The following is a 56,016-nucleotide window of genomic DNA, read 5'->3' as shown; positions in this document are numbered from 1 at the left end:
TTCATGAGCGAGTAGCGCCACTTCGAGGTCTCGATCTCCTCCTTCGACGGCTCCTGCTTCCGGTGCCGCGACACGTAGCCGTGGACCTTCTTCATCGCCGCGAGGTCGTCGTCGTCGAGGTCGCCGGCCTTCTTCCGCTGGATCTCGACGATCCGCCGGCCCATGTAGTGGCCGGTCGACTCGTCGGAGCCACCGGACGACTGCCCGACCGACTGCGACTCGTCGGTCGCCAGCCAGTCCTCCAGCTCCTTCGCGCCCATGTTCACGGCGTCGTCGAACTCGGCACGGATCTGCTTCTCGTCGTCGGCCATGGCCGCGGTTACCCGCCACGACGCACACTGTGTCGATGGGGGTCGGGCCGGGGGCGGCGCCGCTCGTCGGACGGGACGACGAGCTGGGCGCCCTGGTCGGCGCGGCCCTGTCGGGGCCCGGCGGGGTCACCCTGCTCAGCGGTGAGGCGGGCAGCGGGAAGACCCGCCTGCTCGACGAGGTCGCCGACCGCGCCGCGCGGGCGGGCGCCCGGGTGCTGCGGGGTCACGCCGTGCCCGGCGGCGGCGCGTTCCGCCCCCTCGCCGAGGCGCTCACCCCGGCCGCGGGCCGGGACCTCGCCGACGACCCCCGCGTCGCGCCGTTCCGGCCGGTCCTCGCGCGCCTCCTGCCCGCCTGGACGCCCGGCCCGTCCGCCGCGGGCGCCGGGCCGCCGCTGGTCGACCCGGTGCTGGTGCTCGGCGAGGCCCTGGGCGAGCTGCTCGGGGTGATCGCGGGGGAGGGCCGCGCGGTCGTGGTGCTCGACGACCTGCACTGGGCCGACCGCGACACCCTCGCCGTCCTCGAGTACCTGGCCGGCCGCCTCGCCGCCCTCGACGTCCGCGTGCTCGGGTCGATGCGCTCCGACGAGCACCCGCCGGAGGGCCTGACGCCGCTGCGCCGGGCCCGGGTGGCGACGGTGGAGCTCACCCGCCTCGCCGAGCGGGACGCCGCCGCCCTGGTCCGTGCCGTGCTCGACGGCGACCCCGACGACGCGGTCCGCGAGCACGTGGTGGCGGCCGCCGACGGGCTGCCCCTGCTGGTCGAGGAGCTGGCGGCCCGGCTCGCCGACTCCGGGGCGATCGTGCGCCGCGACGGCCACTGGCACGCCGCGGGCGCCCTGCCCACCGAGGTGCCCGAGGCGTTCGCGGAGGCCGTCGCCGACCGCGTCGCCGCCCTCGGGCCCGCCGACCGTGACGTCGTCCGCGTGGCGGCCCTGCTCGGCCGGGACCTGCCCTGGGAGCTGCTGCCCTCGGCCGCGGGTGTCGACGCCGGGGCCGCCGCGGGCGCGCTGCGGCACGCGGTCGACGCCCGTCTGCTCGTCGCCGGTACGGACGGCGCCCTGCGGTGGCGCCACGCGCTGACCCAGGACGCCGTGCTGGCCGCGCTCACGGCCCCCGAGCGCTCGGTGCTCGCCGCCCGCGCGGCGCGGGCGCTCGACCGTGACGACAGCGACGACCTGGCCGGGCCCGTGCTCGCCCGCGTCGCCGAGCTGCACGCCCGCGGCGGCGACCCGGACCGTGCCGCCGAGCTCCTGCTGCGTCACGCCCGCGAGCACCGGGCCGCCGGGGCCCCGGCTGCGGCGCTCGCGGTCCTCGAGCAGGCGACGGCCCTGGCGGGCGTGCAGCACCGGGTGCCGGTCGCCCTCGAGCGCGTCGAGGTGCTCGCCCTCGCCGCCCGCACCGACGAGGCGCTGGCGGTCGGCGAGCACCTGCTCGCCGGGGCCCGCGACCCGGCGCTCGCCGTGGCCCTGGCCCGCGCCTGCGTCGCGGCCGAGCGGTTCGCGGAGGCCCGCGACTTCCTCGCCCGGGCCGGGGCGCCCTACGACCCGCGGGTGCTCGCCGTGTCCGCGCACGTCGCGCTCGGCCTCGGCGAGGTCGCCGAGGCGCTGCGGCTCGCCGAGGCCGTGACCGACGAGGTCACCCGCCCGGAGGCCGCCTGCGAGGCGCTGGAGATCGTCGGGCGCGCGCACCGGCGCGACGACCCGGAGCGCTCGGCGGCCGCCTTCCGCCGCGCCGCGGGCATCGCCGAGCGGCACGGGCTGACGGCCTGGCGCATCCGCGCGCTCTCCGAGCTCGGCGTGAACGACCTCTTCGGCGTCGGCGACGGGGAGTCCCTGCGCCGCGCGCGGGACCTGGCGCAGGACGCGGGCATGGTCGGCACCGCCGTGATGCTCGAGCTGCAGCTCGTCGCGGTCGACAACGGCCGGGTGGGGCCGGTCGAGGGCGCGGCGCAGGGGGAGCGGGTCGCGGCACGGGCCCGGCGGCTGGGCCTGCGCGGCCCCCAGGGGCACGCGCTGGGCTTCGTGGCCCGCGGGCGGGTGTTCGACGACCGGGTCGACGAGGTGGACGGGCTCCTCACCGAGGCGACGACGCTGTCGGCGAACCCGGTGCACGTCCGCAGCGCCGGGGCGCTCGCGCGCGCCCACGACCGGTGGCTCGCCGGCGACACCGCGGCGGCCCTGCCCTGGTTCGACGAGGCGATCGACCTCCTGCGGCGCGCCGAGGGCACGAACCCGACGCCGTCGTGGGGCGAACGGGCCCTGCTGCGGACCGCGACGGCGCCCGGCGTCGCGCAGCCGCGGGAGGAGCTGCGTCACTCCGACGTGCTGGTCCAGTCGCTCAACCGCGCGGCGCTGCACTTCTGCGACGCGATCGTGGCGTCCGACCGCGGCGACGACCCCGCCGCCGAGCTGGCCGCCGGCGACGCGCTGCTGCGCCACCGGCCCTTCTTCCGCCACCTGCTGCGCTGCTACCTGCTCGAGCACACCGTCCTCGGCGACCCCGTCCCCGTCCTGCAGGAGGCGCTGGCGTGGGCGTCGGGCACCGAGGAGGTGCGGTTCGCCCGCCGCTGCCGCGAGCGGCTGCGGGCGCTCGGGGCGCCGGTGCCGCGCCCGCAGCGCGACCGGACGGGCGTGCCGCCGGACCTGCGCGCCGTCGGGGTGACCGGCCGCGAGATGGAGGTGCTGCGCCTCGTCGGCGACGGCCTGGGCAACGCGGCGATCGCCGAGCGCCTGGTGCTGTCGCGGCGCACGGTCGAGACGCACATCGGCAACCTGCTGGCCAAGACGGGCGCGACGAGTCGGGGCGCACTGCGGAGTCGGCTCCCCGGCTGAGCCCGCTGGTTCCGTGCGCCGCACGGAGTTCCTGCGCCGCCGTCGCGAGCAGGGTTCTCGCCATGACCGAGACACCCCAGATCACCACCGGCACCGTCGACGTCGGCGACGCCCGACTGCGCTACCGCGAGCGGGGCGCCGGCGCGCCGGTCCTCCTGATGCACGCCGGCGGCTCCGGCGAGTGGTTCGCGCCGGTGTTCGACGAGCCCGCCCTCGACGGCGTGCGCCTCGTGGAGATCCACCGCGCCGGCTACGGCGACAGCACCACGCCCGACAGGCATCTGACCTTCGCCGACCACGCCCGGCACGCCCGCGACCTGCTGCGCGCGCTCGGGATCGAGCGCGCGACGTGGGTCGGGCACTCGTCGAGCGCGAGCATGGCGCTGCAGGGGGCGATCGACGCGCCGGACGCCGTGGAACGCCTGGTGCTCCTCGAGCCCGCGCCCAGCCCCGCCGGCCCGTCGGCGGAGGAGCTCGTCCGCACCGCGGTCGGGCCCGCCATCGGCACGGCGCAGTCCGGTGACGTCCGCGGGGCGGTCGACCTCTTCATGACCGGCGTGTGCGGCCCGGACTGGGCCGCGATCGCCCGGCACCGCCTCGGCGGCGACGCGATCGAGCGGATCGTCCGCGACTCCCGCTTCTTCCTGTCCGACGAGGTCGTCGCGGCGATGGAGTGGCCGATCGACGAGGCGACCGCGGCGCGCGTCACCGCCCCGACGACGCTGGTCTACGGGGCCGCGCCGGCGACGAAGGCGCACGAGGAGACCACGCGGCAGCTCGCCGCGTGGATCCCGGGCGCCGAGCTGATCGCCCTGCCCGGCGTCGGGCACGCCATGCCGCTCGAGGACCCGCCGGCCGTGGCCCGCCTGATCGCCGAGCGTCTCTAGTCGAAGGAGTGCTCCGGGCCGGGGAAGACACCCTCGCGGACCTCGCGAGCGTAGCTGCTCGCGGCGTCCGCGAGGACCGAGCCCATCTCGGCGTAGCGCTTGACGAAGCGGGGCGTGCGGCGCGACGGGTCGGAGAGCCCGACCATGTCCGTCCAGACCAGCACCTGGGCGTCGCACTCCGGCCCGGCGCCGATCCCGACCGTCGGGATCGCCACCTCGGCCGTCACGCGCTTGGCCACGTGCGCCGGGACCATCTCGAGGACGACCGCGAACGCGCCGGCCTCGGTGACCGCGCGGGCGTCGGCGATGAGCCGCTCGGCGGCGTCGTCGCCCCGGCCCTGGACCCGGTAGCCGCCCAGGGCGTGCTCGCTCTGCGGGGTGAAGCCGAGGTGCGCCATCACCGGGATGCCGGCGTCGACGATCGCCTTGATGCGGTCGGCGTAGTGCGCGCCGCCCTCCAGCTTCACCGCGTGCGCGCCGCCGGCCTTCATGAACTCGACGGCGGTGGTGACGGCCTGTTCGACCGAGACCTGGTAGCTCCCGAACGGGAGGTCGGCGACGACGAGCGCGTGCGGGGCGCCGCGGACGACGGCGCGGGTGAGGATCAGCAGCTCCTCGGTCGTCACCGGCACCGTCGTGTCGTAGCCGAGCACGGTGTTGCCGGCCGAGTCGCCGACGAGCAGGACGGGCACGCCCGCCTCGTCGAAGATCCGCGCGGTGTTCACGTCGTAGGCAGTGAGCATCGGCCAGCGCTCGCCGCGGGCCTTCATCTCCTGGAGGTGGTGCACGCGCGTCCGGCGGCGCGCCGGGGTGCCCTGGGGTGACGTCATCGTCGTCCGTCCTTGCCTCGAGGCCCGCCGAGAGCGGCGGGTCCCCGGGTCGTCGGGGTGGATGAGGTCACGGTGTCACCGCGCGAGCGCGACGGCCGCCCGCTGGGATGAGCCTCACAGGCGCTCTCCGGAGGACAGGTGCCCGTCACCGGACGATCACGGGCCGCGTGGGAAGGTGGCCGCCGTGCGCGCCACCCTCCTCCGACGCCGGAGCAGCACCCTGGTCGCCGCGGCACTCGGGGCCGTGGCCGTCGTGCTCGGGGCGTGCGCCCAGGTCGTGCCCGGGGTCGCGGTGCCCGACCCGGCCGCGAGCGCCCCGCCCGGGCTGGAGCGGTTCTACGGCCAGCAGCTCGCCTGGGGTCCGTGCGCGCCGTTCGCGGCGACGGCCGAGGACCGCCAGATCTACGCGGACCCCGCGCTGCAGTGCGCGCGCATGGAGGTCCCGCTCGACTACGCGGCGCCCGAGGGGCGCACGGGCACGATCGCCGTCCTGCGCCACGCCGCGCCCGCCTCGCCCCAGCGCATCGGGTCGCTCGTGATCAACCCGGGCGGGCCGGGGGCGTCGGGCATCCAGACCGCCGCGTACCTGTCGACGTCGCTGGCCCAGACCGAGGTCGGGCGCCGCTTCGACGTCGTCGGCTTCGACCCCCGCGGCGTCGGGGCGAGCGAGCCCGCGATCCGCTGCCTCGAGGGCCCCGAGCGCGACGCCGACCGCCGCGACGACGACACCGACGCCTCGCCGGCCGGGGTCGCGCAGACCGAGGCGGAGGAGCGCCAGACCGTCGACCGCTGCGCCCAGCGCACCGGGGTCGACGTGCTCGCGAACGTCGGCACCCGCGACGTCGCCCGGGACATGGACGTGCTGCGCGCGACGCTCGGCGACGCGCAGCTGAGCTACCTCGGCTTCTCCTACGGCACCCGGATCGGCTCGACGTACGCCGAGGAGTTCCCCGCCAACGTGCGGGCGATGGTCCTCGACGGCGCGCTGGACCCGGACCAGGACCCGACGACCGAGCTGGTCGAGCAGGGCCGCGGCTTCCAGGGCGCGTTCGACGCCTTCGCCCGCGACTGCACCACCCGCCCGAACTGCCCGCTCGGCCAGGACCCGGCGCAGGCGACCGCGGCGTACCAGCAGCTGACCCGCCCGCTGATCGCCGCGCCGCTGCCACTGGCGGACGGGCGCGTGCTCTCGTACGGCGACGCCCAGCAGGGCACGATCAACGCGCTCTACGTCGAGGCCTACTGGCCGCGCCTGAACCGCGCGCTGTCGGAGCTGCGCGCCGGCCAGGGCAGCCAGCTGATGACGCTGGCCGACGAGTACTACGAGCGGAACCCGGACGGCACGTACGCCTCGTCGCAGGACGCCTTCGAGGCCATCCGCTGCGTCGACGACCCGCGCGTCACCGACCCCGCCCAGTCGCTGGCCCGCGCGGAGGCCTACAACCAGGCGGCGCCGTTCCTCGACAGCGGGCGCGGGGTGTCCGCGGCGCGCGACAGCTGCGCGTTCTGGCCGGTGCCGCCGACCAGCCGGCCCCACATCCCGCAGGTGCCGGGCCTCGCCCCGCCGCTGGTCGTGTCCACCACCGGCGACCCGGCCACGCCCTACCAGGCGGGTGTCGAGCTGGCCCGCGCGCTGAACGGCTCGCTGCTGACCAAGGTCGGCGACGAGCACACCGCGGTGTTCCAGAACTCGCAGTGCGTCGACGACATCGCGACCCGCTACCTGATCGACGGGACGCCGGCGCCGCCGAACGCCACCTGTCCGGCGACGTGACACAGCCCCCGCTTTCGGGGACCAGAACGCCCACCTAGGGTCGGGCCCATGGATCGCCAGCAGGAGTTCGTCCTGCGCACGCTGGAGGAACGCGACATCCGCTTCGTGCGGCTGTGGTTCACCGACGTGCTCGGTTACCTGAAGTCCGTGGCCGTCGCGCCCGCCGAGCTCGAGGGCGCGTTCGCCGAGGGCATCGGGTTCGACGGGTCGGCGATCGAGGGCTTCGCGCGCGTCTACGAGTCGGACATGGTCGCCAAGCCCGACCCGGCGACGTTCCAGGTGCTGCCCTGGGAGACCGCGGGCGGCGGGCACTACTCGGCGCGGATGTTCTGCGACATCACGATGCCCGACGGCTCGCCGTCGTGGGCCGACCCGCGCCACGTGCTGCGCCGCGGGCTCTCGCGGGCCGCCGAGGCGGGGTTCACCTGCTACGTGCACCCGGAGATCGAGTTCTACCTGCTGCGCGACCTGCCGGGCGACGGCACGCCGCCGGTCCCCGCCGACACCGGCGGCTACTTCGACCAGGCGAGCCACGACGCCGCGCCACACTTCCGGCGGCGCGCGATCGAGTCGCTCGAGGCGATGGGCATCTCGGTGGAGTTCAGCCACCACGAGGGCGGCCCCGGCCAGCAGGAGATCGACCTGCGCTACGCCGACGCCCTGACGATGGCGGACAACATCATGACCTTCCGCTACATCGTCAAGGAGGTCGCGATCACCCAGGGGGTGCGCGCGTCCTTCATGCCCAAGCCGTTCACCGAGCACGCCGGCTCGGCGATGCACACCCACATCAGCCTGTTCGAGGGCGACCAGAACGCCTTCCACGACGCCGCCGAGCCCTACGAGCTCTCCAAGACGGGCAAGGCGTTCGTGGCCGGCATCCTGCGCCACGCCCGCGAGATCTCCGCGGTGACGAACCAGTTCGTCAACTCCTACAAGCGCCTCATCGTCGGCGGCGAGGCCCCGACCACGGTGTGCTGGGGCCACGCCAACCGCTCGGCGCTGGTCCGCGTGCCGATGTACTCGCCGGGCAAGGCGTCGTCGCGCCGCGTCGAGGTGCGCACCATCGACACGGCGGCCAACCCGTACCTCGCGTACGCGGTGATCCTCGGCGCCGGCCTGCAGGGCGTCGCCGAGGGCTACGAGCTGCCGCCGGCGGCCGAGGACAACGTGTGGATGCTCTCCGAGGGGGAGCGCCGCGCGATGGGCTACGAGACGCTGCCGCAGAACCTCGACGGCGCGCTCGCGGCGATGGAGCGCTCCGAGCTCATGGCCGAGATCCTCGGCGAGCACGTCTTCGACTTCTTCCTGCGCAACAAGCGCGCGGAGTGGGACGCGTACCGCCGCAACGTCACCCCGTACGAGCTGGCGACGTACCTGCCGACCCTCTAGACGGGGCGCTCGAAGGTGACCAGCAGGCCGTCGACGCCGCCCGGGCCGACCCGCCCCTTGACGTCGGCGCTCGTGATCGTCCTGAGCTGCCAGCCGTCGGCGGCCTCCTTGTTCAGGACCTTCTCGAGCTTGTCGTCGGAGAGCTTGCCGCCCATCAGACTCTCGCGGAGCTGGACGACCTTGTACTCGAAGCGCTGCATGCCCCCGATCCTGCCAGCGGCCGGGCCGGGTCCCCGGCGAGCTGGAATCCTCGGGGCATGACCGAGCCCGTGACGGGGAGCCCACGGCGCGACCGGACGGGCCGTGCGCCGGCGCGCCTCGGGCTGACCGATCCCGACGCCGGCCCGCGCCTCGCCGCGCTCGGGTTCTGGGACGGTGACGCGCCGGTCCGCGACGCCGAGCTCACCGTCTGGGCCCTGGCCCGCAGCCCCGACCCGGACCTCGCGCTGCTGGCGCTCGAGCGGCTGCGCGAGGCGCTCGGCGAGGACGAGTGGCCGTCGCTCGTGCAGGCGCTCCAGGCCGACCAGGGCCTGCGCGGGCGCCTGTTCGGCGTCCTCGGGGGCTCGACCGCGCTCGGCGACCACCTCGTCGCCCACCCCGAGCGCTGGCGCACCCTGCGCAGCCAGGGCACGCCCGGACGCACGTACGACGCCTCGGAGCTCCCGGACCTCGCCGACCGGACGCGGACCCTGCTCGAGTCGGTCGGCGCGACCGAGGACACCGGCCGCGCGACCGTGCTCGAGCCGGCCGGGGTCGGGGTGCTGCGCCTGGCCTACCGCGACGAGGTGCTCGCGATCGCCGCCGCCGACCTGCAGGCGGTGTGCGAGCCCGACCTGCCGGTGGTGCCCGTCGAGGTCGTCGCCGCCCAGCTCGCCGACCTCGCCGCGGCCGGGCTGCGGGCGTCGCTGGCCGTGGCGGACGCGACCATCGCCGACGCGCTGGGCGGCAAGGACGGCCGCGAGCCCGGCGATCCGCTGCCGTGCCGCCTCGCGGTCATCGGCATGGGCAAGTGCGGCGGGCGCGAGCTCAACTACGTCAGCGACATCGACGTGATCTTCGTGGCGGAGGGTCCGACCGACGTCGCGACGCGGCTCGCGTCGACGATGATGCGCGTCGCCACCGAGGCGTTCCTCGAGGTGGACGCCAACCTGCGCCCCGAGGGCCGGCAGGGCGCGCTCGTGCGCACGCTCGACGGGCACGTCTCCTACTACGAGCGCTGGGCGAAGACCTGGGAGTTCCAGGCGTTGCTCAAGGCGCGCCCCGTCGCCGGCGACGAGGAGCTGGCGCGGCAGTACTGCGAGGCGCTCGCGCCGATGGTGTGGAGCGCCGCCGACCGCGACGACTTCGTCTCCGACGTCCGCGCGATGCGCCGCCGGGTCGTCGACCACATCCGCGCCGAGCACGCCGACCGCGAGCTCAAGCTCGGGCGCGGCGGGCTGCGCGACGTCGAGTTCGCCGTGCAGCTGCTGCAGATGGTCCACGGCCGCGGCGACGAGACGATCCGCAGCCAGAACACCCTCGAGGCCCTCGCGGCCCTGGCCGACGGCGGGTACGTCGGCCGCGACGACGCCGCCAACCTCGCCGCGTCGTACCGGTTCCTGCGCCTGCTCGAGCACCGCGTGCAGCTGCAGAAGATGCGCCGCACCCATCTCTTCCCGCCCGACGACGACACCGCGGGCCTGCGCTGGCTCGCCCGCGCGGCCAAGCTGCGCGCCGACGGCTCGCGCGACGCCGTGGGCGTGCTGCAGCACGAGCGCTCGCGGCACACGGTGCGCGTGCGCCGCCTGCACGAGAAGCTCTTCTACCGCCCGCTGCTGGAGTCGGTGGCGCGTGTGCCGGGCGAGGACCTCGTGCTCACCTCGGAGTCGGCGATGCGCCGGCTCAAGGCGCTCGGCTGGACCTCGCCGCAGGGGGCGCTCGGGCACCTGCAGGCGCTGACCAGCGGCGTCAGCCGCGCCAGCCGCATCCAGCGGGCGCTGCTGCCGGTGCTGCTCGACGAGCTCGGGCGCACCGCCGACCCCGACCACGGGCTGCTCGGCTACCGCAAGGTGTCCGAGGCCCTCGCCGAGACGCCGTGGTTCCTGGGCTACCTGCGCGACGAGGGCGTGGCCGCCGAGCGGCTCATGCGGGTGCTGGGCACCTCGCGCTGGGTCGCCGAGATGATGCCGCGGACCCCCGAGGTGCTGCGGCTGCTCGCCGGGGACGGCCCCAACGCCGAGCTCGTCGCCCGCCGGCCCGAGGAGGTCGCCGCCTCCCTGCGCCGCGCCGTCGCCCGGCACACCGACCCCGGGTCGGCGGGCCAGGTCGGGCGCTCCATGCGCCGCATCGAGCTGGTCCGCGTCGCCTGCGCCGACCTGCTCGGTCTGCTCGACGTGCCGGCGGTGTGCGGGGCGCTGTCGAGCATCTGGGTCGCCGTGCTCCAGGCCGCGCTCGATGCCGCCGAGCGTGGCCAGGTCGGCGACGGCCCCGCACCCGCGCGCATCGCCGTCATCGGCATGGGTCGGCTCGGGGGCGCGGAGCTGGGCTACTCGTCGGACGCCGACGTGCTGTTCGTGTGCGAGCCCGCCGAGGGTGTCGACGACGCCGAGGCCGTCCGCTACGCCAAGGCCGTCGCCGAGGCCACGACGTCCGCCCTCGGCGCGCCGAGCCCGGACCCGCCGCTGGAGGTGGACACCAAGCTGCGGCCCGAGGGCAAGAGCGGGCCGCTCGTGCGGACCCTCGACTCCTACCGGCAGTACTACGCGAAGCTCGCCGACACCTGGGAGTTCCAGGCGCTGCTGCGCGCCCGGCCGGTCGCGGGGGACGAGGCGCTCGGTGCCGCGTTCGTCGAGGTGATCGACCCGTACCGGTACCCCGCCGACGGTCTGCCCGACGAGAAGGCACGCGAGATCCGGCGGATCAAGGCGCGGGTCGACAACGAGCGCCTGCCCCGCCGCGCCGACAAGGCCCTGCACACCAAGCTCGGCACCGGCGGGCTCTCCGACGTCGAGTGGACCGTGCAGCTGCTCCAGCTCCAGCACGCCGGGTCCGTGCCGTCGCTGCGCACGCCCTCGACGCTCGAGGCGCTCGCCGCGGCGTCGAAGGCGGGTCTGGTGGAGCCCGGCGACGCCGACGAGCTCGCCGCCGGCTGGACGATGGCCACGCACGCCCGCGCGGCGGCGACGCTCGTGCGCGGGCGACCGACCGACGAGGTCCCGCACTCCGGCCGCGACCTCGTCGCCGTCGCCTCGGCGCTGGGCCACGACCCGGACGACGACCCGGGGGAGTTCCTCGACGAGTACCGCCGCCTCACCCGCCGCGCGCGCTCGGTCGTCGACCGGATCTTCTACCTCGTGGACTGAGTGGGCTCGCCCGGAACGAACGAACGGCGCTCTCGCTGCTTGCGTAGCAGCGAGAGCGCCGTTCGTCGGGACGGGCCTCAGCAGACGGTGTCGGCGCGGGACGGCGGCACCTCGGGCGTCGGGGCCGCGGGACCGAAGGGCGAGACCACCGGCGGCTGCGGAGCCCGGGGGTAGGTGCCCTGCGGGGGCGGGCCGTAGGGCCACGTCGCCGGGGGGATCGGGCCGGTGGGCGGGTCCATCGGGGGCATCGGCCCCGCACCCGGACCCGTGCCCCGGCGGCGACGCCGGACGACGACCACGGTGACGACCGTGCCGACGAGCAGGAGCAGCAGGAACGCCCCGCCGGCGATGCCCCACGCCGTCGCGCGCCGCTCGCTGACGTCGCCGTCCGTGGCGTAGGCCGCCTCGGCCAGGCGCAGCTGCTCCTGGGCGCTGCCGTGGTCGGGACGCAGGCGCAGGGTCTCGCGGAAGGCGGCGACGGCGTCGGCGTTCTCGCCGGTGATCCGGTGGTCGAGGCCGGCGCGGTAGGCGAGGTCGACCGCGCCGGGCTCCGTGCGCACCCCGTGGCGGTCGAGCATCGTGCGCAGCGTCGAGGTGGGCGCGACGAAGTTGAACGAGCCGGACTCGCCCAGCCCCATGCTGTTCAGCCCGATCACGCGCCCTCGTCCGTCGACGGCGGGCCCACCGCTCATCCCCGGCGCCATCGCGGCGCTGACCTCGACGAACGGGATCCCGCTGCGCGTCTGGACGGAGCTGACCGTGCCGTCCTTCCAGCTCGGCGCCGTGCTCGGGTCGAGCGCGCGGTCGCGGTCGGCGGGGTAGCCGACGCTCGTGACCGGCGTGCCCGGCGTGAGCTCGCCGGCCGGCGCCAGCGTGGCGGCGGGCAGATCGGTGCCGTCGACGTCGAGCAGCGCGACGTCGCCGCGGCGGTTCGGCTCGGCGTCGACGATGCGGGCGGGCATGCGGGTCTCGGTGCCGGCGCTGTCGGCGCGGACGGCGGTGACCGTGCGGTCGATCGGCGTGCCGGGGGTCCGGCCCTGGAACTCGTAGCGGATGAGGATGAAGGCGTAGAGCCGGTCGCGGGGGCCGACGCCGCGGGCCTCGAGCCGGGCGGCGAGGTCGCGGGCCATCGAGTTCCGGATGTCGTCGGGGTGCACGCAGTGCCCGGCGGTCGCGATGTGCCCGTCGTTCGACACGACCACGCCCGAGCAGCTGCCGGTGACCGACACCGCACCGATCTCGCGGCCGGTGCCCCGCTCGCGCACGACGGCGTCGCTGCGGGTCTCGATGTAGGTGACGGCCGGCAGGACCTCGGCGACGACGCGCTCGCGGGGGTGCGGCGGTTCCGCGGGGGTCCGGGCCGACGTGTCGGCGAGTGCCGGGGCGGCGGTGAGGAGGAGGGCGGTGCCGGCGACGGCGCCGGCGAGCACGGAGGTCCACGGTCGAGTCATGGGAAGGGCTCGCTTCTCTCGTGTGTCGTCCGCGGGTCCGGCGGTTCTGACCTGCGGTGACACCGAAACTACGAAGCGCATCCGTGTCCGGTATGCGTAGAGATACCCGGCCGGGGCGGGGGTTTCCCCGGGTGCCGAGGTCATGATCGCTCCCGGTGCTCCGCCGGGGCGATCACATCGCCCGGGAGGAGCACCCGGAGCGATCATGGCGTCGCTGCCGTGAGGTGCACCGCGATCGGGGACACGCACGGCCGTGTGGGTGGCGTGGCGGGCGCGCATCCCCGACCATCGAACACGTGTTCGATGAACGCGGTCCGGCGCAGCGCCGCAACGACCGGTCCGGCGCGTTGCAGCGCGACGAGGTCAAGCGGGTCTGGGTCGACCTCGCCGTCGCCTATCCGCGCCCGCAGGAGCGCCCGGTCCGCCCGATGCCCGAGGGTGTCGACCTCCAGAGCCGCGTCCCCGGCGAGCTGCTGGCCTGGCGGCGCACGACGACGGGGGAGTGGGTGGGGTGGGTCTGCCTGCCCGTCCGCCGCGGCGAGGAGATCCGGTACGTCTACCAGTACGTCGTCGCGGCCGCCCTGTCCCCGCGCGACGACGTGCCCGACAAGAGATCACACTAGGCCGCACGGAGCGCAGCGGGAGCTGCGGCGCCGGAGGCCGGATACCGCCACCGGACGCGCTGAGCCGGTCGTGCCAGCATGGCGACATGTTCTCGGCTCTCGGTCTCACCACGATGCGCGGCTGTGTGATCGGCTGGGTGATCAGCGCCGTGCTCCTCGTCGCCGGTCTCTTCTTCGTCTTCTCCCCGAACTCGGTCCTCGGGATCATCCTGTTCACCGTCGGCGCGGTCGGCGTCGTGACGGTGGCGCTGGCGGTGCTGCGCGTCCGCAGGGACCAGGCCGGCTGACACAGCACGACGGCCCGGCCACCCCGCGGGGTGACCGGGCCGTCGACTCTGCTCGGGAACTCAGCAGTTGTAGTACAGCTCGAACTCGTACGGGTGCGGACGCAGCCGCAGGCCCGTGACGTCGTCGCGCTTGAGCTCGATCCACTTCTCGATGAGGTCCGAGGTGAACACGCCGCCCTCGAGCAGGTAGTCGTGGTCGGCCTCGAGGTTGTTGACCGCCGCGTCGAGGCTGGCCGGGACCTGCGCGATCTCGGCGGCCTCCTCCGGGGGCAGCTCGTAGAGGTCCTTGTCGACGGGCGTCGGCGGCTCGATCTTGTTCCGGATGCCGTCGAGGCCGGCCATCATCATGGCGGCGAACGACAGGTACGGGTTGCCCGACGAGTCGGGGCAGCGGAACTCGAGCCGCTTGGCCTTCGGGTTGTCGCCGGTGATCGGGATGCGGACGCACGCCGAGCGGTTGCGGTTCGAGTAGACCAGGTTGATCGGGGCCTCGAAGCCGGGCACCAGGCGGTGGTACGAGTTCGCCGTGGCGTTGGTGAACGCCACCAGGCTCGGGGCGTGGTGCAGGATGCCGCCGATGTAGTGACGGCCCAGGTCCGACAGCCCGGCGTAGCCGTTGGCGTCGTAGAACAGCGGCTCGCCGCCCTTGAACAGGGACTGGTGGCAGTGCATGCCCGAGCCGTTGTCGCCGGCGAGCGGCTTCGGCATGAAGGTGACGGTCTTGCCGGCCTGCCACGCCGTGTTCTTGACGATGTACTTGAACAGCTGCAGGTCGTCCGCGGCGTGCAGCAGGGTGTTGAACTTGTAGTTGATCTCGGCCTGGCCGCCGGTGCCGACCTCGTGGTGCAGCTTCTCGAGCTCGAAGCCGGAGTTCATGAGGTTGGTGCCGATGGCGGCGCGCAGGTCGGAGCTCTGGTCGGTCGGCTCGACGGGGAAGTACCCGCCCTTCATGTTGACCTTGTAGCCCTTGTTGCCGCCGACCTCGTCGCGGCCGGTGTTCCAGTGGCCCTCGATCGAGTCGACCTCGTAGGAGGTGCCGTTGGCCTTCGACTCGTAGCGGACCGAGTCGAAGATGTAGAACTCGGCCTCGGGGCCGAAGAAGCAGGTGTCGGCGACGTCGACGGTCGAGAGGAACTTCTCGGCCTTGCGGGCGACGTTGCGCGGGTCGCGGCTGTAGGCCTCGAGGGTCAGCGGGTCGTGCACGAAGAAGTTGACGTTCAGCGTCTTCTGCGCCCGGAACGGGTCGATGCGCGACGTCGCCACGTCGGGCAGCAGCGTCATGTCCGACTCGTTGATGCTCTGGAAGCCCGTGATCGACGAACCGTCGAAGGCCAGCCCGGTGGTGAAGACGTCCTCGTCGAACTCCGACGCCGGCACGGTGAAGTGCTGCATCTGCCCCGGCAGGTCGCAGAAGCGGACGTCGACGTACTTCACCCCCTCGTCGGAGATGTACTTGAAGACCTCGTCCTGATTGTTGAACACCCTCGGTGGCTCCTTCACACGCTTGCCGGGGACGACGGGGGTCGAGTGGTCAGCGGGTCGCACCGTACCCACTGATCGGGGGCGTCGACCGTGACCGGTCCGAGTGATCCCGACGCTAGGTCGGTGCTGTTGCTCGGTCGTCACCAGCATGTTTCACAGCAGTTAACGAGCGCTGGGTGGTCGGTCGGCTCCGATACGACAGCACCGCCCCCGCTCCCGGCCGCCGTAGCCTGTCACGGTGGCGTGGTTTCGGGAATGGCTGGAGGGCTCGGGCGGCGAGGGGCGCACGACGGCCCGACCCACGGAGCGTGAGGACGAGCGTGCGGTCCGGCGCACGCCGCCCCCCGCGGTCACCGACGAGAGCTACCCCGGCGAGCGCCTCGGCCTGCCCGAGCAGGGCCCGGGGTCGGTGGCCACGTTGGGCCGGCGCGGCGCCCAGTTCCTGCTCGACGCGGTGCTGGCGGGCGTGCTCGCGGCGCTGTTCACCTACCCGGCGCTCCCGCAGAACTGGAGCCTGCTGACCTGGGCGGTCCTCATGGTCGTGCCGGTGGCGGTGGTCGGCGCGACGCCCGCGATGGTGCTGCTGGGCATGCGGGTGGTGCGGCTCGACCGGCCCGAGCGCCCGGGCGTCGGCCTGCTGTGGACGCTGGTGCGCACCGCGTCGCTGTTCCTCGTCATCCCGGCGCTGATCGTCGACCACGACTCGCGCGGCATCCACGACCGTGCCAGCCGCACGGTCGTGGTCAGGTCGCGCTAGCGCCGACGCGCCGTGCGCTGCATGCCCTTGAGCTGCTGCGCGTTCTTCGGCACCGGGCCCTTCGGCATCGCGGGCCCGGCCCGGTTGGCCAGCGCGGCGAGGCGCTTCTCGACGGTCTCCATCTGGGACTTGTCGATGTTGCGGGGCAGCTTGGTCATGTGGCGCTGGAGCCGGGCGAGGGGCACCTGGCCCTCCTCCTCGCCGACCATGACCTCGTAGATCGGCACCTGGCCGATGATGCGCGCGACCCGCTTCTTCTCCTGGGCGACCAGGCTCTTGGTGCGGTGCGGGGCGCCCTCGGCGACGAGGACGACGCCCGGCCGGCCGATGACGCGGTGCACGGCGTCGAGCTGGGTGGTGCCCGCCACGGCCTGGGTGACGCGCCACTGGCCGCGCATGTTGTCGAGCGCCCACCCGGCGGCCCCGGGCTGGCCGGTGGCCTTCGAGTAGACGTTCTTCTGCACGCGGCGACCGAAGATGATCACGGCGAGGAGGATGCCGAGCAGGATGCCGGTGGGCAGCAGGAACCACTGCTGGCCGATGAGCAGGCCGACGCCGAACAGCACCAGCGCGGTGACGACGACCGCGCCGATCATCAGCGGCAGGAGCAGCTTGTCCTCGCGGCGCTGCATCTGGAACGCCTGCCAGATCTGGCTGAACCGCTCGCGGCGCGCCGCCTTGGCGGCCTGCTTCGCGGCCTTCTTCTCTTCCTTGCTCGCCGCGCCGGAGCCCTGCTTCGCCATGCGCCCCATTCTGCCCTACGCGGACGTCACGGCCTCCTCGCGGAGTCTCAGCCGCGCGTGCGCGCGAGCACCTCGCCGACCTCCTGGCGGGCGGGCCCCTCCTCGGCGAGCTCGGCCATGCCCGCGGGGAGCTCCTCGCCACGCGCGAGCTTCGCCTGCGCGTAGAGGCGCCCCGCCCGGTAGGACGAGCGCACCAGCGGGCCGGCCATGACGCCGGGGAAGCCCATCGCGATCGCGGCGTCGCGGTGCTCGACGAACTCCTCGGGCTTGACCCAGCGCTCCACGGGGTGGTGGCGCACGGACGGGCGCAGGTACTGGGTGAGCGTGAGGAGCTCGCAGCCGGCGTCGTGGAGGTCCTGCATCGCGCCGGTGACCTCCTCGGGGGTCTCGCCCATGCCGAGGATGAGGTTCGACTTGGTCACGAGCCCGGCGGCCCGCGCCTGGCGGATCACGTCGAGGGAGCGCTCGTAGCGGAACCCCGGCCGGATGCGCCGGAAGATGCGCGGGACGGTCTCGAGGTTGTGCGCGAGCACCTCGGGGGCGGCGTCGAAGACGGGGCCGAGCTGGTCGGGGCGGCCGTCGAAGTCGGGGATGAGCAGCTCGACGCCGGTGCCCGGGTTCAGCTCGTGCACCTGGCGCACGGTCTCGGCGTAGAGCCAGGAGCCGCCGTCGTCGAGGTCGTCGCGCGCGACGCCGGTGATCGTGGAGTAGCGCAGGCCCATCTGCCGGACGGACTCGGCGACCTTGCGCGGCTCGAGCACGTCGAGCGGGGAGGGCTTGCCGGTGTCGATCTGGCAGAAGTCGCAGCGGCGGGTGCACTGCTCGCCACCGATGAGGAAGGTGGCCTCGCGGTCCTCCCAGCACTCGAAGATGTTCGGGCAGCCGGCCTCCTCGCACACGGTGGCGAGACCGGAGCCCTTCACCAGGCCCTTGAGCTCGGTGAAGTTCGGTCCGGTGGCCACGCGCGTGCGGATCCACTCCGGCTTGCGCTCGATGGGCGTCTGGGAGTTGCGGACCTCGAGCCGCAACATCTTCCGTCCTTCACCGAGATCTTGGCGTGGGGCGACCGTCACGTCCCCGACCCTACGCCGCACGGGCGACGCGGTCCGTCGGACGCGACCCCCGGGGGACGGTTCGGACGTGACCTACCGGACTACCCTGATCGTGTGGACCTCCGGATCTTCACCGAGCCGCAGCAGGGCGCCGCCTATGATGACCTGCTCCGTGTGGCGCGCGCGGCCGAGGACGCGGGGTTCGACGCCTTCTTCCGGTCCGACCACTACCTCGCGATGGGCGACGCCAACGGCCTGCCCGGACCGACCGACGCGTGGGTGACGCTCGCCGCACTCGCCCGCGAGACGCGCACCATCCGCCTCGGGACGCTGATGACAGCGGCCACGTTCCGGCTGCCGGGCCCGCTCGGCGTGGCGGTGGGTCAGGTCGACCAGATGTCCGGGGGGCGCGTCGAGCTCGGCATCGGCACGGGGTGGTACGAGGCCGAGCACCGCGCGTACGGCATCCCGTTCCCGTCGGTGTCCGAGCGGTTCTCCATCCTCACCGAGCAGCTGGAGATCCTCACGGGGTCGTGGCGCACGCCGGTGGGGGTCAAGTTCACCCACCACGGCGAGCACTACACGTTCGACGACAGCCCCGGCCTGCCCAAGCCGGCGCAGACGCCGCACCCGCCGATCATCGTCGGCGGCAACGGCCCTCGCCGGACGCCCCGGCTCGCCGCCACCTTCGCCGACGAGTTCAACATGCCCTTCGCGGGCCTCGACGAGATCGTGTCCGGCCAGGAGCGCGTGGATGCCGCGTGCCGCGAGCTCGACCGCGACCCGGCGACGCTGACCCGCTCCACCGCGCAGGTCGTGTGCGTCGGCCGCGACGACACCGAGGTCGCCCGCCGCGCCGCCGCCATCGGCCGCGACCCGGGCGAGCTCCGCGCCAGCGGCCTCGCGGGCACGCCGTCCGAGCTGGTCGACAAGCTCGGCACCTTCGTCGAGCGCGCGGGCCTGCACCGCGTCTACCTGCAGGTGCTCGACCTCTCCGACCTCGACCACCTCGACCTCGTCGCCTCCGAGGTGGCCCCGCAGCTGTAGCCCGGTGTCAGCGACGTGGCCCTGTCGGCGTGCTCAGTAGGACGCTGACACTCAACGTCCGTATTCTTCCGTCGATCACCGCGAGGTCGCGGCGTCGTGGAAGCGTTCGAGCTCGCGGCGGGTGTCGGGCCCGCACGGCTGGAAGACGATCTCGGTGACGCCGTTCCCGGCGAGTTCGTCGAGGCGGTCGCGGACCTCGCTGCGTGTGCCCGACAGCGTCGCGTCGCGCAGCATCACGTGCCCGCCGGCGTCCCAGGCGGCGCGGTCGGCGTCGTTGAGGTCCACGCAGTGCCCGACGTGCACCGCGAGATGCCGCCGACCGTCCGGTGCCTTCTCGACCGTGTCCATCCACGCGTCGCCGCCCGTCAGCCCGCGCACCGCCTCGGGCCCGCCGAACTCGTAGGCGCCGTGGTAGGCGAGCGCCCAGCCCGGTCCGGCGGCGACCTTGGCGTGGTCGGAGTCCTGCGCCTCGTCCTCGTCGAGCACCGTGCCCCAGGCCAGGTACGGCACCCAGGCGTACGCCGACATGAAGTCCGGCTGCGCGAGGGTGACGTACAGCCCGTCGCCGAGCTCGCGCGCGACCGCGTCGCCCTTGGGTCCGAGCGCCCCGACGAGCACGGGCACGTCGACGGGACGCGCCGGGGCGTGGCCGTCGGGGTGGAGCATCTGCATCTGCGCGCCCTCCCACTCGACGACCTCGCCGCGCAGCAGCGCGCGGTAGGTGCGGATGTAGGCGTCCATGAACGACCAGGGGATCGCGCGGTAGCCCATCGCGCGGCGTCCGGTGAACCCGGTGCCGAACGCGACGGCGACGCGGCCCGGGGCGAGCGCCGCGAGGGTCGCCGTGGCGGCCGCGTTGGTCATCGGGTGGCGCAGGGTCGGCACCAGCACGCCCGGCCCGAGCCCGATCCGCTCGGTGCGCTCGGCGGCGAGCGCGAGGGTCATCCAGACGTCCGGGCTCTGCTGCGGGGTGTCGTAGACCCAGGCCCGGGCGTAGCCCAGCTCCTCGGCGAGCGCGATGTCGTCCGGCGAGCTCAGCGCGGTCGGGAAGGCGACGGACACGTCCACGGCGATCTCCTCACGACGGTGTGATCACGCGCACAGTCGCGTCGTCGCCGCCGGCCTGTCAAGGCCGCCGGGGTGGGTCAGCGCGCGGCGCCCACGCGCACGGTGAGACCGCCGACGGTGACGTCCTGCGCCTCGCCGGCCGCGGGCGCCGGCAGGGTGCGGTCGGTGATCTCGAGGGTGCCGTCGAGGGCCGCCAGCACGGCGTCGCGCACCTCGTCGCGGATCCCGTCGACGGTCACGTGGCGCCCGAGCTCCGCGGTGAGGCTGGTGACGCCGGCGTCGCGGATGCCGCACGGCACGATGGCCCCGAACGCGGCGAGGTCCGGGTCGGCGTTGATCGCGAACCCGTGCAGCGTCACCCCGCGGGCCACCCGGACGCCGATCGCGGCGATCTTGCGGGCGGGGCCGCGGTCGTCGGCGGGGAGCCAGACACCGCTGCGGCCGTCGATCCGCCCGACGGTGAGGCCGTGGCCGTCGCACACGGCGATGAGCGCCTGCTCGAGGCGCCGGACGTGCTCGACGACGTCGACCGGCTCGGCGAGACCGATGATCGGGTAGCCGACGAGCTGCCCCGGGCCGTGCCAGGTGATCTTCCCGCCGCGGTCGACGTCGATCACCGGCGTGCCGTCGAGGGGCTTCTCCTCGGGCAGCGTGCGGCGCCCGGCCGTGTAGACCGACGGGTGCTCGAGCAGCAGCAGGACGTCCGGCCCCGTGCCCGCGACCCGCGCGTCGGCGTGCGCGCGCTGGCGCTCCCAGGCCTCGAGGTAGTCGACGGTGCCGAGCTCGTGGACCTCGACCGGCTCGCCGGCGGCGCGACTGGAGCGACTCACGACCCCGACGCTACCCCGACGCAGACGGGTCCGGCTCCGCTGCGCTACGCGTCCCGGGCGAGGAACCGCAGCGCCTCCTGCGCGGTCCGCCGCCCGCTGACCAGCGCGCCCTGGGTCGACGGGGTGTCCCGGTGGTCCCCGGCGACGAAGAGGCCGTCGCCGACGTCGACGGGGCGGCGCAGCCCCTCGGGGGTCGGCGGCACCGCGGCGGGCAGTGCGTGCGGCACCCGCACCGTCGCGAGCTCGTCCCACGCCCCGACCGGCGTGCCCCAGATGCGCGTCAGCTCGGCGCGCAGCTCGGACCCCGGCAGCGGCTCGGCGCCGAGCACGGTGCTGGCGACGAGGTGGCGGTGGTCGGGGGAGTAGGACGGCGCGGCCGCGGTGAGCACCATCGTGTTGACGACCGGCCCGCCCGCCCCGTCGAGGTGGAGCAGCGGCCGGCGCGTCGGCGGCTCCGCGGTGACGTGGTAGGTCGTGGTCAGCGCGAACGTCCGTGGCGGCGGCACCCGCCCGGCCAGCAGCGCGGACGCGGACGTGCCCTCCGTCGCGACGATCACCGCGCCGGCCCGCACGGCGCCCCGCGCCGTCTCCACCCGGCCGGGCGCGACCCGCTCGACGGGCGTGTCGACGACCACCGTCCCGGCGGGCAGGCGCGCCGCGAGCTGGGCGGGCACGGCGCCGATGCCGCGCGAGGGCAGGGTCAGGTCCCCGCGGGCGAAGCTGCGCCAGAACAGGGAGAACACCCGCGACGACGTCTCCAGGTCGCGGTCACCCAGCACGCCCGCGAGGAACGGGCGCAGGAACGTCTCGGTCGGCGTGCCGCCCAGGCCCCAGCGCGCCAGCTCGTCGGCGGTCGACCGCTCCGGCGCGCGGGCCTGGCGGGCCGGTGGGACGACCAGCGAGCGCAGGGTCAGCGCGCCGATGCGGGCCTTGTCGCCGGGCCCGAGCAGCCGGTCGAGCGCGGTGCGCGGAGCCCAGGTGGGGACGCGGCGGGGGTCGGCGAGCCGGTGCAGGCGCCCGTCGCCGTCGCGCACCGCGGCGCCGGGGGTGAAGCGGCGCAGGTCGAGGGCGTCGAGGTCGACGGCCGCGCGCAGCGCCGGGTAGGAGGTGTTGAGGATCTGGAACCCGCGGTCGACGAGGAAGCCGTCGACGAGGTCGGTGCGCACCCGGCCACCCACCCCGTCGCCGGCCTCGCACACGACCACCGAGCGCCCCGCCCGCGCGACCGTCTGCGCCGCGCGCAGGCCCGCGAGCCCGGCGCCGACCACGACGACGTCGACCGCGTCGGGCAGCGTCGACGCTCCGGCTCCGCCCCGCTGCGCGTCGCCGGTGCTCATCCGTCCAGCGCCGCGTGCAGGGCCTCGGCGAGCGTGGCGTGGCGGAACACGAAGCCCTCGCGCTCCAGCACCCCGGGCACGACCCGCTGGCTGACCAGCACGCCCTCGTCGGCGAACTCGCCGAGCACCGTGCGCATCGCGAACCCGGGCACCACCCACGGCGCCGGGCGGTGGATCTGCTCGGCCAGCACCCGGGTGAACTCGTCGTTGCTGACGGGGTCGGGGCCGGTGGCGTTCATCGGGCCGGCGACGGTGTCGTGCTCGAGCGCGTGGACGATCGCGCCGACCTCGTCGTCGAGGGAGATCCACGGCCAGAACTGCGAGCCGGAGCCCAGCCGCCCGCCGAGCCCGAACTGGAACAGCGGCTTGATCCGCCCCATCAGCCCGCCCGACGGCGAGAGCACGAGCCCGGTGCGCACCAGCACGACGCGCGCGCCGGCCTCGGACGCCGGCGCGGTGGCCGCCTCCCAGTCGCGGCAGAGGTCGGCGAGGAAGCCCTGGCCGCGGCGCGCGGTCTCGTCGACGGCCATCGCCCCGGTGTCGCCGTACCAGCCGACCGCCGACCCGCTCACCATGATCGGGATGTCGTGCTCGGCGACGGCGCGCGCGAGCACGTCGGTGGGGATCATGCGGCTGTCGCGGAGCTCCTGCTTGCGCGCGCCGGTCCAGCGCTTGTCGCCGATCCCCGCGCCGCACAGGTTGACCACGGCGTCGGCACCCTCCAGCGCACCCGGCGCGAGATGGCCGGCGGCGGGGTCCCAGCCCCGCTCGTCGGGGGCCTGCGGGGTCCGCCGCACCAGGCGGACGACCTCGTGGCCGGCCTCCCGCAGGCGCGGGACCAGGGCGGAGCCGATGAGCCCGGAGGACCCGGCGATGACGACGCGCATGGGGTGATCGTCGCGGAGTGTCCGCCCCGCCGCGACCCGGGGTCGGGTGAGGCCGGTCCGGTTCCGACCGAAGGGCCCCTACGGTCGGATAGACGGGCGAGGGGTGACCTCGGCCGGAACGTCGGCGGCGAGCCCGGGACGACCGAAGGGCACCTTCGCTCGCATAGATCGAGCGAAGGTGCCCTTCGGTCAGAACAGGGACGCGCGGGCTAGATCCCCAGCTCGCCCTCGAAGGCGCCGCCCTCGAGGCGGTCCTTGACGGTGGTGAGGAAGCGGGCGGCGTCGGCGCCGTCGACGATCCGGTGGTCGTAGGACAGGCACAGGTACGCCGTGGAGCGCACCGCGATGACGTCGCCGCCGGAGTCGTCCTGGAGCACGACCGGCTTCTTGACGACCGCGCCGGTGCCCAGGATGCCGACCTGGGGCTGGTTGATGATCGGCGTGTCGATCAGCGCCCCGCGCGAGCCGGTGTTGGTGATCGTGAAGGTGCCACCGGCCAGCTCGTCCGGGGTGATCTTGTTCGTGCGGGTGCGCTCCGCCACGTCCGCGATCTTGCGGGCGAGCCCGGCCAGGTTGAGGTCACCGGCGTCGTGGATCACCGGCACGATCAGCCCGGCCGGCGAGTCCACGGCGATGCCCAGGTGCTCCGCGCCGTGGTAGGTGACCTCGCTCTTCTCGGTGTCGATCGAGGCGTTCACCGCGGGGTGCGCCTTGAGCGCCTCCACCGTGGCCAGCGCCATGAACGGCAGGAACGAGAGCTTCACGCCCTCGCGCTTCTGGAAGTCGCCCTTCACGCGGTCGCGCAGCCGGGCGATCCGGGTGACGTCGGCCTCGACGACCGTCGTGAGCTGCGCGGAGACCTGCAGCGACTCGACCATGCGCTTGGCGATCGTCTGCCGGCGACGCGACATCTTCTGCGTGGTGCCGCGCAGCCCGGAGGTGTCCGCCGCGGGCGGGCCCGACGAGCCGCGCGCGCCGGCGGCCGCCGGCTTCTGCACCTCGCCGCCGTGCACCGACCCGGTGCCGGAGCCGCCCGACGGCGCGGCCTGGGCCGGGCTGTCGGCGGCCGGGGCCGCCTGCTGGTCCTTCTCGTCGGCCGCCTTGACGACGTCCTGCTTGCGGATCCGCCCGCCGACGCCCGTGCCGGTCAGCGACGAGAGGTCGACGCCGCGCTCGGCGGCGAGCTTGCGCACCAGCGGCGTGACGTACGGCGAGCCGGACTCCTGCTCGGGCGCCGACGAGCCGTTGCTGCCCGCGGCGTCCTCGCGCGGCTGGAGCGCGCCCGCGTTCGCCGGCCCGCTCGCGGTGGTGGACTGCTGGGTCTCGTGGGAGACGTAGTCGTCGGCCCCGGACGCGGCGACCGGCTCGGCGGGCTGCTGCTGGGACGGCTGCTGCTGCTGCGGCTCGGGCTCCGGCTGCGCCTCCTGCGCCGGCTGGGCCTCCTGCGCCGGCTGGGCCTCCTGGGCCTCCTGGGCCTCCTGGGCCGGGGCCGCGGACGCGCCGCCGGACCCGGCGTCGCCGATGACGGCGAGCGCACCGCCGACCTCGACCGTGTCGTCCTCGCCGGCCTTGAGCTCGAGGACCGTGCCGGCGACCGGCGACGGGATCTCGGTGTCGACCTTGTCGGTGGACACCTCGAGCAGCGGCTCGTCGACGTCGACGGTGTCGCCGACCTGCTTGAGCCAGCGGGTCACCGTGCCCTCGGTGACCGACTCGCCGAGCGCGGGCATCTCGACCGTCGTGCCGCCGGACGACCCGCCCGACGACGCCGCCGCGGCCGGCGGCTGCTGGGGCTCGGGCTCGGGCTGCTGCGCCGGCTCGGGCTGGGACTCCTGCGCAGGCTCCGGCTCCGGCTCGGGTGCGGCCTGGGGCTCGGACTGGGCGGGAGCGCCGCCCCCGCCCGCGGACTCACCCTCGTCGCCGATCACGGCGAGCTCGCCGCCGACCTCGACGGTCTCGTCCTCCTGCGCCACGATCCGCTGCAGCACGCCCGCCTGCGGCGACGGGATCTCGGTGTCGACCTTGTCGGTGGACACCTCGAGCAGGGGCTCGTCGACGTCGACGTGGTCGCCCTCCTGCTTGAGCCACCGGGTGATGGTGCCCTCGGTGACACTCTCCCCGAGAGCAGGCATCTGGACGGAGTAGGCCATCGTGCTCGAACTCCTCGCTGGGTTCTCTCGGGGTCAGGAGTGGCTGTGCAGGGGCTTGCCGGCGAGCGCGAGGTGCGCCTCCCCGAGGGCCTCGTTCTGCGTGGGGTGCGCGTGGATGAGGTTGGCGACGTCGTCGGGGAGCGCCTCCCAGTTGTAGATCAACTGGGCCTCGCCGACCTGCTCACCCATCCGGGTGCCGATCATGTGGACGCCCACCACCGGGGCGTCGTCGGCGGTGCCGCCCTTGACGAGCTTGATCGCCCCGGCGGTCTTGAGGATCTGCGACTTGCCGTTGCCGGCGAGGTCGTAGGTCATCGTCTTCACGTCGCCGTAGAGCTCCTTGGCCTGCGCCTCGGTGAGCCCGACCGACGCGACCTCGGGCTCGCAGTACGTGACGCGCGGGATGCCCTTCTCGTCGATCACCGGCGGGTGCAGCCCGGCGATCTCCTCGGCCACGAAGATCCCCTGCTGGAAGCCGCGGTGGGCCAGCTGCAGGCCGGGGACGATGTCGCCGACGGCGTAGATGTTGCCGACGCCGGTGTGCAGCCGGTCGTTGGTCGGGACGAAGCCGCGGTCGAGCGTGATGCCGTTCTCCTCGTAGCCGAGGTCGGCGGTGTTGGGGCCGCGGCCGACGGCGACCAGCAGGAGGTCGGCCTCGATCTGCTCGCCGGTCTCCAGCGAGATCGTCACCGTGTCGGAGGTCTGCGTGACGCCGGTGAACTTCGTACCGGTCTTGAACGCGATCTTGCGCTTGCGGAACTGGCGCTCGAGCTGCTTGGAGAGGAACTCGTCCTCGTTGGGCACGAGGTTCGGCAGCGCCTCGACGATCGTGACCTCCGAGCCGAAGCTCTTCCACACGCTCGCGAACTCGACGCCGATGACGCCGCCGCCGAGGACGACGACCCGCTCGGGCACGTAGTCGAGGTTGATGGCCTCGGTGGAGGTGAGCACGCGGCCGCCGAGCTCGAGGCCGGGCAGCGTCTTCGAGTACGAGCCGGAGGCCAGGACGATGTTGCGGCCCTGGTAGCGCTGCCCGTCGACCTCGACGGTGTCCTGGCCGACGAGCTTGCCGGCGCCCTCGATCAGGGTGACCTTGTTGGCCTTCACCAGGCCCTGCAGGCCCTTGTAGAGGCGGGCGACGACGTTGTCCTTGTAGGAGTTGACGCCGCTCATGTCGATGCCCGACAGCGAGCTCTTGACGCCGAACTGCTCGCCCTCGCGCGCCGAGTCGGCCACCTCGGCGGCGTGCAGGAGGGCTTTGGTGGGGATGCAGCCGCGGTGCAGGCAGGTGCCGCCGACCTTGTCCTTCTCCACCAGCGCGACCGACAGGCCGAGCTCCGCGGCCCGGAAGGCGCAGGCGTAACCGCCCGACCCGGCTCCGAGGATGATGACGTCGTACGTGTCGCTCACTGCTGCTACTCCCGCGTCGGCGTGTGGCGTGCGGTGGCCCCGCGGCGGAGCGGTGACTCCGGCGGGGCGATGTCCGGCTTCATCCTTCCACCTCGCCCGAGGCGCTCGCCCGCCGATCAGCCCTGGCGGGCGATGTCGTCGAGCACGGCCGCGATCGTGCGCACGGGGACGCCGGTCCCGCCCTTGGGGGTGTACCCGTGCGGGCCGCCGGTGTTGAAGGCCGGGCCCGCGATGTCGAGGTGCACCCACGGCACGCCGTCGGCGACGAACTCGCGCAGGAAGATGCCGCCGACGAGCATGCCGCCGAAGCGGTGGTTGGTGACGTTGGCGAGGTCGGCGACGCGCGAGTCGAGGTCGCCGCGCAGCTCCTCGGGCAGCGGCATCGCCCAGCCGCCGTCGCCGGCGGCCACCGCCTGCGCGGCGACGCGGTCGCGGAAGGCGTCGGTGCCCATGACGCCCGGGGTGCGCGCGCCGAGCGCGACCAGCTGGGCGCCGGTCAGCGTGGAGGTCTCGAGCAGGTAGTCGGGGGAGTCCTCGCAGGCGCGGGCGATCGCGTCGCCGAGGATCAGCCGGCCCTCGGCGTCGGTGTTGAGGACCTCGACGGTGGTGCCGCCGTACATCGTCAGCACGTCACCGGGGCGGTACGCGGTGCCCGAGGGCATGTTCTCGGCCATCGGGACGGTGGCGACGACCTCGACGTCGAGCCCGAGCTCGGCGGCCAGGCAGGTCGCGGCGACGACGCCCGCGGCCCCGGACATGTCCGAGGTCATGTGGTCCATGTTCGCCGCCGGCTTGATCGAGATGCCGCCGGTGTCGAACGTGATGCCCTTGCCGACCAGCGCGACCTTCTTCGACGGGTTCGCGGGGCTGTAGGTCAGCCGGACCAGGCGCGGCGGCCGCGAGGACCCGCCGCCGACGCCCAGGACGCCGCCGAACCCGGCCTCCGCGAGCTGCGTCTCGTCGAGGATCTCGACGGTGACGCCCGCGCCCTCGGCGAGGGCCCTCGCGCGCTGCGCGAAGGCGTCGGGGTAGAGGTCGTTGGGCGGGGTGTTGACGAGGTCGCGGGCGGCGGTGACCCAGCGGGCGACGGTGGTCGCGCGGGTCACGACGGCCTCGTCCCCGGCACCGTCACCGCCGCCGACCAGCCCGACGCGGGCGAGCGCGGTCGGCGCGGTCTCGGGGTCCTTCTTGTACTCGGTGAAGGCGTAGTCGCCGAGCAGCGTGCCCTCGACCGTCGCGGCCAGGTCCAGCGTCGGGAGCGTGGTGACGACGTGCGCGGCGTGCCCGTGCAGGGTGCGCGCGGCGACACCGGCGGCGCGGCGGACCTGCTCGGCGAGGTCGGGGGCCTCGCCCGCCGTGTCGGCGCCCGGCTCCTTGCCCAGGCCGACCGCGAGCACCTGCGCGGCGCCGATCGCCCCGCGCGTCGGCACCCGGGTGACCTCCCCGGCCTTCCCGGTGCCGCCCAGGAGGGCGACGAGCGCGGGGAGCTCGCCGGCCAGCTCGCCGAGCACGGCCGTGTCGCCCGCCACGGCGGGATCCGCACCACCCTCACCGGGGCGGACGCCGACGACGAGGGCGTCGACGTCGGTGAGGGCGTCGGGGCCCGGCGTGGCGCCGAGGAGCTCGAGGGCGGGGGTGCTGCTCACGTGCGGTCTCTCCCCAGGTCGGCGGTGTCGATCACATGCTAGGACCGGACGCGCTCGGTTACCGTGCCGCGGGTGTCCGACACCGTGACCGACGCTCGCCGTAGCCCGCTGCACGACCGACACGTCGCCCTCGGGGCCTCGTTCGCCCCCTTCGGCGGCTGGGAGATGCCCGTCCAGTACTCGGGCACGGTGGCCGAGCACACGGCGACGCGCGAGTCCGTCGGCCTCTTCGACGTCAGCCACCTCGGCAAGGTCCGGATCAGCGGCCCGGGCGCGGCGGCGTTCGTCGACCGCTGCCTGACCAACGACCTCACCCGCATCGGGCCGGGCCAGGCGCAGTACACGCTGTGCTGCGCCGGGGACGGCGGGGTGATCGACGACCTCATCCTCTACCTGGTCGGCCCCGACGAGGTGTTCGCGGTGCCCAACGCCGCCAACTCGGCGGGGGTCGGCCGGCAGCTCGCCGACGTCGCGCCGGACGGGATCACGATCGCCGACGAGCACGACGCGCACGTCGTGCTCGCGGTGCAGGGGCCGCGGTCGCCGGAGGTGCTGGCCGCGCTGGGCCTGCCGGCGGACCAGGACTACATGGCGTTCGTGGACGCGGAGTGGTCCGGACGCCCTGTGCGCGTGTGCCGGACGGGCTACACCGGCGAGCGCGGCTACGAGCTCATCGCGCCGGCCGACGGGGCCGGGGAGCTGTGGGACGCGCTGGCCGCCGCCGTCGCCGAGCAGGGCGGCCTGCCCGCCGGCCTCGGCGCCCGCGACACCCTGCGCACCGAGGCCGGGCTGCCGCTGCACGGCCAGGACCTCGGCCCGGACATCACGCCGCTGCAGGCCCGGTGCGGGTTCGCGGTGGGCTGGAAGAAGGACACGTTCTGGGGCCGCGAGGCCCTGGCCGCCGAGCGGGAGGCCGGGCCGCGCCGCCGGTCGTGGGGCCTGCGGGCCACCGGGCGCGGAGTGCCGCGGGGGCACATGTCGGTCAAGCGGGGTGACGAGGTCGTCGGCGAGACCACCTCGGGCACCTTCTCCCCGACGCTCAAGACCGGCATCGCGCTCGCGCTGCTCGACACCGCCGCGGGTCTCGACGAGGGCGACGTCGTGGCGATCGACGTCCGTGGCCGCTCGCTCGAGTGCGAGATCGTCAAACCGCCTTTCGTGGCCTCGCACGTGCGGTGAGGATGCCGGGGTGAGCCTTCCCACGTCCGACCCCGGCGTCTTCCGCTTCCGCTCGCAGGCCGAGCAGGCGGGCCCGGCGATCTTCCTCGCGCCCGGCGACGTCACCGGCGGCGGCTACGGGCTGTTCGAGAGCGCCGCCGAACCGGGACGGATGGGTGCCGTGCCGCACTACCACACGGGGTTCACCGAGGCCTTCTGGGTGATCTCCGGGCGGCTCGCGGTGATGAGCGGGCGGGAGTGGCAGGTGCTGGGCAGCGGCGACTTCGCCCACGTGCCCGTCAACGGCGTGCACGCCTTCCGCGCGGCGGGCGACGAGCAGGCTCGCTTCCTCATCCTGTTCGTGCCCGGCTCGCCGGCGTCGCGGTACCCGCGCGAGCACTACTTCCGCGGCCTCGCCGAACGCCTCGCCCGCGGCGCCTCGCCGGAGGAGATCGACGAGTTCGCCCTCGAGTGCGACCAGGTCAACCTGCGCGACTGGGAGAGCGACCCCATCCCCTCGTGAGTACTTTCCGACCCTATAGCGCCGGAAAGTGCTCACGTACGGGACCGGCGGCCGCCCGGGCGCTCGGCGGTGTCGTCGAGGTCGACGCCGACGTGGTCGTCGAGCCACTGACCCAGCGGCGCGAGCCGGCGCCAGGTCGTCGCGACGCGGTCGGCGAGCTCCGGGCTGTGGAGCTCGTCCGAGGGCGGCCACGAGTACCAGGCGAACAGGCTCTTGTGGCGCAGCAGCGCGAGGCGCGGGTGCGCGGGGTCGACGCCGCGCGGGCGGGACTTCAGCTGCTCGCCGCCGATCGTGAACCCGTCGGCCCGCAGGCCGTCGACGATCTCCTCGAGCGCCGGGCCGTGCCGGGCGTCGTCCACCGCCGCGCGGAAGCGGGCGACCTGCGCCGAGGTCATCCGGTAGTACCCGCCGGCCATCATGAGGCCGTCGGCGGAGACCTGGACGTAGTGCGGCCCGGCGGTGGCCCCGCACTGAGTCTTGTAGGGCGTCTTGTCGGCCGCGAACCGCACGTCGCGGTAGGGGCGGAACACCTTGCCCGCGCCGAACTCCGCCTCGAGGTCGGCGAGCAGCGCGAGCATCGGTGCCCGCACCTGCTCGTCGTAGACCGCCTTGTTGTCGGTCCAGTACGCCTTGGTGTTGTCGGCCTCGAGACCCTCGTAGAAGTCGACGACCGCGTCGCCGAAGCCGGGGAACGTCACGACGCCATCCTGACGTGTAGACACGAGCCGTGTCCGGAGCGGTGCACGAGTCGGTGCTCGACGCCATCGGGGCCACCCCGCTGATCCGCCTCCGGCGGGTCGCCGAGGGGCTGGCCCCGCGCATCTACGTCAAGGCCGAGTGGCTCAACGCCGGCGGCAGCGTGAAGGACCGCGCGGCCCTGGCGATGGTCCGCGCCGCCGAGCGGTCGGGGGACCTGCGGCCCGGCGGGGTGATCGTCGAGGGCACCTCGGGCAACACCGGGATCGGGCTGGCGCTCGTCGGCGGGTACCTCGGCTACCGGACGCTGATCGTCGTCCCGGACACGACGGCGGCCGAGAAGATCGCCGCGCTCCGGGCGTACGGCGCCGAGGTCGTGCTGACCCCGGGCGGGCTGCCGGGCGACGACCCGCGCCACGTCGTCAACCTCGCCGCCCGCGTCGCCGCCGAGACGCCGGGCGGCTGGCTCGCCGACCAGTACGGCAACCCCGCCAACCCGCAGGCCCACCGCGACACCACCGCGCCCGAGATCTGGGCCCAGACCGGCGGCGCGGTGACGTGCCTCGTCGCCGGCATCGGGACGGGCGGGACGCTCTCGGGCACCGGCGCGGCGCTCAAGGACCTCGGTCCGGTGCGCGTCGTCGGCGTCGACCCCGAGAACTCGGCCTACGGCGGCGGGGACGGCAGCCCGTACTACGTCGAGGCGATCGGGCACTACGTCCACCCCGACACCGTCGACGACGCCTGGCCGGAGAACTGGGACCGGAGCGTCGCCGACGAGATCGTGCGCGTCGACGACCGCACGACGATGGTGACCGCCCGCCGCCTGGCCCGCGAGGAGGGCCTGCTCCTGGGCGGGTCGTCGGCGACGGCCGTGGCCGGGGCGCTGCGGGTGGCCCGCGACCTGGGGCCCGACGACGTCGTCGTGGTCGTCGCGCCCGACTCCGGCCGGGCGTACCTGTCGAAGTACTTCGACGACGGGTGGCTGCGCCGGCTGGGGTTCACCGACGAGCCGGGGTCCGTGGGCGAGCTGGCGGTGGACCTCCCTGTGCTGCGCGCGTCGTGGACGGTCGCGCGGGCCCGGCAGGTGCTCGCCGGCGTCCCCGGCCCGGTGCCCGTGTCCCACGACCGCGAGGCCGGGACCGCCGCGCCCGCGGAGATCCTGGGGGCGCTCGCGGCCCGCGACCTCGACGGGCTGCCCGCCGGCGACGCCGTCGCCGCGCACGCCCGCCCGGCGCCGCCGAGCGTCGGCGCGGGGGAGGGGATCGAGGCCGTCCGGGAGATCGTCGGGGACGGCGAGGTCGCCTGGGTGGTGCGCGACGGACGGGTCACGGGGCTGGTGACGCGGTCCGCGCTCGGCCTTCCCCCGACGTCTAGGCTGACCTCATGAGTACGACCTTCGCCCACACCCCGCACCCCGCCCCGGCGTCCGCGGAGCGTGTGGCGGAGGTACTCGCCGCGCCCGGGTTCGGGAAGTTCTTCACCGACCACATGATCACGATCTCCTGGGACGCCGCCCGCGGCTGGCACGACGCCACCGTCGGGCCGTACCAGCCGCTGTCGATGGACCCCGCCTCCGTCGTCCTGCACTACAGCCAGACGATCTTCGAGGGGCTCAAGGCCTACCGCTGGGCCGACGACTCGGTGCACGCCTTCCGCCCCGCGGCCAACGCGGACCGGATGGCCCGCTCGGCCGAGCGGCTCGCGATGCCCCCGCTGCCCGAGGACCTGTTCCTCGACTCGCTGCACGAGCTCATCGCGGTCGACCACCGCTGGGTGCCGGCCGCGGGCGGCGAGGACTCGCTGTACCTGCGCCCGTTCATGATCGGGTCGTCGTCGGGCCTGGGGGTGCGGCCCAGCGAGGAGTACCTCTACCTCCTCATCGCGTCCCCGGCGGGCGCCTACTTCCCGCGCGGCCTGGCCCCGGTGACCGTGTGGCTGTCCACCGACTACGTGCGCGCGGTGCCCGGCGGCACCGGCGAGGCGAAGTGCGGCGGCAACTACGCGGCCTCGCTCGCCGCGCAGGCCCAGGCGTCGGCGCAGGGGTGCGACCAGGTGGTGTGGCTCGACGGCTTCGAGCACCGGTGGATCGAGGAGATGGGGGGCATGAACCTGTTCTTCGTGTTCACCGACTCCTCGGGCGCGGTCGAGGTCGTCACCCCCGAGCTCTCGGGCTCGCTGCTGCCCGGCGTGACCCGCCGGTCGCTGCTCGAGCTCGCGCAGGAGGAGGGCGCCACGGTCACCGAGCGCCGGATCTCCACCGACGAGCTGGAGAAGGAGGTCGCCGCGGGCCACCTCACCGAGGTGTTCGCGTGCGGCACGGCCGCGGTGATCACGCCGGTCGGCACGGTGAAGCACGAGGGCGGCGGATACGACATCGGCGACGGCACGCCCGGCCCGATGACCCACCGCCTGCGCGACCGCCTCACCGCCATCCAGCGCGGCGCGGCCCCGGACCCGCGCGGGTGGATGTCGAAGCTCGCCTGAGGGCGCTTCGCTGCTAACCGCCGGTCGCGAGCACGATCAGGGCGGCGGTGGCGGCGAGCTCCGCGCAGGCGCCGAACACGTCGCCCGAGACGCCGCCGAGGCGCCGGCGCGCGTGGGCGGCCGCGAGCACGACGACGACCCCGGCGAGCAGGGCGCCCACCGGCGCGCGCCAGCCCAGCACCGGGAACGCGCCCGCCGCGAGCACCGCCGCCCACGCCGGCGCGACCCACGCCGGCTGGGTCCCGGCGACCAGCGCGCCGAGGCCGTCGGGCGACGCCGCCGGTACCCCGCGGCGGGCGATCCACGCGAAGGCGGCGCGCCCGAGGCCCAGGGCGAGGGCTCCGCCGACCACGGCCACGACCAGCCCCCGCTCCGCGAGCGCCCCGAACGCCGTGGCCTGCACGCCGAGCACCACGACCAGCCAGACCACCGCGAACGCCCCGGTGCCCGGGTCCCGCATCACGGCGAGCGTGCGGGCGGCGTCGCCGTGGCTGCCGAGGCCGTCGGCGAGGTCGGCGAGCCCGTCGAGGTGCAGGCCCCGGGTGGCCAGGGCGCCGAGCCCGACGGCGACGAGGCCCCCGAGCACCTCGGGCGCGCCGAGGGCGACGAGACCCGCCGCGGCCGCGCCGAGGAGCGCGCCGAGGACCACGCCGACCACCGGCACCACGGCCAGCGCGACCGCCGCCGCCGGCCGGTCGATCCGCGAGGCCCGCACCGGCGCGACGGTGAACATGGCGACCGCGAGGGCGACGCCGGCGCGCAGCATCAGGGCGTAGCAGCGACGGCCGCGCGCACCAGCCCGACCGCCGTGAGCGCGCCCGTGCCCTGCCCGGCGCGCATCTGCAGGTCGAGCAGCGGTTCGAGGCCGAGGACGTCGAGCGCGAGGGCCTGGGCGGGCTCGGTGCACCGCGACCCGGCGACCCACCAGGCGCGCGCGCCGGGCGCTCCGGTGTCGGCGAGCAGCGCGGCCACGGCCGTCGCGGCGCCGTCGAGCAGCACCGGGGTGCGCCGGCGGGCGGCCTGAGCGAGGAAGCCCACGAGCGCGGCGAGGTCCGCCCCGCCCGCGACGCGCAGGAGCCCCTGCGGGTCCCGGCGCACCGACCGGGCGCGCCACAGCCCGTCACGCACCGCGGCGGCCTTCACCATCCACACGCGGTCGTCGATCCCGCTGCCGCGTCCCACCACCGCCACCGGTTCGCGGCCCGTCATCGACGCCCCGAGCACGGCCGTCGGGGTGCTCACGCCGACCCCCAGCTCGCCGGCGACGAGCAGGTCGGCGCCCTCGTCGACCTCCTCGTCGGCCACCTCCCGGCCCGCGCGCACCGCGGCGGCGGCCTGTTCCTCGGTGAGGACGTCCTCGCGGTCGAGGCGCCCGCCGCCCCGGACGACGGCGCGGTCATCCCGGGCGTCACCGGTCGCGGGCGCGGCGAGGCCCACGTCGACGACCCGCAGCCCGGCCCCCGCCGTCTCGGCGAAGCGGCAGACCGGCGAGGAGCCGTCGCGCGCGGCCGCGACCCGGGCCGCGGTCTCGGTGGGCGCGTGCGCGGACACCCCGGCGGCGGCGATCCCGTGGTCGGCGGCGAACAGCACAGCCCGCACCCGCCGCGGCGCGCGGGCCGGCGCCCGGCCCTGGCAGGCGGCGAGCCACGCCGCGAGCTCCTCGAGACGCCCGTAGCTGCCGCCGGGCAGCGCCGACAGGGCCTCGCGGCGGGCGGTCTCGTCGGGGGGCGCCACGGCGTTCGACGAGGCGGTCGAGGTCGCGGGCTGCACGCCGACGACGGTATCCAGAGGTCTCACCGCAGTCGCAGCGGCACCCCGGCCACCAGCAGCCACACCTCGTCGCACACCGCGGCGAGCTCCTGGTTGAGCGCGCCCAGCTCGTCGCGGAAGCGCCGGCCCGCGCTCGTCGAGGGCACGACGCCCAGCCCGACCTCGGCGGACACGAGCACCAGCCTCCCGGCGAACCCCTCGACGGCGGCGACGAGGTCCGCGCGGGCGGCCGACACCGACGGCGCGTCGCGCTCCCAGCCCGCGTCGTCGAGCAGGCCGGTCACCCAGGTGGCGAGGTCGTCGACGAGCACCGGGTCGGCGGGCGCGCCCCTCAGGACGGCGGGGACGTCGGCGTCCTCGGCGGTCCGCCACCCGGCGGGGCGGCGGGCGCGGTGGACGGCGACGCGGTCGGCCCACTCGGGGTCGGCGGCCGGGTCGACGCCGCGCGCCGTCGCCACGTAGAGGGCGGGCGCGTCGGTGTCGAGCAGGGCCTCGGCGTACGCAGACTTGCCCGAGCGGGTGCCGCCGAGGACGAGGACGCGGGAGATCAGGCCACCCGTCAGTCGACCGCCGTGCCGCGCGCCACCCGCGGCGCCGGCATCCGCAGCTTGCGGATCTGGGTGGCCCGCGTGAAGGCGTACCAGCCGTACGAGAGGCCGCCGACCTGCTCGTCCGGGAACTTCGCGCGCACCTTCGACACGACGAGGCGGCCGAGCAGCACGCCCTCGAGGGCCATCATCACGAGCATGATCAGGCAGATCAGGCTGCCCGCGGTCTGCACGGCGGGGACCGGGACGATCACGGTGACGAAGATGACCACCGCGAGGGGCATGAACAGGCCCATGAGGTTGCGCCGGCCGTCGACGATGTCGCGCGCGTAGGCCCGGGCGGGCCCGCGGTCGCGGGGCATGAGCACCTTGTCGTCGCCGGCCATCATGCGCTTGCGGCGATCGGCGGAGGCCGCGCGGCGCTCCTCCTTGCTGCCGCGCATCGTGCGGGCGCGCTTGATCGCCTCGCGCTGGGTCTTGGGCGCCGGCGCGACCGGGCCGCGCTTCTTGCCCTCCGCGTCGCGGCGAGACGGCGTCGGGCGGCCCTTGCCCGCGGTCTGCGACCGCACCCGCTCGCCGACCACGACGCTCTCGCGGTCCTCGGTCTCGTCCGTCGCGGGGGCGTCGGAGGACTCGGAGGAGGCGGTGCCGCGGCGCAGGAACTTCACGCCGCCCAGGATAGGGCACCGCATCGATGGTCGAGCTCCGCAAGCTTCGTCTCCGGCCCGACCCCCTACCGTGATCGGCATGCGCGTCCTGCTCGCCCCTGACTCCTTCGGCGGCAGTCTCACCGCCGCCGAGGCCGCGACGGCGATGGCGGAGGGCTGGGCGCGCGCGCATCCGGCCGACACGACCGTGCTGCTGCCGCTCGCGGACGGCGGCACCGGCTTCGTGGAGGTCCTGCACACGGCGCGCGGCGGCACCCGTCACGACGTCGAGGTCACGGGCCCGCTGGGGGAGCCGACGACAGCGACGTGGCTGGAACTGGACGGGACCGCGTATGTCGAGTCGGCGTCGGCGTGCGGGCTGCACCTGGTGCCCGAGCGCACCCCGGCGACGGCGGCGGCCGCGACGAGCCGGGGAGTCGGCGAGCTGGTGGCCGGCGCGCTCGCGCGGGAGCCGGCGCGGATCGTCGTCGGTCTCGGCGGTTCGGCCTGCACCGACGGCGGCGCCGGCATGCTCGCGGCGCTGGGTGCCGAGCCCCTCGACGACCGCGGCCACCCGGTGCCCGACGGCGGGGCGGGGCTGGCGTCGGTGACGCGCCTGGTCGGGCTGCCGGGGGTCCGCGAGCGTCTGGCGGGCGTCGAGCTGGTCGTCGCCGCCGACGTCGACCACGTCCTCACCGGTCCCGAGGGCGCCGCGGCGGTGTTCGGGCCCCAGAAGGGCGCCGACGAGGACACCGTCGCCGCTCTCGACGCGGCCCTCGCCACCTGGGGCGGCGTGCTGGGGGAGGAGTGCGGGCTCCCCGGTCTCGCGACGCAGCCCGGCGCGGGTGCGGCGGGGGGCCTGGGCGCCGCCCTCGCCGCGCTGGGGGCCACCCGCGTGCCCGGCGGGGAGCTCGTCCGCGACGTCGCCGGGCTGGACGCGGCCATGGAGCGCGCGGACCTGGTCGTCACCGGCGAGGGCGCCCTCGACGAGCAGTCGCTGCACGGCAAGCTCGTCTCCGTCGTCGCCGCGCGGGCCCGCGAGCACGGGGTGCCGTGCATCGCGCTGGCCGGGCAGGTGCACATCGGCGGCAACCAGGCGCTCGAGGCCGGGCTCGAGGGGGCCTACTCGGTCGCCGCCGACGCGGGATCGGTCGAGTCGGCGCTGGCCGACCCCGCCGCCCGCCTCGCGGACCTGGCCGAGGGCGTGGCCCGGCGGTGGGGCAACCGACCCCCGGGAGACGGAGCGGAGCGGAGCTCGACGTGACGGCGGGGTGAGCGCGCTCGCATGAAGCACCGCCCGTGGTGTGCGAGCATGGGGACAGGCCGCGGATCGGGTACACCGGTCTCGCGGGAATACACGGCACCGCGACGAGTTGTGCCGGGTGAGTGCACTGCGTCCCGGGAGCTCAAGGGAGAACCATGACCGTCGAGAACCCTGCCGCGCCGACCGAGGCCGAGCTCAAGCCGCACGGCGTCGAGCTGACCGACCAGGCGGCCGGGAAGGCGAAGGCCCTGCTCGACCAGGAGGGCCGCAACGACATGTCGCTGCGCATCGCCGTGCAGCCCGGCGGCTGCGCCGGCCTGCGCTACCAGCTGTTCTTCGACGACCGCAGCCTGGACGGCGACCTCGAGCGCGACTTCAACGGCCTGACCGTCGCGGTCGACCGCATGAGCGCCCCGTACCTGCAGGGCGCGGTCATCGACTTCGTCGACACCATCGAGAAGCAGGGCTTCACGATCGACAACCCCAACGCGGGTGGATCGTGCGCCTGCGGCGACAGCTTCAACTGATCGCGCGGAAGACGACACACGGCCCCGGACCTCGTCGAGGTCCGGGGCCGTCGTGCGTCCGGGGGTGTCAGATCCCGGAGACCTCGGCGGCGACCTTCGCGCGCAGGTCCTGCGGGGGCTGGGCACCCAGCTGGGCGACGACGTGCGACGCGGCGACCGCGCCGATGCGCCCCGAGGTGGCGTGGTCGAGCCCGCGGGTCCAGCCGTAAAGGAAGCCGCCGGCGTAGGCGTCGCCCGCGCCGGTGGTGTCGACGAGCTCGTCGGCGTCGCGGACCCCGACCTGCTCGACCGAGCCGTCCGCGTCGTACACCGTCGAACCCTTGGGGCCGTGGGTGACGACGACGACCTCGGCGTTGCCGCCGTGGCCGCGCAGCAGCGACGTGATCTCCTCGGAGCCGACCAGCGCCGCGACCTCGTCCTCGTCGGCGATGAGGATCTCGACGTTCTCGCGCAGGAGCTCGCGGAAGTACTCACGGTGGCGCTCGACGCAGCCGGCGTCCGACAGCGTCAGGCCCACCCGGGCCTCGCTCTTGGAGGCGGCGTCGACGACCTTGCCGATGGTGGCGCGGGCCTGCTCGGTGTCGGCGAGGTAGCCCTCGATGAGGCTGACCCTGCTGCCCGCGACGTCGTCCTGCTCGATGTCGTCGGGGCCCAGCGCGGTGCAGGCACCCAGGAAGGTGCTCATGGTGCGCTCGCCGTCGGGCGTCACCATGACCAGGCAGCGGGCGGTCGCCGGGCTGCCCGACAGCGCCGGCGTCGTGAAGTGCACGCCGTGCGAGCGGATGGACTCGGTGAACGAGGTGCCCAGCCGGTCGTCCGAGACCTTGCCGACGTAGCCGGCGTCGGCGCCGAGCGCCGCGGCGATGGCGATGGTGTTGGCGACGCTGCCGCCCGAGCGCTCCGTCGTGTCGCCGGCCTCGGTGTAGAGCTTCTCGGCCTGGGCCTCGTCGATGAGCGTCATGCCGCCCTTGGGCAGCTCGTGCGCACGGATGGTGTCGTCGTCCGTGCGGAACAGCACGTCGACGATGGCGTTGCCGATCCCCAGTACGTCCATGCCTACCTCTCGAATCGCTACGTCCTCCGGACCCAGCGACCGTAGGGGAAACTCAGCGCGACCGGGACCGGACCGTTGCGTGGCGCACGTTCACGCATACACCGGGTAGTTGGGCTCGGGGATCTCCGGGCGGATGCGCTGCTCGACGAAGATGCCGTGCCAGAGCATGAACACGAGCAGTGTCCAGATGCGGCGCGAGTGGTCGACCGGACCGGCGCGGTGCTCGTCGATGAGCCGCAGGACCGCGGCCTTGTCGAGGATCGCGTCGGTCTGCGAGTCGCGGACGATCTGGCGCGCCCAGTCGAGCATGTCGTGCGCGAGCCAGTAGCGGATCGGCACCGGGAACCCGAGCTTGCGCCGGTTCAGCACGTGCGGCGGGACGATGCCGTCGATCGCGCGGCGCAGCGCGTACTTCGTGGTGCCGTGCGCGACCTTCTGCTCGGTCGGCAGGTGCGACGCGACCTCGAACACCTCGCGGTCGAGGAACGGCACGCGCAGCTCGAGCGAGTTGGCCATCGTCATCTTGTCGGCCTTGACGAGGATGTCGCCGCGCAGCCACGTGAACAGGTCGACGTGCTGCATCCGCGCCACCGGGTCCCAGCTGCCCGAGTCGGCGTACAGGGGAGCGGTGACGTCGACGTGCGACAGGCCCGGGTCGTGACCGCGCAGGACGGCCGCGAGCTGGTCGTTGCGGAAGATCCGCGCGTTGCCGTAGTAGCGCTCCTCGAGGGGGAGCGCGCCGCGGCGCAGCAGGTCCTTGCCGCGCATGCCGTCGGGCAGCCGGGTCGAGAGCGCGCCCGCGAGCTTGCGCACGGCGCCGGGCAGCTTCTCGAACGGCGCGAGGGACAGCGGCTCCTTGTAGATCGTGTAGCCGCCGAAGAGCTCGTCGGCGCCCTCGCCGGAGAGCACGACCTTGACGTGCTTGCGAGCCTCGCGCGCCACGAACCACAGGGGGACGAGCGCGGGGTCGGCCACCGGGTCGTCGAGGTACCAGACGATGAGCGGCAGCGCGTCCATCATCTCCTGGGCGGTGACCTCGCGGACGACGTGGCGCACGCCGATCGCCTCGGCGGACTCGCGCGCGACGTCGACCTCGGAGTAGCCCTCGCGCTCGAAGCCGGTGGTGAAGGTGATGAGGTCCGGGTTGTGCTCGCGCGCGAGTGCCGCGATCGCCGTCGAGTCGACGCCGCCGGAGAGGAAGGCGCCCACGGTGACGTCGGCGCGCATGTGCTTGGCGACCGAGTCGCGCAGCACCTCGGTGATCTCCGCGTGCAGGCGGACCTCGTCGTCGACCGGCTTCACGTCGAACTGCGGGACGAAGTAGCGCTCGGCGGTCATCGGCTCGCCGGGGACCACGGTGAAGCTCGTCCCGGACTCCACGCGGCGGATCGAGCGGTGCAGCGTCAGGGGCTCGGGGACGTACTGCAGCTGCAGGTAGTGCTGCAGCGCGGTCGGGTCGGGCGCCGTGGTGGGCTCGCCGAGGGCCGTCGCCAGCTCCAGCAGGCTCTTCTTCTCGCTCGCGAACGCGACCCCGTGCGGGCCGGCCGAGACGAACAGCGGCTTGATGCCGAACGGGTCGCGCGCGCCGAACAGCACGCGGTCGCGGGTGTCCCAGATGAGGAACGCGAACATGCCCCGCAGCCGGCGCACCGCGTCCGGACCCCACACGTCGTAGGCGGCGACGATCGCCTCGGTGTCGCCCTCGGTGGCGAACCGGACGCCGTGGTCGCGGGCGAGCTCCTCACGCAGTTCGAGGTAGTTGTAGATCTCGCCGTTGAAGACGATGCGGTACCGGTCGCTCGCGTACGTCAGGGGCTGGTGCGAGCCCTCGACGTCGATGATCGAGAGCCGGTTGAAGCCGAGCACCACGTCCTCGTCGTGCCACTCGCCGGACTCGTCCGGACCGCGGTGGCGCATGCACACGAGGCTCTCGCGCACCGCTTCCGCGCGGGCCGGGGCCGCACCGTCGGACGTGATCAATCCCATCAGGCCGCACACGCGTCCGCTGACACCTCCGGTTCCGGGGTCGCCCTGCCGCCCGGCGCCGCCGGGTCGGGCCAGTATGACGACCCGGCGGGATCGATCCGGTCGTGCCCTCTCGCCGGCGGGTCCGCTGCGCTGCGCGCCGCAGGGTCCGGCCTTCGGCACGGCAGCTCCGCTGCGCCGCGTGCCGCAGGGTCCGGCCTCCGGCGCGGCAGCTCCGCTGCGCTGCGCGCCGCAGGGTCCGGCCTTCGGCGCGGCAGCTCCGCTGCGCTGCGCGCCGCAGGGTCCGGCCTTCGGCGCGGCAGCTCCGCTGCGCTGCGTGCCGCAGGAACGGGCGACCCGCCGCGCCCCTCCGACAGCGCGTAGTGGCTGGCTCGGCTAGTCTCCGCACCGACGTCGGGGCCCGGGTCCGCCGGGCCGCTCACCACGCCGACGCCGGGCTGTATGACCAGCGCGGACGTGGGGGCACCGCCCGAGAAGGAAGGCAGCCAGCAGTGCGCCGAGATGGGACGCCGGTCCGGAGCCGCACCGGTCGCGTGCGCCGGACCGTGGGCCTGGCCGTCGCGGCCGTCGCCGTGGCCGTGACCACCTCCGGCTGCTCCGTCGAGGAGGTCCTGCGCTTCGGCTGGCCCGTCGGCGTGACGCCCGAGGCCACCCAGATGCGTGTCCTGTGGACCTGGGCCGCGGTCGCCGCCCTCGTCGTCGGCGTGCTGGTCTGGGGGGCGACGGCCTGGACCGTCGCGTTCCACCGCAAGAAGGCCGGCGAGTCGGACCTGCCGCGGCAGTTCCAGTACAACCTGCCGCTCGAGCTGGTGCTCACGGTCGTCCCGCTGATCATCGTCGCGGTGCTCTTCTACTTCACCGTCGTCGTGCAGAACGTGGTCGACCGGAACGCGTCGGGCGACGAGCTGCAGGTCGACATCGTCGGCTTCCAGTGGAACTGGGAGTTCAGCTACCCCGAGACACCGGGGCCGAACGGTGAACCGGTGGGCGTCGTCGGCACCACCACCCAGGTGCCGATCCTGGTGCTGCCGACCGACCGGGCAATCGCCTTCACGCAGGAGTCGCAGGACGTCATCCACTCGTTCTGGGTGCCGGAGTTCCTGTTCAAGCGCGACGTCATTCCGAACCCGGCCGAGAACGACCAGAAGAACACCTGGGTGATCGACCGGATCGAGCGGCCCGGCGCCTTCGTCGGCCGCTGCGCGGAGTTCTGCGGCGCGTACCACTCGATGATGAACTTCGAGGTCCGCGCCCTGCCGCCCGCACAGTTCGACCAGTTCCTGCGTCTTCGCGGGCAGGTCAACCCGCAGACCGGCCAGGGCTACACCACCCCGGAGGCCCTGCAGGCGCTGAACTGCGGCGAGCTCTGCAACCCGCAGGCGATCACGACGCCGCCGTTCGACCAGAGCCCCACCTCGCAGATCGCCGTCAAGTGAGGACCCGATGAGAGTCGAATCCCGCATCTTCGAGATCCTCACCGTCTTCTGCTTCGTCTGCGCGATCGTGTACGGCATCCTCTCGGGCGAGGAGGTCGGCATCGTCGCCCTGACGCTGACCGGCGGCCTCACCCTGATCATCGGGACGTACTTCCGCTTCGTGGCGCGCCGCCTCGAGGAGCGCCCCGAGGACAACCCGGAGGCCGAGGTCTCCGACGGCGCCGGCGACCTGGGCTTCTTCAGCCCGGGCAGCTACTGGCCGATCGCCGTCGCCGGCGGCACCGCCATGACGGGCCTCGGGATCGCCCTGTGGCAGTGGTGGCTGATCGTCCTCGCCGGCATCGGCCTGATCATCGCCATCTGCGGCCTCGTCTTCGAGTACCACGCGGGCCCCGAGGCGCACTGACGCCGTATCACACGCCCCGGCCCCGCTCCGCGCGTCGGAGCGGGGCCGTGGTGTTTCTACGGGGGCTTTCCGGGTATCTGAGACGCCCTGTGCGGGCCTCGGGCGCCGTGAGCGGACTCCGGGGTCAGGCGGCGGGTGGTGGGCGTGTGGCCCGGGGGTTGGCGCGAGCGGCACGGTGCTCATGGTCGGCGAGCTCGCCGCCCTGCCGAATGTGCCTGTCGTGTCCCGGGCGCCGGCGCCGTGGTGGTCAGGGGCGCGACATCGACCTCCGCGCGACGCCGAGGGTGCATGAGGCGCTCCTGATCACGGCGTCAGGGGCCTCGGGCGCTCCCTGGACGCCTTCGTCCCTTGTGGGTCCCGCGGTGCCCCGCCCGTGCCCTTGGGTCGGCAACGAACGCGCCGTTCGCTGCTTCTGCGCGAGCGAACGGCGCGTTCGTGTCATGGCGCGGGGTGGGGCGGCGGCTCGGGCCCGGCGCGAGCGGCACGGTGCGCATGATCGACGGGTCGGCGGCCTGCCGAACGTGCTTGGCAGGCGCGTGCCGGGCGCCGGCGCCGCGATGATCAGGGGCGCGCTATCGACCTTCGCGCGCCGCCGAGGGTGCATGAGGCGCTCCTGATCACCCGCGTTACGGGCCCTCGGAGCCCCAGACCCCCAAGCGCTGACCGAGCTGGCGGATTCTCTGACGTTCAACGTCAGCGTGGCCGCCACGCTGACACACGCTGTGCGTCCGATCAGCCGCCCGCCGGCGTGTCGCGCCGGCGAGCGTGTGGCGATCCTGGCGTCACATGCCAGCGATGCCGCATCGCTCGCACAGGCAGCGATGAACGACCTATGAACGACGACGGGCCGGGAGCGTCGTGGTGACGCCCCCGGCCCGTCGTGGGTCGTGCCGAGTGCCTACTCCTGGATGTCGCGGGGGCGGCCGGCGTCCGGACGGCCCGCGAGCTCGCGGCTCTCGCTCGGCTCCACCTGGAGCGGGTCCTTGCCGCCGCCGCCGAGGGCGTCCTGCTCCTCGGGCGGGTCGGGGCGGAACCAGCCGCCCTTGAGGGGCTGGCCGGCCGAGCCGAGGTCGTTCATCCGCTTGGGCACCTTGGCGCCCTGGTACTCGAGCGGGATGGCGTGGCCGTGGTCGTCGACGCCGCCGAGGGGCTGGTGCACCTCGATGAACTCGCCGTGCGGCAGGCGCTTGATGTGCCCGGTCTCGATGCCGTGCTCGAGCACCTCGCGGTCGCTGCGCTGGAGGCCCAGGCAGATGCGGTAGGTCGCGAAGTACACGAGCGGCGGCAGCACGAGCAGGCCGATGCGCCCGATCCACGTCATCACGTTCAGGGAGATGTCGAACGTGTAGGCGAAGATGTCGTTGCCGCAGGCCAGGACCAGCCAGAAGTAGAACGACATCGCCATCATGCCGGTGGCCGTGCGGACGGGGACGTCGCGCGGGCGCTGCAGCAGGTTGTGGTGGGCGTCGTCGCCGGTCAGCTTGCGCTCGAGCAGCGGGTAGAGCGCCAGCAGGGTGGTGAGGATGCCCATCCCGATCACGGCCGGGAAGAAGATCGCCGGGATCGTGTACCGGCCGAACAGGTACATCTCCCACGACGGCCACAGCCGGACCGCGCCGTCGAACACCGCCATGTACCAGTCGGGCTGGGACCCGGCGGAGACCTGTGTCGGGTCGTACGGGCCGAGCTTCCAGATCGGGTTGATCTGGAACATGCCCGACATCATCGCCATCGCGCCGACCGAGACGACCATGAAGCCGCCGGCCTTGGTGGCGAACGTCGGCAGGATGCGGACGCCGACGACGTTGCGCTCGGTGCGCCCCGGCCCGGGGAACTGCGTGTGCTTCTGGAACCACACGAGCGCCACGTGGACCGCGATGACCGCCGTGATGAGCCCGGGCAGCAGGAACACGTGGACGATGTACAGGCGCGGGATGATGATCGTTCCCGGGAACTCGCCGCCGAGGATCGCCCAGTGCAGCCAGGTGCCGATCACGGGGATCGACAGGACGATCGCCGAGAGGCCGGTGCGCAGGCCCGTGCCGGAGAGCAGGTCGTCGGGCAGCGAGTAGCCGAGGAAGCCCTCGATCATGCCGGTGAGCAGCAGGACGACGCCGAGCACCCAGTTGGTCTCGCGCGGGCGGCGGAACGCTCCGGTGAAGAACGTCCGCATCATGTGCGCGATCATCGCGGCGACGAACAGCAGCGCCGCCCAGTGGTGGACCTGGCGGATGAACAGGCCGCCGCGGACGTCCATCGAGATGTTCACGGTCGACTCGTAGGCCATCGACACCGTGACGCCCCGGAGGCCGGGGTAGACGCCCTCGTACGTGGTCTCGGCCATGGAGGGGTCGTAGAAGATCGCCAGCCAGGTGCCCGAGATCAGCAGCACGATGAAGCTGTACATCGCGACTTCGCCGAGCATGAAGGACCAGTGCGTCGGGAAGACCTTGTTGATCTGCCGACGGATGCCGCCCGCGGGGTGGACGCGGCTGTCGACCTCGTCGGCGGCGGTGCCGGCGAGCTTCATCGCCAGGCCGCCACCCTTGCGCGTGGGTGTGGTGATCGAGCTCATGAGTTGCGCTCCCAGAACGCCGGACCCACCGGTTCGATGAAGTCGCTGCGTGCGTACAGGTACCCCTGATCGTCCACCGCGATCGGCAGTTGCGCCAGTGGACGGGTCGCCGGACCGAAGACGGGCTTGGCGTACTCGTTGGCCTGGAACTGCGACTGGTGGCAGGGGCACAGGATGCGGTTCGTCTGGTCCTCGTACAGCGACGTGGGGCACCCCATGTGGCTGCAGATCTTCGAGTAGGCGAACAGCGTGCCGTAGTTGAAGTCCTCCTGACCCGCGCGCTTGATCACCGCGACGTTCGGCCGGAGGCGGATGAGCATGACCGGCGAGTCCGACGAGCGGACGCCCTCGGCGACGTGCTCGGGGTCGACCAGCTCCTCCTCGGGCAGCACGACCTCGGTGCCCGTCGTGCCCGCACGCAGGAACTCCTCGAGGACCGCCGGGTCGCGGACCTCGTCGGCGTGGAACGGGAAGACCGTCTCCATCGCGCCGGGCTCGAGGTCGTTGGCGCGCACCAGCACGACGTCGCGCGCGTTCCCGTTGAACTTGCGGACGTAGACCCGCTCGCCGTGCTTCGACCTCCAGTCGGTGACGAGGAGCGGCGAGTCGGGTCCCTCCTTCCACGGGTTCTTGACCAGGCCGCCGAACGCGGCGACGAGGACGCCGAGACCCAGCACGCCGCCGGCCGCGCCCATGGAGCGGTAGATCAGCTTGCGGCGCGAGAGACCGCTCTGCTGGCCGGTCTGGACGAGGCGCGCGGCGGCGGTGCGCCGGTCGATCTCCGGCGAACGCCCGTCGTGGCGCTGCTGGATCGTCAGGTCCTCGGGCAGCAGCTTCTTCGAGTAGGCGATGACGCCCATGCCCACGGCGAAGACCGAGAGCCCGAACGTGACGCCGATGATCGGCGTGTAGAGCGCGTAGATCCAGGCGCCCTCCTCGGTGGGCGAGCGGTACTCCCACGGCCACGCGATGAACGCGACGAGGAAGAGGATCCCGGAGATCAGGGCGAGGATGAACCACCCGGCGACCTGGCGCTCGGCGCGCTTCTCGGCGCGGGTCCCGGGGACCGGGAAGCGCTCGCGGGACGAGACGACCTCGATGTCGTCGATCTGGTTGCCCAGACGGACGAGGTCGTCGGTGCTCATCTGCGCGAGCTCCTCGTCCGAGGGGATGCGCGGCGAGGCGTCCGCGTGGTCGGACTGGGAGTCGGCGGGGCGCGTGCTCACTGGCGGCTTCCGATCCAGAGGGAGATACCGATCAGGGCGGCGAGGCCGACGAAGAACGCCACGATGCCCTCGGGCACCGGGCCGAACCCGCCGAGACCGTTGCCACCGGGGTTCGCGCCGGTGTTGTTGCTCGACACCGACTTGATGTAGCCGATGATGTCGCGCTTCTCCTCGGGGGAGAGCTGCGAGTCGGCGAACGTGGGCATGTTCGCCGGCCCGGACAGCATCGCCGCGTAGATCTGCGACTCGTTGGCCGGGTCGAGGTTCGGCGCGAACTTGCCCTGCGAGAGGGCGCCGCCGCGGCCGGTGAAGTTGTGGCAGGAGGCGCAGTTGAGGCGGAACAGCTCGCCGCCGCGGCCGAGCTCCTCGCCGCGCAGGGCCTCGCCGCGCTCCTCGGGCAGCACCGGGCCGCCGCCGTTGGCCTGGATGAAGGCGCCGAGGGCGTCGACCTGCGCCTCGTCGTAGCGCGGGGGCTTGCGCTCCGCGGCCGCCCCCTGGGCGGCGAGCGGCATCCGGCCGGTGGAGACCTGGTAGTAGACCGAGGCCTCGCCGACGCCGACGAGGCTCGGACCGCGTCCCTGGACACCCTGCAGGTTGCTGCCGTGGCAGGTGATGCAGGAGTTGTCGTAGATCTGCTGACCCTCGCGCACGATGGCCGGGTCGGCCGCGATCGCCTGGTCGGGCTCCGGGGTGAACACCGTGTAGAGGCCGCCGACGGCGACCAGGGCCACGCCCAGGGCGAGCAGCCCGGAGAGGCGCCGGCGCATCTTGGACCCGCGCCGCACCGGCGTGCGGGCGGGCTGCGGCTTCTCGTCACTCATCGGGTGCCCAACCTCGAGCTCTCCTCGCCGTGGGTGGTGGTCCTGGCGGTCGTGTGGTGGTCCGTGCGGGGTCGCGGCCATCGATCAGCGGATGAAGTAGATGACGGCGAACAGGCCGATCCAGACGACGTCCACGAAGTGCCAGTAGTACGAGACGACGATCGCGGCGGTGGCCTGCGCCGGCGTGAACCGACTGAGGAACGTCCGGGCTATGAGCAGCACGAACGCGATCAGGCCGCCCGTGACGTGCAGGGCGTGGAAGCCGGTCGTGATGTAGAAGACCGAGCCGTACGAGCTGCTGGAGATCGTCGTCGCGTGCTCGGTGACCAGCGTGTAGTACTCGAAGACCTGCCCGAGCACGAAGACCGTGCCCATCACGAACGTGACGGCGTACCAGCGCCGCAGCCCGAACACGTCACCGCGCTCGGCCGCGAACACGCCGTACTGGCAGGTGAACGACGAGGCCACGAGGATGATCGTGTTGACCAGCGCGTACGGCACGTCGAGCTCGGTCGGCTCCGGTGGCCATCCCTCGGTCGCGTTCGCGCGCGCGACGAAGTACATGGCGAACAGCCCGGCGAAGAACATCAGCTCGCTGGAGAGCCAGATGATGGTCCCCACGCTCACGACGTTGGGCCGGTTGAGGGAGTGAATCCTCGCGCTGAAGGAAGGCGCCGGCGCACCCTGGGCGGTCGTCACGGGCGACATGATGACACCTCGGGCCGACGCCAGCCCGTCGGGGCGAGGCCCGGACGTGTCGCCCCGCGGCCGGTGTCGGGACGGGCCCCGGACCCGCGCCGACCTGCACCGCCTCTCACCTGCGAGTTCTCCTACCAGTCGTCGTACGTCGGATCGTCGTACCGATCTCGGCGCTCGTCGCCAGGTGGTCGTGGGGGTGGGTGCCGCCCGCTAGCATCCGGCGCATGTGGGACACGCAGCGGAGCGGAGCTGGACCGTTCAGCACGGACACGGAGCGCAGCGCGCGATGACGGCACCGGGGTCGACGCTCACGGTCGTCGTGATGAGCCACCGACCGGAGGTCCGCGAGGCGATCGCCGGCGCCGTCGGACGCCGCCCGGCGCCGGACCTCCCGCGGCTGCGGTTCGTGGAGGCGGGCAACGTCGCCGACGTGCTGGGCGCGGCCGACGCGGGCGAGATCGACCTCGCGGTGCTCGACGGCGAGGCGCAGCCGACCGGCGGCATGGGCGTCTGCCGCCAGCTCAAGAACGAGAGCGACGACCCCCCGCCGGTGATCGTCGTCGTGCGCCGCCGCGACGACCACTGGCTCGCGACGTGGTCGCAGGCCGACGCCGTCCTGGTGCAGCCGCTCGACCCGGTGACCGCGGCCGAGACCGTCGCCACCGTCCTGCGCGAGCGCACGAGCCCGGCCGTCCGCGGGTGACCGCGCCGGCCGGGGCTCCGAGTTGGCCCGGACTCATCGGCCGGCTGCTCGCGGGCCAGGATCTCGCCGCGGACGACACCGAGTGGGCGATGGACCAGGTGATGTCCGGGGAGGCGTCGCCCGCGCAGGTGGCCGGGTTCGTCGTGGCGCTGCGCGCGAAGGGGGAGACGGCCCCCGAGATCGCCGGGCTCGCGACGGCGATGCTCGCCCACGCGCGCCCGGTCGACGTGCCGGGGCCCGTCGTCGACATCGTCGGCACCGGCGGCGACGGCGCCCACACGGTGAACATCTCCACGATGTCCGCGCTGGTGATGGCTGCGGCGGGCGCGCGGGTGGTCAAGCACGGCGGGCGGGCGGCCTCCTCGCAGAGCGGGTCGGTCGACGTCCTCGAGGCGCTCGGCGTCCCGGTCGACCTCGGTCCCGACGCGGTCGCCCGCTGCGTCGACGAGGTCGGCATCGGGTTCTGCTTCGCCCAGGTCTTCCACCCGGCGATGCGACACGCGGGCCCCGTGCGCGGGCAGCTCGGCGTGCCCACCGCGTTCAACCTGCTCGGGCCGCTGACCAACCCGGCGCGCCCGGGCGCGGCGCTCATCGGGTGCGCCGACGTGCGGTTCGCGCCGATCCTCGCCGAGGTCCTGGCCGCGCGCGGCGACCGCGCGGTGGTGGTGCGCGGCGACGACGGGCTCGACGAGGTCACCACCGCCACGACCACCACGGTCTGGCACGCGGGCCCCGGCGGCGTGCGCGTCGAGACCCTCGATCCCACGGCGCTCGGCGTGCCCGTGTCCGGGGCGGGCGACCTGCGCGGCGGCGACGCGGCGCACAACGCCGCCGTGGCGCGCGCGGTGTTCGCGGGCGAGCACGGGCCGGTCCGCGACGCGGTGCTGCTCAACGCCGGGGCGGCGCTCGCGGCCTACGAGGAGGCCGTCACCGGGACAGCGATGACCGACCTGCACGCGGGCGTGGCGGCCGGGCAGCGCCGGGCGGCCGAGGCCGTCGACTCGGGCGCGGCGACCGCGCTGCTGGAGCGCTGGTCGGCGGTGGCCCGGTCCGTGCGGGGTTAGTCGAGTCCCACGGAGAAGGCCGACGCGTCGTCCCGCGAGGAGTACGAGCGGAAGGCGATGTGGGTGGTCGTGCTCTGCACGCCGGCCACCTTCGACAGGCCGCCCGCGATGGCGTCGGCGAGCTGCTCGTGCTCGCGGACGCGGACCACGGCGACGAGGTCGACGTCGCCCGCGCAGGAGTAGACCTCCGCGACGCCGTCGAGGTCGGCGATCGCCTGCGCGGTCTCGGGGATGCGGTCGGCGTCGGCGTGCACCAGCACGAAGGCCGTGATCACGGGCGCTCCTCGTTGCTCGGGGGTGCGGGGCAGTCTAGGGCGGTTCGCCCGGCGCCCCCACGGGATCACGGCGCGCCTCGCGGGCGCGTCCCACCCACCCGGCCCACGCGCCCGCGCCGGCGGCGGGCATGGCCCACGGCGTGGTGGTGCGCACCATGCGCGTGCCGGGGCGCTCGAGCCACCGCGTGACCACGGCGACCTCCTCGGGCGGCGCGCCCCGCAGCGGCCCGTCGGCGGGGATCACCGTCTCGGCGGACGCGACGAGCGCCTCGACCACCGGCATCGGCGGCACCCCGCGCCGGGCTCGCCCCGCGGCGGCGAGGCGGCCGTGGCGGACGACGGCGAGGTCCCAGCCGCGGGCGCCGTCGGGGCGCGCGGCGATCATCTCGGGCGCGCCGGCCACCGACGACAGCCGCTGCACCCTCCCGAGCGCGGCGGCGAGGTCGGCGAGGCGGTCGCGGTGGGCGGCGGCGTCCTCGAAGCGCTGCGCATCGGCGAGCGCGCCCACCGCCGCCGAGAGCCTCCGCAGCCCGGCGTCGTCGGCGCCGCGGACGAGCGCGCGGGTGTCGGCGACCACGGGGCGGTAGGCCTCGACGTCCACGTGCCCGGCGCACGGGGCGCCGCAGCGGCCCATCTCGTGCAGGGCGCACGGCGTTCCCGCGGCGCCGCGGGTCGGGATCCGCTGGGTGCACGGGCGCAGCGGCAGCGCGTCCTGGATCGCCTCGACGGCGCTGACCGCGTCCGGGCGGCGCCCGAACGGCCCGACGGCGTCGGCGCGGGGCGTGCGGACCACCGACAGGCGCGGGAACGGCTCGTCGGTGAGCGCGACCCACCAGCCGCGGTGGGGAAAGCGCGAGCGCCGGTTGTAGCGGGGGGCGTGCCCGGCGAGCAGGCGCAGCTCGCGGACCTCGGCCTCGAGGGCCGTCGAGCAGACCACCCAGTCGACCCGCTCGACGAGGCCGATCATCTCCTTCATGCGCGCCCGCTTGTCGCCGCCGGTGAAGTACGAGCGCACGCGTCGCCGCAGGTCGCGGCTGGTGCCGACGTAGAGCACCTCGTCGCCGGGCCCGCGGAAGAGGTAGACCCCGGGCTCCTCGGGGACGGCGTCGGCGAGGTGGCGCTTGGCGCGCTGGGCGGGGCTGACCTCGACCTGGAGCGCCAGGAGGTCCTCGAGCGTCGAGACCCCCCGCCCGCCGACCCGCTCGAGCAGGCCGTGCAGGACGTCGACGGTGGCCTTCGCGTCGTCGAGGGCGCGGTGGATCGGGCGCGTCCGCGCGTGGAAGAGGGTCGCCAGCGCCGAGAGCCGGCACGACGGCGCCTCGTCGCGGGTGAGCACGCGGCGGCCCAGCCGCGCCGTGCACACGACCGCGGGACGGGCCCACGACGGCCCGTGGCGCCGGCAGGCCGCGCGGAGGTGGCCGATGTCGAACGGGGCGTTGTGGGCGACGAGGACCGCGCCGGCACAGAACTCGAGGAACGCGCCGAGCACGTCGGGCAGCCGCGGGGCGTCGCGGACCATCGCCGTGGTGATCCCGGTGAGCGACACGATCTGGGGCGGCACCGCGACCCCCGGGTCGACGAGCGTGGCGAACTCGCCGACGACCTCCCCGCCACGCACCTTGATCGCGCCGATCTCGGTGATCGCGTCCGAGTCGGGCGGCCCGCCCGTGGTCTCCAGGTCGAGCACGACGAACGTGACCGCCGACAGCGGCGTGCCGAGCTCGCCGAACGAGAGCTGGGGGTCCGGACCGGTGACCGGACGGGCGGGAGCGTCCATCGCCGGCGGACGCTAGGCCCGACCCCCGACAGTCCCGGCCGTGTCAGCGACGTGGCGTCGCAGACACTGGACGTCCGTAACGCCACGCGCTCGATCGGGGTGGCGACGCCCGGCTCCGGCGCGCGGGTCGGGTCTAGCCTGACCGGTCATGGAGGAGGGCGCCGTCGAGCCGGAGGAGCCGGGGGAGGACGACGACGTCGCCGCCCGGTCCGCCGTGCGGGTCCGGCTGCTCGAGACCGCCCCGGAGACGGTGCGCGCGAAGGTCGCCGAACTGGTGGCCGTCGCCGTCGGGAACCTGCCCGTCTCCGAGCTCCCGCCGCCGGTCCGCCCGGTCGCCCGGTTCGCGCCCGCCAAGCGCGCCCGGGCCGGCGCCGGCCCGCTGCTCGGCGCGCTGAGCAGCACCACGGGGTTCGCCACCCTCGTCGTCGACTGGTGGACCGAGGAGCGCCCCACCGACTGGCACCCGCCGGCGCCCGACCCGGTGCACGCCGCCGCCGTCGCCGTCCTGGAGGGTCGCGAGGAGGGCTCCGGGCTGGTCCGCGACGCGGGGGAGCGCGCGGACGCGGGACGGGCGCGCGCCGAGCGGGACGCCGCGCTCGCCCGCGCCGAGCGCCTCGAGGCCGACGTCCGCCGACTGACCGCCGAGCGCGACCACGCCCGCGCCGCGGTCGACACGGCCGCCGAGGAGAACCGCGACGAGATCGCCAAGCTCCGCGCCCGGCTGCGCGAGCAGGGCACCCGGGTCCGCCGGGCCGAGGACGAGGCCGCCGAGCTCCGGGCCGCCCGCGAGGCCGGCGACGGCGGGCTGCGCGCCGAGCTCGAGGAGCTGCGCCGCGACCGCGACCGCCAGCGCGAGCTCGCCGCGGCCGCCGAGGACCGCGCCCGGCGCGCCGCCGACGACCTGGCGAACGCCCGGCGCGCGTCGGTCGAGGCCCGGCGCGCGGACGACGCCCGGCTCGCGCTGCTCGTCGACACCGTCGCGGGAGCCGCCGAGGGCCTGCGCCAGGAGCTCGGCCTGCGCAGCGGCGACACTGGGGCCCGGCCGGCCGAGCTGGTCGGCGCCGGGTCCGGGACGACGCCCAAGGCGCGCGTCACCGACCCCGCCGCGCTGGACCGGCTGCTCGCGCTGCCCGAGGTGCACCTCGTCGTCGACGGCTACAACGTCACCAAGACCGGCTGGCCGGAGCTGTCGCTCGCGGCCCAGCGCGAGCGGCTCGTGGCCGCCCTGGCCCCGCTCACGGCGCGGACGGGCGCGGAGACGACGCTCGTGTTCGACGGGGCCGGGATCACCGGGGTGCCGACGCACTCGGTGCGCGGGGTGCGGGTGCTGTTCAGCGACCCCGGGGTGCTCGCCGACGACCTCATCCGCCACCTGGTCGGCGCCGAGCCGGAGGGGCGCCCGCTGGTCGTCGTGACCTCGGATCGCGCCGTCGTCGACTCGGTGCGCCGTCAGGGCGCCCACCCGGTGCCGTCGAGCGTCCTGCTGACCCGGTTGTCCCGCATCTGACCTGCGCTTCCCGTCTCGCACGGCGGCGTTGTCGGGGGTCGCTCCTAGCGTGCGTGCCATGACCCCGGACCCGCCGGGGAGCGAGCCGGAGGAGACTCCCGTGCTGATCGACTGCGACACCTGCACCGTCCGCGACGTGGCGTGCCACGACTGCGTGGTCGGCGTGCTCCTCGGCACGCCCCGGGTCCCGGCGGCGGGAGGCGACGGGGTGCGCCCGTCCGACGCCGCGCCCGGCGGCCCCCTGCCCCTCGAGTTCGGGCCCGTCGAGCAGCGGGCGCTCGAGGTCCTGGCCGACCACGGGCTCATCCCGCGGCTGCGGCTCGTGCCACCGACACCGGAGGTCCCGCCGCAGCGCCGGGAGCGCCCGGCCGGGCGTCGCGCCCGGGACGTCGGGTGAGCGCGCACCGCCATCGGCGTGCCGGTCCGGCCGCCGCCCGGGCGCCCGCCGTGCGGGACCGGTCGGTGCAGGGCCTGATCTACGCGTCGGTAGGGTTCGCTCACTCGCGCGGCGCCGGGTGCGCCGGCGCGGGCTCCGGATCGTGGCCGTCGGGGGCCGACGCGTCCGGCGCGGGGGCGGTGCACGAGGTCCGCCCGCGCGGCCGGGGGCGCGGTCGGGCCGGGCAGCGCAGAGAGGACCCGACGAGACCGTGGCCGCGGTGGACGATCCCCGACGTCGCCTCGCCCGCACGCTGGGCGCGGGCCTCGTCGCGCTGCTCGCCGGAACGCTGCTCGCGTCCGGGATCGCGCCCGCCGCGGCCGACCCCATCGTCCCGCCCGGAGCCTCCGACGCCGTCACCGCGCTCGCCCAGGCCAACGCCCGCGCGGCCGACGCCACGGAGGCGTCGCTGGACGCGGCCGAGCAGCTGCGCGTCCGGCGCGGCGAGGCCGACCGCACCCGCCGGGAGGCCCGCGACGCCCGCGAGCCGGCCGACGACGCCCGCGCCGAGCGCGACGTCGCGTTCGTCGACGTCGACCAGATCTCCCGCGCCGCCTACCAGGGCGGGCAGCTCGACCCGCTCGCCGCGCTGCTGGGCAGCGAGTCCCCGCAGGCCTACCTCGAGCGCACCACGCTGCTCGACACCATCTCGACGGAGAACCAGCGCTACGTCCAGCGCTTCCTCGACGCCACCGCCGCCGCCGAGACCGCCGAGCGCGACGCCGACGCCCGCGCCCGCGACGCCGACCGGTCCGCGGCCGACGCGCAGCGCACCGCCGACGACGCGGAACGCCGCCAGGACGAGGCGGACCGCGAGGTCGCCGCGGCCGAGGAGGCCCTCGCCGACGCCGACCCGGCCACGCTGGCCGCGCTGCGCCGCGGGGGCACCACCAAGTTCCCCACGAACATCCCGGGCTCCGGGATCGCGATCGAGGCGCTGCGGGTCGCGCTGACCCAGCAGGGCAAGCCGTACCTGTGGGGGGCGACGGGGCCGAGCACCTACGACTGCTCGGGGCTGGTGCAGTGGGCCTACCGGCAGGTCGGGGTCGGGCTGCCGCGGGTGTCCCGCCAGCAGGCGCTGGTCGGCATCCCGGTGTCGATGCAGGACGCCCGCCCCGGCGACCTGCTGTTCTTCAACGACCCGGTCACCCATGTCGGCTTCTACGTCGGCGACAACAAGTTCCTCGAGGCGCCCCAGTCCGGCGACGTCGTGAAGGTCTCCGAGGTCCGCTCGAGCCTCACCGGGGTCCGGCGCATCCTGCTCTGATTGACACGGTGGTGGTCCACGCCACAGTCTCCGGCATCATGAGCGCCGCGCGCACGATCACGGTTCCCCATCTCGGCTCCTCGCACGTCGGGTACGTGCTCAGCGAGCCCTTCGACGAGACGCTCCCGACGCTCGTCCTGGTCAACTCGTTCACGACGTCGGCGGACCTCTACGGCCCGCAGTTCGACGACGAGGAGCTCGGCCGCACCGCCAACCTGCTCGCGATCGAGCCCTACGGCCACGGCAGCACCCGCGCCGGGTACGCCGACTTCACCTACTGGGACACCGCCGCGGCCGCGCTGCAGGTCCTCGACGCGCTGGGCATCGAGCGCGCCTTCGTCCTCGGCACGTCGCAGGGCGGCTGGATCGCCGTGCGGATGGCGCTGCTCGCCCCGGACGTCGTCGCCGGCGTGATCGCGCTCGGCACCTCGATGGACTTCGAGAGCGAGCGCAGCCGCGAGCTCGGCTGCTGGGACGGCATCGCGTTCCTGTCGCCGGCGATCGAGGCGCTCGCCGAGCCGGTCGGCGACGGCTGGGTGATCCCGGTCGAGCTGGTCGACGCGGTGCTGGCCGAGGGGCTCGGCGAGGTCGACGAGGACACGCGCGCGTTCTGGCACGCGACCCACCAGCAGAACTACACCGGCGACGCCGGGCGCCGGCGGCTGCGGACCAGCTCGATCAACCTGCGCGACCGCGACGGGCTGCACGGCCGCCTCGACGAGGTCCGCTGCCCGGTCCTGTGGCTGCACGGCACGGCGGACCCCGTGTACTCGGTGGCCAACGCGCAGGACGAGATCGGCCGCTTCACCCGCTCCCCGCACGCCGAGCTGCGGATCGTCGAGGGTGGCCGGCACTTCCTGAGCGCCTCGCACCCGGAGGTCGTCGACGCGGCGGCCGTCGAGTTCCTCGGCCGCTGGGCGTAGCCGGACCTGGGCGGACGGCCGGTGGCGATGGTCCGGGCTGCGCGTGCGAGGCTCCGGCCGTGGCGCGCACGCTGCTGGTCACCAACGACTTCCCGCCCCGCCCGG

General features: G+C 74.5%; 51 protein-coding genes (2 of these 51 only partly in view). 24 read left to right on the top strand and 27 right to left on the bottom strand.

Going from position 1 to position 56,016, the window contains the following annotated elements; all coding sequences use genetic code 11:
* On the bottom strand, positions 1-311 hold the 5' portion of the coding sequence (locus WCD58_RS12195) for a DUF3140 domain-containing protein (RefSeq protein WP_337703108.1). 25 nt of this gene lie to the left of the window's left edge; the window shows 311 of its 336 coding nt (coding positions 1-311); its start codon is at positions 309-311; its stop codon lies off the left edge, out of view.
* Positions 312-346: 35 nt separating this feature from the next.
* Between WCD58_RS12195 and WCD58_RS12190 the strand changes: the two genes are divergently transcribed.
* Positions 347-3,142, top strand: coding sequence for an ATP-binding protein (locus WCD58_RS12190; protein WP_337703106.1), 2,796 nt, complete (start codon positions 347-349; stop codon positions 3,140-3,142).
* 62 nt (positions 3,143-3,204) lie between these two features.
* Positions 3,205-4,029 (top strand): alpha/beta fold hydrolase, encoded by an 825-nt coding sequence (locus WCD58_RS12185; RefSeq protein ID WP_337703105.1) that lies wholly within the window; start codon positions 3,205-3,207, stop codon positions 4,027-4,029.
* On the opposite strand, the gene panB is transcribed toward WCD58_RS12185, so the two are convergent.
* Positions 4,026-4,859 carry a 3-methyl-2-oxobutanoate hydroxymethyltransferase gene (gene panB / locus WCD58_RS12180; protein WP_337703103.1) on the bottom strand — a complete coding sequence of 278 codons (834 nt, stop codon included), beginning with the start codon at positions 4,857-4,859 and terminating at the stop codon, positions 4,026-4,028. The two genes, WCD58_RS12185 and panB, sit on opposite strands and share 4 nt — an antisense overlap.
* Before the next feature lie 184 nt (positions 4,860-5,043).
* Between panB and WCD58_RS12175 the strand changes: the two genes are divergently transcribed.
* On the top strand, positions 5,044-6,633 hold the full coding sequence (locus WCD58_RS12175) for an alpha/beta hydrolase (RefSeq protein WP_337703101.1): 1,590 nt from the start codon (positions 5,044-5,046) through the stop codon (positions 6,631-6,633).
* Between the two features lie 48 nt (positions 6,634-6,681).
* Positions 6,682-8,025: a type I glutamate--ammonia ligase gene (gene glnA / locus WCD58_RS12170; RefSeq protein WP_337703100.1), complete on the top strand. Its 1,344-nt coding sequence runs from the start codon at positions 6,682-6,684 to the stop codon at positions 8,023-8,025.
* Here the strand turns inward: glnA (WCD58_RS12170) and WCD58_RS12165 are convergent.
* A complete protein-coding gene (locus tag WCD58_RS12165; RefSeq protein WP_337703098.1) occupies positions 8,022-8,225 on the bottom strand; it encodes a DUF4177 domain-containing protein in 204 nt (67 codons plus the stop codon). The genes glnA (WCD58_RS12170) and WCD58_RS12165 overlap by 4 nt on opposite strands.
* A 57-nt stretch (positions 8,226-8,282) precedes the next feature.
* Between WCD58_RS12165 and WCD58_RS12160 the strand changes: the two genes are divergently transcribed.
* Positions 8,283-11,366 (top strand): bifunctional [glutamine synthetase] adenylyltransferase/[glutamine synthetase]-adenylyl-L-tyrosine phosphorylase, encoded by a 3,084-nt coding sequence (locus tag WCD58_RS12160; protein WP_337703096.1) that lies wholly within the window; start codon positions 8,283-8,285, stop codon positions 11,364-11,366.
* Positions 11,367-11,443: 77 nt separating this feature from the next.
* On the opposite strand, the gene WCD58_RS12155 is transcribed toward WCD58_RS12160, so the two are convergent.
* A complete protein-coding gene (locus WCD58_RS12155) occupies positions 11,444-12,817 on the bottom strand; it encodes a trypsin-like peptidase domain-containing protein (protein WP_337703094.1) in 1,374 nt (457 codons plus the stop codon).
* A 296-nt stretch (positions 12,818-13,113) separates the two neighbouring features.
* Between WCD58_RS12155 and WCD58_RS12150 the strand changes: the two genes are divergently transcribed.
* Positions 13,114-13,440 (top strand): hypothetical protein, encoded by a 327-nt coding sequence (locus WCD58_RS12150; RefSeq protein WP_337703092.1) that lies wholly within the window; start codon positions 13,114-13,116, stop codon positions 13,438-13,440.
* 86 nt (positions 13,441-13,526) lie between these two features.
* Positions 13,527-13,727: a hypothetical protein gene (locus WCD58_RS12145; RefSeq protein WP_337703090.1), complete on the top strand. Its 201-nt coding sequence runs from the start codon at positions 13,527-13,529 to the stop codon at positions 13,725-13,727.
* Between the two features lie 60 nt (positions 13,728-13,787).
* Here the strand turns inward: WCD58_RS12145 and glnA (WCD58_RS12140) are convergent, their stop codons facing one another.
* Positions 13,788-15,209, bottom strand: coding sequence for a type I glutamate--ammonia ligase (gene glnA / locus WCD58_RS12140; protein WP_337703088.1), 1,422 nt, complete (start codon positions 15,207-15,209; stop codon positions 13,788-13,790).
* A 238-nt stretch (positions 15,210-15,447) separates the two neighbouring features.
* On the opposite strand from glnA (WCD58_RS12140), the gene WCD58_RS12135 reads away from it, so the two are divergent.
* Positions 15,448-15,966, top strand: a complete 519-nt coding sequence (locus WCD58_RS12135) for an RDD family protein (RefSeq protein ID WP_337703086.1) — start codon at positions 15,448-15,450, stop codon at positions 15,964-15,966.
* Here the strand turns inward: WCD58_RS12135 and WCD58_RS12130 are convergent.
* Both WCD58_RS12130 and lipA read right to left on the bottom strand, forming a co-directional pair.
* Positions 15,963-16,709 carry a DUF4191 domain-containing protein gene (locus WCD58_RS12130; RefSeq protein ID WP_337703084.1) on the bottom strand — a complete coding sequence of 249 codons (747 nt, stop codon included), beginning with the start codon at positions 16,707-16,709 and terminating at the stop codon, positions 15,963-15,965. The genes WCD58_RS12135 and WCD58_RS12130 overlap by 4 nt on opposite strands.
* A gap of 47 nt (positions 16,710-16,756) precedes the next feature.
* The gene (gene lipA, locus WCD58_RS12125; RefSeq protein ID WP_337703082.1) at positions 16,757-17,740 is read right to left on the bottom strand and encodes a lipoyl synthase; all 984 of its coding nucleotides are present in this window, start codon (positions 17,738-17,740) and stop codon (positions 16,757-16,759) included.
* Between the two features lie 135 nt (positions 17,741-17,875).
* Here lipA and WCD58_RS12120 point away from each other — a divergent pair, with 135 nt between their 5' ends.
* A complete protein-coding gene (locus WCD58_RS12120; protein WP_337703080.1) occupies positions 17,876-18,808 on the top strand; it encodes an LLM class F420-dependent oxidoreductase in 933 nt (310 codons plus the stop codon).
* 75 nt (positions 18,809-18,883) lie between these two features.
* On the opposite strand, the gene WCD58_RS12115 is transcribed toward WCD58_RS12120, so the two are convergent.
* From WCD58_RS12115 to WCD58_RS12085, 7 genes are all read right to left on the bottom strand, one after another.
* Positions 18,884-19,876 (bottom strand): LLM class flavin-dependent oxidoreductase, encoded by a 993-nt coding sequence (locus WCD58_RS12115; RefSeq protein WP_337703078.1) that lies wholly within the window; start codon positions 19,874-19,876, stop codon positions 18,884-18,886.
* A 77-nt stretch (positions 19,877-19,953) separates the two neighbouring features.
* Positions 19,954-20,706 (bottom strand): lipoyl(octanoyl) transferase LipB, encoded by a 753-nt coding sequence (gene lipB, locus WCD58_RS12110; RefSeq protein ID WP_337703076.1) that lies wholly within the window; start codon positions 20,704-20,706, stop codon positions 19,954-19,956.
* A gap of 44 nt (positions 20,707-20,750) precedes the next feature.
* Positions 20,751-22,043 (bottom strand): NAD(P)/FAD-dependent oxidoreductase, encoded by a 1,293-nt coding sequence (locus WCD58_RS12105; RefSeq protein ID WP_337703074.1) that lies wholly within the window; start codon positions 22,041-22,043, stop codon positions 20,751-20,753.
* Positions 22,040-22,930 carry a TIGR01777 family oxidoreductase gene (locus tag WCD58_RS12100; RefSeq protein WP_337703072.1) on the bottom strand — a complete coding sequence of 297 codons (891 nt, stop codon included), beginning with the start codon at positions 22,928-22,930 and terminating at the stop codon, positions 22,040-22,042. The genes WCD58_RS12105 and WCD58_RS12100 overlap by 4 nt, the downstream gene beginning before the upstream one ends.
* A 209-nt stretch (positions 22,931-23,139) precedes the next feature.
* Positions 23,140-25,080, bottom strand: coding sequence for a 2-oxoglutarate dehydrogenase, E2 component, dihydrolipoamide succinyltransferase (gene sucB / locus WCD58_RS12095; RefSeq protein WP_337703070.1), 1,941 nt, complete (start codon positions 25,078-25,080; stop codon positions 23,140-23,142).
* Between the two features lie 33 nt (positions 25,081-25,113).
* On the bottom strand, positions 25,114-26,490 hold the full coding sequence (gene lpdA, locus WCD58_RS12090; protein ID WP_337703068.1) for a dihydrolipoyl dehydrogenase: 1,377 nt from the start codon (positions 26,488-26,490) through the stop codon (positions 25,114-25,116).
* 116 nt (positions 26,491-26,606) lie between these two features.
* Positions 26,607-28,136 (bottom strand): leucyl aminopeptidase, encoded by a 1,530-nt coding sequence (locus WCD58_RS12085; RefSeq protein ID WP_337703066.1) that lies wholly within the window; start codon positions 28,134-28,136, stop codon positions 26,607-26,609.
* 72 nt (positions 28,137-28,208) lie between these two features.
* On the opposite strand from WCD58_RS12085, the gene gcvT reads away from it, so the two are divergent.
* Together gcvT and WCD58_RS12075 are read left to right on the top strand one after the other, a co-directional pair.
* The gene (gcvT, locus tag WCD58_RS12080) at positions 28,209-29,315 is read left to right on the top strand and encodes a glycine cleavage system aminomethyltransferase GcvT (protein ID WP_337703064.1); all 1,107 of its coding nucleotides are present in this window, start codon (positions 28,209-28,211) and stop codon (positions 29,313-29,315) included.
* A 10-nt stretch (positions 29,316-29,325) separates the two neighbouring features.
* The gene (locus tag WCD58_RS12075) at positions 29,326-29,817 is read left to right on the top strand and encodes a cupin domain-containing protein (RefSeq protein WP_337703062.1); all 492 of its coding nucleotides are present in this window, start codon (positions 29,326-29,328) and stop codon (positions 29,815-29,817) included.
* Positions 29,818-29,849: 32 nt separating this feature from the next.
* On the opposite strand, the gene WCD58_RS12070 is transcribed toward WCD58_RS12075, so the two are convergent.
* Positions 29,850-30,515, bottom strand: a complete 666-nt coding sequence (locus WCD58_RS12070) for a DUF2461 domain-containing protein (RefSeq protein ID WP_337703061.1) — start codon at positions 30,513-30,515, stop codon at positions 29,850-29,852.
* 29 nt (positions 30,516-30,544) lie between these two features.
* On the opposite strand from WCD58_RS12070, the gene WCD58_RS12065 reads away from it, so the two are divergent.
* Both WCD58_RS12065 and WCD58_RS12060 read left to right on the top strand, forming a co-directional pair.
* Positions 30,545-31,903, top strand: a complete 1,359-nt coding sequence (locus WCD58_RS12065; RefSeq protein WP_337703059.1) for a PLP-dependent cysteine synthase family protein — start codon at positions 30,545-30,547, stop codon at positions 31,901-31,903.
* Positions 31,900-33,000 (top strand): branched-chain amino acid aminotransferase, encoded by a 1,101-nt coding sequence (locus WCD58_RS12060; protein ID WP_337703057.1) that lies wholly within the window; start codon positions 31,900-31,902, stop codon positions 32,998-33,000. The genes WCD58_RS12065 and WCD58_RS12060 overlap by 4 nt, the downstream gene beginning before the upstream one ends.
* A gap of 13 nt (positions 33,001-33,013) precedes the next feature.
* On the opposite strand, the gene WCD58_RS12055 is transcribed toward WCD58_RS12060, so the two are convergent.
* The 4 genes from WCD58_RS12055 to WCD58_RS12040 are packed head-to-tail and all read right to left on the bottom strand — an operon-like array spanning position 33,014 to position 35,986.
* On the bottom strand, positions 33,014-33,766 hold the full coding sequence (locus tag WCD58_RS12055) for an adenosylcobinamide-GDP ribazoletransferase (protein ID WP_337703055.1): 753 nt from the start codon (positions 33,764-33,766) through the stop codon (positions 33,014-33,016).
* Positions 33,766-34,770 (bottom strand): nicotinate-nucleotide--dimethylbenzimidazole phosphoribosyltransferase, encoded by a 1,005-nt coding sequence (locus WCD58_RS12050; protein WP_337703052.1) that lies wholly within the window; start codon positions 34,768-34,770, stop codon positions 33,766-33,768. The genes WCD58_RS12055 and WCD58_RS12050 overlap by 1 nt, the downstream gene beginning before the upstream one ends.
* A gap of 23 nt (positions 34,771-34,793) precedes the next feature.
* Positions 34,794-35,321 carry a bifunctional adenosylcobinamide kinase/adenosylcobinamide-phosphate guanylyltransferase gene (cobU, locus tag WCD58_RS12045; protein WP_337703577.1) on the bottom strand — a complete coding sequence of 176 codons (528 nt, stop codon included), beginning with the start codon at positions 35,319-35,321 and terminating at the stop codon, positions 34,794-34,796.
* Positions 35,322-35,329: 8 nt separating this feature from the next.
* On the bottom strand, positions 35,330-35,986 hold the full coding sequence (locus WCD58_RS12040) for a DUF3043 domain-containing protein (protein ID WP_337703050.1): 657 nt from the start codon (positions 35,984-35,986) through the stop codon (positions 35,330-35,332).
* A gap of 79 nt (positions 35,987-36,065) precedes the next feature.
* Here WCD58_RS12040 and WCD58_RS12035 point away from each other — a divergent pair, with 79 nt between their 5' ends.
* On the top strand, positions 36,066-37,229 hold the full coding sequence (locus WCD58_RS12035; protein ID WP_337703048.1) for a glycerate kinase family protein: 1,164 nt from the start codon (positions 36,066-36,068) through the stop codon (positions 37,227-37,229).
* Between the two features lie 155 nt (positions 37,230-37,384).
* Positions 37,385-37,756, top strand: a complete 372-nt coding sequence (locus WCD58_RS12030) for a HesB/IscA family protein (protein ID WP_337703043.1) — start codon at positions 37,385-37,387, stop codon at positions 37,754-37,756.
* Between the two features lie 67 nt (positions 37,757-37,823).
* On the opposite strand, the gene WCD58_RS12025 is transcribed toward WCD58_RS12030, so the two are convergent.
* Positions 37,824-38,810: an adenosine kinase gene (locus WCD58_RS12025; protein WP_337703041.1), complete on the bottom strand. Its 987-nt coding sequence runs from the start codon at positions 38,808-38,810 to the stop codon at positions 37,824-37,826.
* A 90-nt stretch (positions 38,811-38,900) separates the two neighbouring features.
* On the bottom strand, positions 38,901-40,808 hold the full coding sequence (gene asnB, locus WCD58_RS12020) for an asparagine synthase (glutamine-hydrolyzing) (protein ID WP_337703039.1): 1,908 nt from the start codon (positions 40,806-40,808) through the stop codon (positions 38,901-38,903).
* Between the two features lie 521 nt (positions 40,809-41,329).
* Between asnB and ctaC the strand changes: the two genes are divergently transcribed.
* Both ctaC and WCD58_RS12010 read left to right on the top strand, forming a co-directional pair.
* Positions 41,330-42,232 carry an aa3-type cytochrome oxidase subunit II gene (ctaC, locus tag WCD58_RS12015; RefSeq protein WP_337703037.1) on the top strand — a complete coding sequence of 301 codons (903 nt, stop codon included), beginning with the start codon at positions 41,330-41,332 and terminating at the stop codon, positions 42,230-42,232.
* 7 nt (positions 42,233-42,239) lie between these two features.
* On the top strand, positions 42,240-42,638 hold the full coding sequence (locus WCD58_RS12010; RefSeq protein ID WP_133827907.1) for a cytochrome c oxidase subunit 4: 399 nt from the start codon (positions 42,240-42,242) through the stop codon (positions 42,636-42,638).
* Positions 42,639-43,536: 898 nt separating this feature from the next.
* Here WCD58_RS12010 and qcrB read toward each other — a convergent pair.
* The 4 genes from qcrB to ctaE form a co-directional block, all read right to left on the bottom strand.
* Positions 43,537-45,213, bottom strand: a complete 1,677-nt coding sequence (qcrB, locus tag WCD58_RS12005; RefSeq protein ID WP_337703032.1) for a cytochrome bc1 complex cytochrome b subunit — start codon at positions 45,211-45,213, stop codon at positions 43,537-43,539.
* Positions 45,210-46,439, bottom strand: coding sequence for a cytochrome bc1 complex Rieske iron-sulfur subunit (gene qcrA / locus WCD58_RS12000; protein ID WP_337703030.1), 1,230 nt, complete (start codon positions 46,437-46,439; stop codon positions 45,210-45,212). Before qcrA ends, qcrB begins: the two co-directional genes overlap by 4 nt.
* A complete protein-coding gene (gene qcrC / locus WCD58_RS11995) occupies positions 46,436-47,260 on the bottom strand; it encodes a cytochrome bc1 complex diheme cytochrome c subunit (protein WP_337703028.1) in 825 nt (274 codons plus the stop codon). The genes qcrA and qcrC overlap by 4 nt, the downstream gene beginning before the upstream one ends.
* Before the next feature lie 84 nt (positions 47,261-47,344).
* Positions 47,345-47,968, bottom strand: a complete 624-nt coding sequence (gene ctaE, locus WCD58_RS11990) for an aa3-type cytochrome oxidase subunit III (protein WP_337703026.1) — start codon at positions 47,966-47,968, stop codon at positions 47,345-47,347.
* A 277-nt stretch (positions 47,969-48,245) separates the two neighbouring features.
* On the opposite strand from ctaE, the gene WCD58_RS11985 reads away from it, so the two are divergent.
* Together WCD58_RS11985 and trpD are read left to right on the top strand one after the other, a co-directional pair.
* Positions 48,246-48,662, top strand: coding sequence for a response regulator (locus WCD58_RS11985; RefSeq protein WP_337703024.1), 417 nt, complete (start codon positions 48,246-48,248; stop codon positions 48,660-48,662).
* On the top strand, positions 48,659-49,726 hold the full coding sequence (trpD, locus tag WCD58_RS11980) for an anthranilate phosphoribosyltransferase (protein ID WP_337703022.1): 1,068 nt from the start codon (positions 48,659-48,661) through the stop codon (positions 49,724-49,726). The genes WCD58_RS11985 and trpD overlap by 4 nt, the downstream gene beginning before the upstream one ends.
* Here trpD and WCD58_RS11975 read toward each other — a convergent pair.
* Together WCD58_RS11975 and WCD58_RS11970 are read right to left on the bottom strand one after the other, a co-directional pair.
* A complete protein-coding gene (locus WCD58_RS11975) occupies positions 49,723-50,001 on the bottom strand; it encodes an Lrp/AsnC family transcriptional regulator (protein ID WP_337703020.1) in 279 nt (92 codons plus the stop codon). The genes trpD and WCD58_RS11975 overlap by 4 nt on opposite strands.
* 34 nt (positions 50,002-50,035) lie before the next feature.
* Positions 50,036-51,778 carry a DEDD exonuclease domain-containing protein gene (locus WCD58_RS11970; RefSeq protein WP_337703018.1) on the bottom strand — a complete coding sequence of 581 codons (1,743 nt, stop codon included), beginning with the start codon at positions 51,776-51,778 and terminating at the stop codon, positions 50,036-50,038.
* A 148-nt stretch (positions 51,779-51,926) separates the two neighbouring features.
* Between WCD58_RS11970 and WCD58_RS11965 the strand changes: the two genes are divergently transcribed.
* The 5 genes from WCD58_RS11965 to WCD58_RS11945 form a co-directional block, all read left to right on the top strand.
* Positions 51,927-53,285 carry an NYN domain-containing protein gene (locus tag WCD58_RS11965; RefSeq protein WP_337703016.1) on the top strand — a complete coding sequence of 453 codons (1,359 nt, stop codon included), beginning with the start codon at positions 51,927-51,929 and terminating at the stop codon, positions 53,283-53,285.
* A gap of 58 nt (positions 53,286-53,343) precedes the next feature.
* Complete coding sequence (locus WCD58_RS11960; RefSeq protein WP_337703014.1) at positions 53,344-53,682, top strand: hypothetical protein; 339 nt, start codon at positions 53,344-53,346, stop codon at positions 53,680-53,682.
* A 259-nt stretch (positions 53,683-53,941) separates the two neighbouring features.
* Positions 53,942-54,988: a C40 family peptidase gene (locus WCD58_RS11955; protein WP_337703013.1), complete on the top strand. Its 1,047-nt coding sequence runs from the start codon at positions 53,942-53,944 to the stop codon at positions 54,986-54,988.
* A 38-nt stretch (positions 54,989-55,026) separates the two neighbouring features.
* Positions 55,027-55,911 (top strand): alpha/beta fold hydrolase, encoded by an 885-nt coding sequence (locus WCD58_RS11950; RefSeq protein ID WP_337703011.1) that lies wholly within the window; start codon positions 55,027-55,029, stop codon positions 55,909-55,911.
* Positions 55,912-55,970: 59 nt separating this feature from the next.
* Positions 55,971-56,016 carry the start of a glycosyltransferase family 4 protein gene (locus tag WCD58_RS11945; protein ID WP_337703009.1) on the top strand. Its footprint extends 1,100 nt past the window's final position, so only the first 46 of its 1,146 coding nucleotides appear in the window; it begins with the start codon at positions 55,971-55,973; the stop codon falls past the right edge of the window.

Source organism: Actinomycetospora flava, from assembly GCF_037400335.1.
In the GTDB taxonomy this organism is placed as follows: Bacteria; Actinomycetota; Actinomycetes; order Mycobacteriales; family Pseudonocardiaceae; genus Actinomycetospora; species Actinomycetospora flava.
Note: the sequence above shows the minus strand (reverse complement) of the source record. Positions and strands in the feature narration are given on the sequence as shown.

Bases quoted from the DNA above. Each gene is read 5' to 3' on its own strand.
- WCD58_RS12190 (WP_337703106.1), top strand. From the start codon at position 347: ATGGGGGTCGGGCCGGGGGCGGCGCCGCTCGTCGGACGGGACGACGAG.
- WCD58_RS12185 (WP_337703105.1), top strand. From the start codon at position 3,205: ATGACCGAGACACCCCAGATCACCACCGGCACCGTCGACGTCGGCGAC.
- panB (WP_337703103.1), bottom strand. From the start codon at position 4,859: ATGACGTCACCCCAGGGCACCCCGGCGCGCCGCCGGACGCGCGTGCAC.
- glnA (WP_337703100.1), top strand. From the start codon at position 6,682: ATGGATCGCCAGCAGGAGTTCGTCCTGCGCACGCTGGAGGAACGCGAC.
- WCD58_RS12165 (WP_337703098.1), bottom strand. From the start codon at position 8,225: ATGCAGCGCTTCGAGTACAAGGTCGTCCAGCTCCGCGAGAGTCTGATG.
- WCD58_RS12160 (WP_337703096.1), top strand. From the start codon at position 8,283: ATGACCGAGCCCGTGACGGGGAGCCCACGGCGCGACCGGACGGGCCGT.
- WCD58_RS12155 (WP_337703094.1), bottom strand. From the start codon at position 12,817: ATGACTCGACCGTGGACCTCCGTGCTCGCCGGCGCCGTCGCCGGCACC.
- WCD58_RS12145 (WP_337703090.1), top strand. From the start codon at position 13,527: ATGTTCTCGGCTCTCGGTCTCACCACGATGCGCGGCTGTGTGATCGGC.
- WCD58_RS12130 (WP_337703084.1), bottom strand. From the start codon at position 16,709: ATGGCGAAGCAGGGCTCCGGCGCGGCGAGCAAGGAAGAGAAGAAGGCC.
- lipA (WP_337703082.1), bottom strand. From the start codon at position 17,740: ATGTTGCGGCTCGAGGTCCGCAACTCCCAGACGCCCATCGAGCGCAAG.
- WCD58_RS12105 (WP_337703074.1), bottom strand. From the start codon at position 22,043: ATGAGCACCGGCGACGCGCAGCGGGGCGGAGCCGGAGCGTCGACGCTG.
- WCD58_RS12100 (WP_337703072.1), bottom strand. From the start codon at position 22,930: ATGCGCGTCGTCATCGCCGGGTCCTCCGGGCTCATCGGCTCCGCCCTG.
- sucB (WP_337703070.1), bottom strand. From the start codon at position 25,080: ATGGCCTACTCCGTCCAGATGCCTGCTCTCGGGGAGAGTGTCACCGAG.
- WCD58_RS12060 (WP_337703057.1), top strand. From the start codon at position 31,900: ATGAGTACGACCTTCGCCCACACCCCGCACCCCGCCCCGGCGTCCGCG.
- WCD58_RS12055 (WP_337703055.1), bottom strand. From the start codon at position 33,766: ATGCTGCGCGCCGGCGTCGCCCTCGCGGTCGCCATGTTCACCGTCGCG.
- WCD58_RS12035 (WP_337703048.1), top strand. From the start codon at position 36,066: ATGCGCGTCCTGCTCGCCCCTGACTCCTTCGGCGGCAGTCTCACCGCC.
- WCD58_RS12030 (WP_337703043.1), top strand. From the start codon at position 37,385: ATGACCGTCGAGAACCCTGCCGCGCCGACCGAGGCCGAGCTCAAGCCG.
- WCD58_RS12025 (WP_337703041.1), bottom strand. From the start codon at position 38,810: ATGGACGTACTGGGGATCGGCAACGCCATCGTCGACGTGCTGTTCCGC.
- WCD58_RS12010 (WP_133827907.1), top strand. From the start codon at position 42,240: ATGAGAGTCGAATCCCGCATCTTCGAGATCCTCACCGTCTTCTGCTTC.
- qcrB (WP_337703032.1), bottom strand. From the start codon at position 45,213: ATGAGCTCGATCACCACACCCACGCGCAAGGGTGGCGGCCTGGCGATG.
- qcrC (WP_337703028.1), bottom strand. From the start codon at position 47,260: ATGAGTGACGAGAAGCCGCAGCCCGCCCGCACGCCGGTGCGGCGCGGG.
- ctaE (WP_337703026.1), bottom strand. From the start codon at position 47,968: ATGTCGCCCGTGACGACCGCCCAGGGTGCGCCGGCGCCTTCCTTCAGC.
- WCD58_RS11985 (WP_337703024.1), top strand. From the start codon at position 48,246: ATGACGGCACCGGGGTCGACGCTCACGGTCGTCGTGATGAGCCACCGA.
- WCD58_RS11970 (WP_337703018.1), bottom strand. From the start codon at position 51,778: ATGGACGCTCCCGCCCGTCCGGTCACCGGTCCGGACCCCCAGCTCTCG.
- WCD58_RS11965 (WP_337703016.1), top strand. From the start codon at position 51,927: ATGGAGGAGGGCGCCGTCGAGCCGGAGGAGCCGGGGGAGGACGACGAC.
- WCD58_RS11960 (WP_337703014.1), top strand. From the start codon at position 53,344: ATGACCCCGGACCCGCCGGGGAGCGAGCCGGAGGAGACTCCCGTGCTG.
- WCD58_RS11950 (WP_337703011.1), top strand. From the start codon at position 55,027: ATGAGCGCCGCGCGCACGATCACGGTTCCCCATCTCGGCTCCTCGCAC.